This is a genomic window from Cellulomonas sp. P5_E12, assembly GCF_054049315.1.
Genome location: NZ_JBFUMP010000011.1, coordinates 1 through 56939, shown reverse-complemented (window position 1 = coordinate 56939; position 56939 = coordinate 1). Strand labels below are relative to the sequence as shown.

55 protein-coding genes (1 of these 55 running past the window's edge) are annotated in these 56939 nt (G+C 73.1%); 40 read left to right on the top strand and 15 right to left on the bottom strand.

Annotated elements, in window-relative coordinates; translation table 11 throughout:
• Positions 1-802: the 3' portion of an L-lactate dehydrogenase gene (locus ACXJKA_RS11070; protein ID WP_456825254.1), read on the top strand. It extends 200 nt beyond the left edge of the window; only the last 802 of its 1002 coding nucleotides appear in the window; its start codon lies beyond the left edge, outside the window; its stop codon occupies positions 800-802.
• 46 nt (positions 803-848) lie between these two features.
• On the opposite strand, the gene lexA is transcribed toward ACXJKA_RS11070, so the two are convergent.
• A complete protein-coding gene (gene lexA, locus ACXJKA_RS11065) occupies positions 849-1601 on the bottom strand; it encodes a transcriptional repressor LexA (RefSeq protein WP_456825253.1) in 753 nt (250 codons plus the stop codon).
• Positions 1602-1951: 350 nt separating this feature from the next.
• On the opposite strand from lexA, the gene ACXJKA_RS11060 reads away from it, so the two are divergent.
• From ACXJKA_RS11060 to ACXJKA_RS11050, 3 genes are all read left to right on the top strand, one after another.
• A complete protein-coding gene (locus ACXJKA_RS11060) occupies positions 1952-2353 on the top strand; it encodes a LysM peptidoglycan-binding domain-containing protein (RefSeq protein WP_456825252.1) in 402 nt (133 codons plus the stop codon).
• Between the two features lie 422 nt (positions 2354-2775).
• A complete protein-coding gene (gene nrdR / locus ACXJKA_RS11055; protein ID WP_456825251.1) occupies positions 2776-3291 on the top strand; it encodes a transcriptional regulator NrdR in 516 nt (171 codons plus the stop codon).
• Positions 3292-3347: 56 nt separating this feature from the next.
• Positions 3348-5339: a S9 family peptidase gene (locus ACXJKA_RS11050; protein ID WP_456825250.1), complete on the top strand. Its 1992-nt coding sequence runs from the start codon at positions 3348-3350 to the stop codon at positions 5337-5339.
• Here the strand turns inward: ACXJKA_RS11050 and ACXJKA_RS11045 are convergent.
• Positions 5336-6358: an aldo/keto reductase gene (locus ACXJKA_RS11045; RefSeq protein WP_456825249.1), complete on the bottom strand. Its 1023-nt coding sequence runs from the start codon at positions 6356-6358 to the stop codon at positions 5336-5338. The genes ACXJKA_RS11050 and ACXJKA_RS11045 overlap by 4 nt on opposite strands.
• A gap of 117 nt (positions 6359-6475) precedes the next feature.
• On the opposite strand from ACXJKA_RS11045, the gene ACXJKA_RS11040 reads away from it, so the two are divergent.
• Positions 6476-6676, top strand: coding sequence for a DUF5302 domain-containing protein (locus ACXJKA_RS11040; protein WP_456825248.1), 201 nt, complete (start codon positions 6476-6478; stop codon positions 6674-6676).
• A gap of 78 nt (positions 6677-6754) precedes the next feature.
• Here the strand turns inward: ACXJKA_RS11040 and serA are convergent, their stop codons facing one another.
• Together serA and ACXJKA_RS11030 are read right to left on the bottom strand one after the other, a co-directional pair.
• Positions 6755-7954 (bottom strand): phosphoglycerate dehydrogenase, encoded by a 1200-nt coding sequence (gene serA / locus ACXJKA_RS11035; RefSeq protein WP_456825247.1) that lies wholly within the window; start codon positions 7952-7954, stop codon positions 6755-6757.
• Between the two features lie 73 nt (positions 7955-8027).
• On the bottom strand, positions 8028-10274 hold the full coding sequence (locus ACXJKA_RS11030; protein WP_456825246.1) for a HelD family protein: 2247 nt from the start codon (positions 10272-10274) through the stop codon (positions 8028-8030).
• A gap of 245 nt (positions 10275-10519) precedes the next feature.
• On the opposite strand from ACXJKA_RS11030, the gene ACXJKA_RS11025 reads away from it, so the two are divergent.
• The 5 genes from ACXJKA_RS11025 (at position 10520) to ACXJKA_RS11005 (ending at position 15192) form a co-directional block, all read left to right on the top strand.
• Positions 10520-11698 carry a PP2C family protein-serine/threonine phosphatase gene (locus tag ACXJKA_RS11025; RefSeq protein ID WP_456825245.1) on the top strand — a complete coding sequence of 393 codons (1179 nt, stop codon included), beginning with the start codon at positions 10520-10522 and terminating at the stop codon, positions 11696-11698.
• The gene (locus ACXJKA_RS11020; protein ID WP_456825244.1) at positions 11695-13263 is read left to right on the top strand and encodes a sensor histidine kinase; all 1569 of its coding nucleotides are present in this window, start codon (positions 11695-11697) and stop codon (positions 13261-13263) included. The genes ACXJKA_RS11025 and ACXJKA_RS11020 overlap by 4 nt, the downstream gene beginning before the upstream one ends.
• Positions 13264-13340: 77 nt before the next feature.
• Positions 13341-13718: a response regulator gene (locus ACXJKA_RS11015; protein ID WP_456825311.1), complete on the top strand. Its 378-nt coding sequence runs from the start codon at positions 13341-13343 to the stop codon at positions 13716-13718.
• 71 nt (positions 13719-13789) lie between these two features.
• A complete protein-coding gene (locus ACXJKA_RS11010) occupies positions 13790-14725 on the top strand; it encodes a proteasome assembly chaperone family protein (RefSeq protein ID WP_456825243.1) in 936 nt (311 codons plus the stop codon).
• A gap of 263 nt (positions 14726-14988) precedes the next feature.
• Positions 14989-15192, top strand: a complete 204-nt coding sequence (locus ACXJKA_RS11005; protein WP_055921997.1) for a cold-shock protein — start codon at positions 14989-14991, stop codon at positions 15190-15192.
• A 45-nt stretch (positions 15193-15237) separates the two neighbouring features.
• Here the strand turns inward: ACXJKA_RS11005 and ACXJKA_RS11000 are convergent, their stop codons facing one another.
• A complete protein-coding gene (locus ACXJKA_RS11000; RefSeq protein WP_456825242.1) occupies positions 15238-16116 on the bottom strand; it encodes a spermidine synthase in 879 nt (292 codons plus the stop codon).
• 99 nt (positions 16117-16215) lie between these two features.
• Here ACXJKA_RS11000 and ACXJKA_RS10995 point away from each other — a divergent pair, with 99 nt between their 5' ends.
• From ACXJKA_RS10995 to ACXJKA_RS10985, 3 genes are read left to right on the top strand one after another with little or no spacing between them, the layout of a single operon-like run.
• Positions 16216-16686, top strand: coding sequence for an SAV_6107 family HEPN domain-containing protein (locus ACXJKA_RS10995; RefSeq protein ID WP_456825241.1), 471 nt, complete (start codon positions 16216-16218; stop codon positions 16684-16686).
• 22 nt (positions 16687-16708) lie between these two features.
• Positions 16709-17980, top strand: coding sequence for a DNA polymerase IV (gene dinB, locus ACXJKA_RS10990; protein ID WP_456825240.1), 1272 nt, complete (start codon positions 16709-16711; stop codon positions 17978-17980).
• 39 nt (positions 17981-18019) lie between these two features.
• Positions 18020-18424: a DUF3040 domain-containing protein gene (locus ACXJKA_RS10985; protein WP_456825239.1), complete on the top strand. Its 405-nt coding sequence runs from the start codon at positions 18020-18022 to the stop codon at positions 18422-18424.
• Here the strand turns inward: ACXJKA_RS10985 and ACXJKA_RS10980 are convergent.
• The 3 genes from ACXJKA_RS10980 to ACXJKA_RS10970 are packed head-to-tail and all read right to left on the bottom strand — an operon-like array spanning position 18369 to position 22896.
• The gene (locus ACXJKA_RS10980; RefSeq protein ID WP_456825238.1) at positions 18369-20651 is read right to left on the bottom strand and encodes a transglutaminase family protein; all 2283 of its coding nucleotides are present in this window, start codon (positions 20649-20651) and stop codon (positions 18369-18371) included. The two genes, ACXJKA_RS10985 and ACXJKA_RS10980, sit on opposite strands and share 56 nt — an antisense overlap.
• On the bottom strand, positions 20648-21895 hold the full coding sequence (locus ACXJKA_RS10975; RefSeq protein ID WP_456825237.1) for a DUF58 domain-containing protein: 1248 nt from the start codon (positions 21893-21895) through the stop codon (positions 20648-20650). Before ACXJKA_RS10975 ends, ACXJKA_RS10980 begins: the two co-directional genes overlap by 4 nt.
• Positions 21895-22896 carry an AAA family ATPase gene (locus ACXJKA_RS10970; protein WP_456825236.1) on the bottom strand — a complete coding sequence of 334 codons (1002 nt, stop codon included), beginning with the start codon at positions 22894-22896 and terminating at the stop codon, positions 21895-21897. Before ACXJKA_RS10970 ends, ACXJKA_RS10975 begins: the two co-directional genes overlap by 1 nt.
• Before the next feature lie 359 nt (positions 22897-23255).
• Here ACXJKA_RS10970 and mraZ point away from each other — a divergent pair, with 359 nt between their 5' ends.
• From mraZ to dnaE, 22 genes are all read left to right on the top strand, one after another.
• Complete coding sequence (gene mraZ, locus ACXJKA_RS10965; protein WP_456825235.1) at positions 23256-23732, top strand: division/cell wall cluster transcriptional repressor MraZ; 477 nt, start codon at positions 23256-23258, stop codon at positions 23730-23732.
• Between the two features lie 150 nt (positions 23733-23882).
• Complete coding sequence (rsmH, locus tag ACXJKA_RS10960) at positions 23883-24899, top strand: 16S rRNA (cytosine(1402)-N(4))-methyltransferase RsmH (protein WP_456825234.1); 1017 nt, start codon at positions 23883-23885, stop codon at positions 24897-24899.
• A 137-nt stretch (positions 24900-25036) separates the two neighbouring features.
• Positions 25037-25312, top strand: coding sequence for a hypothetical protein (locus ACXJKA_RS10955; protein WP_456825233.1), 276 nt, complete (start codon positions 25037-25039; stop codon positions 25310-25312).
• Positions 25309-27183 (top strand): peptidoglycan D,D-transpeptidase FtsI family protein, encoded by a 1875-nt coding sequence (locus ACXJKA_RS10950; protein ID WP_456825232.1) that lies wholly within the window; start codon positions 25309-25311, stop codon positions 27181-27183. The genes ACXJKA_RS10955 and ACXJKA_RS10950 overlap by 4 nt, the downstream gene beginning before the upstream one ends.
• A gap of 49 nt (positions 27184-27232) precedes the next feature.
• Positions 27233-28810, top strand: coding sequence for a UDP-N-acetylmuramoyl-L-alanyl-D-glutamate--2,6-diaminopimelate ligase (locus ACXJKA_RS10945; RefSeq protein WP_456825231.1), 1578 nt, complete (start codon positions 27233-27235; stop codon positions 28808-28810).
• The gene (locus tag ACXJKA_RS10940; protein WP_456825230.1) at positions 28807-30255 is read left to right on the top strand and encodes a UDP-N-acetylmuramoyl-tripeptide--D-alanyl-D-alanine ligase; all 1449 of its coding nucleotides are present in this window, start codon (positions 28807-28809) and stop codon (positions 30253-30255) included. The genes ACXJKA_RS10945 and ACXJKA_RS10940 overlap by 4 nt, the downstream gene beginning before the upstream one ends.
• On the top strand, positions 30252-31334 hold the full coding sequence (gene mraY, locus ACXJKA_RS10935; protein WP_456825229.1) for a phospho-N-acetylmuramoyl-pentapeptide-transferase: 1083 nt from the start codon (positions 30252-30254) through the stop codon (positions 31332-31334). The genes ACXJKA_RS10940 and mraY overlap by 4 nt, the downstream gene beginning before the upstream one ends.
• Positions 31335-32765, top strand: a complete 1431-nt coding sequence (gene murD, locus ACXJKA_RS10930; protein ID WP_456825228.1) for a UDP-N-acetylmuramoyl-L-alanine--D-glutamate ligase — start codon at positions 31335-31337, stop codon at positions 32763-32765.
• A 22-nt stretch (positions 32766-32787) separates the two neighbouring features.
• Entirely contained in the window at positions 32788-34026 is a 1239-nt protein-coding gene (gene ftsW / locus ACXJKA_RS10925; RefSeq protein ID WP_456825227.1) for a putative lipid II flippase FtsW, read from the top strand.
• Positions 34019-35155 (top strand): undecaprenyldiphospho-muramoylpentapeptide beta-N-acetylglucosaminyltransferase, encoded by a 1137-nt coding sequence (murG, locus tag ACXJKA_RS10920; protein WP_456825226.1) that lies wholly within the window; start codon positions 34019-34021, stop codon positions 35153-35155. Before ftsW ends, murG begins: the two co-directional genes overlap by 8 nt.
• Positions 35152-36579 carry a UDP-N-acetylmuramate--L-alanine ligase gene (gene murC, locus ACXJKA_RS10915; RefSeq protein ID WP_456825225.1) on the top strand — a complete coding sequence of 476 codons (1428 nt, stop codon included), beginning with the start codon at positions 35152-35154 and terminating at the stop codon, positions 36577-36579. The genes murG and murC overlap by 4 nt, the downstream gene beginning before the upstream one ends.
• Positions 36576-37556, top strand: a complete 981-nt coding sequence (locus tag ACXJKA_RS10910) for a cell division protein FtsQ/DivIB (RefSeq protein ID WP_456825224.1) — start codon at positions 36576-36578, stop codon at positions 37554-37556. The genes murC and ACXJKA_RS10910 overlap by 4 nt, the downstream gene beginning before the upstream one ends.
• A 213-nt stretch (positions 37557-37769) precedes the next feature.
• Positions 37770-39026, top strand: a complete 1257-nt coding sequence (gene ftsZ / locus ACXJKA_RS10905) for a cell division protein FtsZ (protein WP_456825223.1) — start codon at positions 37770-37772, stop codon at positions 39024-39026.
• A gap of 7 nt (positions 39027-39033) precedes the next feature.
• Positions 39034-39795, top strand: coding sequence for a peptidoglycan editing factor PgeF (gene pgeF, locus ACXJKA_RS10900; RefSeq protein WP_456825222.1), 762 nt, complete (start codon positions 39034-39036; stop codon positions 39793-39795).
• Positions 39796-39966: 171 nt separating this feature from the next.
• Positions 39967-40458 carry a cell division protein SepF gene (locus ACXJKA_RS10895; RefSeq protein ID WP_456825221.1) on the top strand — a complete coding sequence of 164 codons (492 nt, stop codon included), beginning with the start codon at positions 39967-39969 and terminating at the stop codon, positions 40456-40458.
• Between the two features lie 3 nt (positions 40459-40461).
• The gene (locus tag ACXJKA_RS10890) at positions 40462-40746 is read left to right on the top strand and encodes a YggT family protein (protein ID WP_456825220.1); all 285 of its coding nucleotides are present in this window, start codon (positions 40462-40464) and stop codon (positions 40744-40746) included.
• Positions 40747-40875: 129 nt separating this feature from the next.
• Complete coding sequence (locus ACXJKA_RS10885; RefSeq protein ID WP_456825219.1) at positions 40876-41559, top strand: DivIVA domain-containing protein; 684 nt, start codon at positions 40876-40878, stop codon at positions 41557-41559.
• A 165-nt stretch (positions 41560-41724) separates the two neighbouring features.
• Entirely contained in the window at positions 41725-42186 is a 462-nt protein-coding gene (locus ACXJKA_RS10880; RefSeq protein WP_456825218.1) for a TraR/DksA family transcriptional regulator, read from the top strand.
• A gap of 20 nt (positions 42187-42206) precedes the next feature.
• The gene (locus ACXJKA_RS10875) at positions 42207-42806 is read left to right on the top strand and encodes a signal peptidase II (protein ID WP_456825217.1); all 600 of its coding nucleotides are present in this window, start codon (positions 42207-42209) and stop codon (positions 42804-42806) included.
• Positions 42799-43737, top strand: a complete 939-nt coding sequence (locus tag ACXJKA_RS10870; protein WP_456825216.1) for an RluA family pseudouridine synthase — start codon at positions 42799-42801, stop codon at positions 43735-43737. Before ACXJKA_RS10875 ends, ACXJKA_RS10870 begins: the two co-directional genes overlap by 8 nt.
• Entirely contained in the window at positions 43734-44213 is a 480-nt protein-coding gene (locus ACXJKA_RS10865; protein ID WP_456825215.1) for a GNAT family N-acetyltransferase, read from the top strand. Before ACXJKA_RS10870 ends, ACXJKA_RS10865 begins: the two co-directional genes overlap by 4 nt.
• A gap of 95 nt (positions 44214-44308) precedes the next feature.
• The gene (gene dnaE / locus ACXJKA_RS10860; RefSeq protein WP_456825214.1) at positions 44309-47848 is read left to right on the top strand and encodes a DNA polymerase III subunit alpha; all 3540 of its coding nucleotides are present in this window, start codon (positions 44309-44311) and stop codon (positions 47846-47848) included.
• Here dnaE and ACXJKA_RS10855 read toward each other — a convergent pair.
• From ACXJKA_RS10855 to ACXJKA_RS10830, 6 genes are read right to left on the bottom strand one after another with little or no spacing between them, the layout of a single operon-like run.
• Positions 47789-48409 (bottom strand): hypothetical protein, encoded by a 621-nt coding sequence (locus tag ACXJKA_RS10855; protein WP_456825213.1) that lies wholly within the window; start codon positions 48407-48409, stop codon positions 47789-47791. The genes dnaE and ACXJKA_RS10855 overlap by 60 nt on opposite strands.
• Positions 48410-48432: 23 nt before the next feature.
• Complete coding sequence (locus tag ACXJKA_RS10850; RefSeq protein WP_456825212.1) at positions 48433-49311, bottom strand: hypothetical protein; 879 nt, start codon at positions 49309-49311, stop codon at positions 48433-48435.
• Positions 49308-50186, bottom strand: a complete 879-nt coding sequence (locus tag ACXJKA_RS10845; RefSeq protein WP_456825211.1) for an ATP-binding cassette domain-containing protein — start codon at positions 50184-50186, stop codon at positions 49308-49310. Before ACXJKA_RS10845 ends, ACXJKA_RS10850 begins: the two co-directional genes overlap by 4 nt.
• Positions 50183-51001: a zf-HC2 domain-containing protein gene (locus ACXJKA_RS10840; protein WP_456825210.1), complete on the bottom strand. Its 819-nt coding sequence runs from the start codon at positions 50999-51001 to the stop codon at positions 50183-50185. The genes ACXJKA_RS10845 and ACXJKA_RS10840 overlap by 4 nt, the downstream gene beginning before the upstream one ends.
• Positions 50998-51567: an RNA polymerase sigma factor gene (locus tag ACXJKA_RS10835; RefSeq protein WP_456825209.1), complete on the bottom strand. Its 570-nt coding sequence runs from the start codon at positions 51565-51567 to the stop codon at positions 50998-51000. Before ACXJKA_RS10835 ends, ACXJKA_RS10840 begins: the two co-directional genes overlap by 4 nt.
• A 33-nt stretch (positions 51568-51600) precedes the next feature.
• Positions 51601-52191, bottom strand: a complete 591-nt coding sequence (locus ACXJKA_RS10830) for a peroxiredoxin (RefSeq protein ID WP_456825208.1) — start codon at positions 52189-52191, stop codon at positions 51601-51603.
• Between the two features lie 51 nt (positions 52192-52242).
• Between ACXJKA_RS10830 and ACXJKA_RS10825 the strand changes: the two genes are divergently transcribed.
• Together ACXJKA_RS10825 and ACXJKA_RS10820 are read left to right on the top strand one after the other, a co-directional pair.
• Positions 52243-52614 (top strand): ArsR/SmtB family transcription factor, encoded by a 372-nt coding sequence (locus ACXJKA_RS10825; protein ID WP_456825207.1) that lies wholly within the window; start codon positions 52243-52245, stop codon positions 52612-52614.
• On the top strand, positions 52604-53131 hold the full coding sequence (locus tag ACXJKA_RS10820; protein WP_456825206.1) for an SRPBCC family protein: 528 nt from the start codon (positions 52604-52606) through the stop codon (positions 53129-53131). The genes ACXJKA_RS10825 and ACXJKA_RS10820 overlap by 11 nt, the downstream gene beginning before the upstream one ends.
• Here the strand turns inward: ACXJKA_RS10820 and ACXJKA_RS10815 are convergent.
• On the bottom strand, positions 53107-53325 hold the full coding sequence (locus ACXJKA_RS10815; RefSeq protein ID WP_456825205.1) for an RNA-binding S4 domain-containing protein: 219 nt from the start codon (positions 53323-53325) through the stop codon (positions 53107-53109). The two genes, ACXJKA_RS10820 and ACXJKA_RS10815, sit on opposite strands and share 25 nt — an antisense overlap.
• Before the next feature lie 99 nt (positions 53326-53424).
• On the opposite strand from ACXJKA_RS10815, the gene hisD reads away from it, so the two are divergent.
• The 3 genes from hisD to ACXJKA_RS10800 form a co-directional block, all read left to right on the top strand.
• Positions 53425-54747 (top strand): histidinol dehydrogenase, encoded by a 1323-nt coding sequence (gene hisD, locus ACXJKA_RS10810; RefSeq protein ID WP_456825204.1) that lies wholly within the window; start codon positions 53425-53427, stop codon positions 54745-54747.
• A gap of 97 nt (positions 54748-54844) precedes the next feature.
• Complete coding sequence (locus tag ACXJKA_RS10805; RefSeq protein ID WP_456825203.1) at positions 54845-55867, top strand: 3-oxoacyl-ACP synthase III; 1023 nt, start codon at positions 54845-54847, stop codon at positions 55865-55867.
• On the top strand, positions 55864-56939 hold a 1076-nt coding region (locus ACXJKA_RS10800), incomplete at its 3' end, for an alpha/beta fold hydrolase (RefSeq protein WP_456825202.1). The genes ACXJKA_RS10805 and ACXJKA_RS10800, both read left to right, overlap by 4 nt.

Genomic DNA, 56939 nt, shown 5'->3' with positions numbered 1-56939 from the left:
GCACGGCATCCAGTTCATGCCGATGGCGCAGGTGGTCGGTTCCGACGACATCGCGGTGTGCGCGGACGCGGACGTCGTGATGTTCACCGCGGGTGCGAAGCAGAAGCCCGGGCAGTCCCGGATCGAGCTCGCGGAGGCGACCATCGGTCTGGTCCGCAAGGTGCTCCCGGCGCTGGTCGAGGTCGCGCCCGAGGCGGTCTACGTCATGGTGACCAACCCCGTCGACGTCGTCACCTACGCGGCGCTGCAGATCTCCGGGCTGCCGCCCGCCCAGCTGTTCGGCTCGGGCACCGTGCTCGACTCGTCGCGGCTGCGCTACCTGATCGCGCAGCACACGGGCGTCGCCGTGCAGAACGTGCACGCCTACATCGCGGGCGAGCACGGCGACACGGAGCTTCCGCTCTGGGGGTCCGCCAGCATCGGCTCCGTCCCGCTGCTCGAGTGGACCGGGGCCGGCGGGGCCGGTCCGCTCACCGCCGAGGTGCGGGAGAGCATCACGCGCGAGGTGGTCGAGTCGGCGTACCGCATCATCGAGGGCAAGGGCGCGACGAACTACGCGGTGGCGCTGGCCGGGTCGCGGATCATCGAGGCCATCGTCAAGGACGAGGGCCGGGTCCTTCCCGTCTCGTCGTTGCTCGACGACTTCCACGGCATCAGCGACGTGTGCCTGTCGGTGCCCGCCATCGTCGGCGCGCACGGTGTGGGCGAACGCCTGCCCGTACCGCTGTCCGACAGCGAGCTCGCCGGGCTGCGGAAGTCGGCCGACGCGGTGCGCGCGGTCGCCCGGCAGTTCGGATTCTGAGTGAGCTGCCGGGCCGCCCTCGTCGGAGGGTGGCCCGGCAGGCGCGTCAGAGGCTGCGCAGCACGCTGACGACGCGACCGAGGATGGTCGACTCGTCGCCCGGGATCGGCGAGTACGCCGGGTTGTGCGGCATGAGCCAGACGTGGCCGTCGATGCGCTTGAGCGTCTTGACCGTGGCCTCGCCGTCGATCATGGCCGCGACGATCTCGCCCTGCTCCGCCACGGGCTGCCGACGGACCACGACCCAGTCGCCGTCGCAGATCGCGGCGTCGATCATCGAGTCGCCGCTGACCTTGAGCAGGAACAGGTCGCCGTCCCCGACCAGCTGACGGGGGAGCGGGAACACGTCCTCCACCACCTGCTCGGCCAGGATGGGACCGCCCGCCGCGATCCGACCGACGACCGGGACGTAGGACGGGGCCGGCATGCGCTCGCCGTCGGCCTGGTCGGGGAAGTTCGAGCGGCTGCCGTCGGGCGCCGTCCAGGTGCCGACACCGCGCGAGTCGTCTGCGTGCACGACCTCGATGGCGCGGGGGCGGTTGGGGTCCCGGCGCAGGTAGCCCTTGCGCTCGAGCGCGGTGAGCTGGTGCTTGACGCTGGACGGGCTGGTCAGGCCGACGGCCTCGCCGATCTCGCGCATGCTCGGCGGGTACCCGCGGGACTCGACCGACGACCGGATCGTGTCGAGCACCAGCCGCTGACGCGCCGTGAGGCCGTCCGGACCGGGCGCGCTGTCCGGCAGCGCGTGGATCGTCGCCAGGTCCTGCTCGGGCTGGGACGTGTCCCGTGAGTCCGTCACTGCGCTCCTCCTCCGTAGGGCGGCCGCCTCTCGGCCCGCTCCGCCTCCTCCGCCTGCTCCACCCGCGCTCCCGGGCCCGTGACCTGCGCTGACGGGAACCTCCCGGCGGGCGTGTCAGTGGCTCGTGGTGCGCTTGTGCCGCATCGCCAGCCTAGGGATTTCGGGACCGAAGATCAAACATCTGTTCGATCGTGTCTCGACAGTGTCACCGGATGCTGGTAGACATCGTACAGACGTTCGACGAACAGGCGTTCGACGATCAGCGGTACCCCGGGAGCCCGGGCCGAGCAGGAACGAGAGACGTGATGAGCGCGATGGTGATGGGACCGGYGATGCCGACCTTGTCGAGCATGTCGAGCTTCGCGACGCCGAGCACCCGGCCGAGCAGCGCCGGCCGGACGGCCGGCGCGCGTCGGACCGCGGCTGTGAGCCGGGCGGCCGACGCCGGTCGACCCGCAGCGGCGCACCTCCGCCTCACCCCTCGCGGCCGCGCCGTGCTCTGGGTCCTCGCCGCCGTGGTCGTCGCTCTCGTGACGCTGCTCGGCAGCCGCGCCGCCGCCGACGGTCCCGTGGGCGCGCAGGAGGTCGTGCGGCACACGGTCGAGCCGGGGGAGACCCTCTGGGAGATCGCCGCATCGGTCGCGGGCCCGTCCGAGGACGTCCGGGACGTGGTGTTCGACCTGGTCCGTCTCAACGAGCTGCCCGACGCCGGCCTCATGGCCGGTCAGGTCATCGTCGTCCCTGCAGGCTGAGGAGCGACCGCGCCGTCCGGACGGAGTGAAGGCCGAGCGCCGTCAGCCGGCGACGCGGTTGCTACCGTCGGCGTCGCTTGCTAGGTTAGCCTTACCTCACAAGGCGAGCTGGGGGGCTTGCCAGGGGTGCGGGACCCGGGGTGCGGGAGCATCCCGCTCTGGACCCGCAGTATTGCGCGGCGCCGAGGCGAGTCGGCCCGTGACAAGGGACGGGGGCGTCCCCGCGACGGGCGGCCATCGTCGGATGGCCGCCCTTCGTGCATGCTTCGTCGTTCCTCTCGTCGGCTCGCGTGCACGTCAGGGTGCTGGCGCGGGTCGACCTTGCACCGTCGCAGACCGTGGCCTAGCGTCACGGGGGCGTTCCGACGCCATTGCCGCCGGCCGACCTCTCGGCCGGGCGTGCCAGCTCGAAGGGGATCACGGTGCACTGTCCGTTCTGCCGTCACCCGGACTCGCGGGTCGTCGACTCGCGGACCTCGGACGACGGGTCGACCATCCGGCGCCGGCGTCAGTGCCCGCACTGCAACCGTCGCTTCACCACGGTCGAGACCGCCAGCCTCTCGGTGGTCAAGCGGTCCGGGGCCACCGAACCGTTCAGCCGCGAGAAGATCGCCGGCGGGGTGCGCAAGGCCTGCCAGGGCCGCCCGGTGAGCGAGGACGACCTCGCGCTCCTGGCACAGAAGGTCGAGGAGACCCTGCGAGGCGCGGGCTCGGCGGAGATCGACGCCTACGAGATCGGGCTGGCCATCCTGGGACCGCTCCGGGAGCTCGACGAGGTGGCCTACCTGCGGTTCGCCAGCGTGTACCAGGCGTTCGACTCCCTGGAGGACTTCGAGGCCGCGATCACGGTCCTGCGTGCCGAGCGTGACGGCACCGAGGACGACGAGGAGCCCGACGCGACAGTCGAGCCGCAGGACGAGGCCGCCCGCACGACCTGACGGCCGAGCTCCAGCACGCCTCGTCCTCTGTCGGCGGGAGCACGTAGGTTCGTCGGGTGCTTCCCACCGACCTCGAGCTCCTCCATGTCCCCGGTCCGCCCGCCGTCCTTCCCGACGGCACCCGCGCCATCGTCTCGGTCCTCCGGCCCGACCTGACCGGCGACGAGTACACCGGCCACCTCTGGTCGGTCGACCTCGTCGGTGACGAACCTCCGCGCTCCCTGACCCGCGGCCACCGCGACACGGCTCCCGACGTGTCGCCCGACGGCCGGTGGGTGACGTTCCTGCGGGCCGAGCCCGACGGCAAGCCGCAGGTGTTCCTCGTCGAGTCCGCCGGCGGCGAGCCCGTGCAGCTGACCGATGCGCCGCTGGGCGCCGCCGAGCCGCGGTTCTCGCCCGACGGCACGCGGATCTCGTTCGTCGCCCGTGTTCCCGAGTCCGGTCGGTACGAGACGGACGGCAAGCCGGGGGCGGAAGATCCCCGGCACATCACCGAGCTGAAGTACCGCTCCGACGGCGTCGGCTTCCTGCGCGACCGCCCGCAGCACGTGTTCGTCGTCGACGTCCCGGCCGACGGCGAGCGGCCGGCTGCCCTGCCGGACGCCGTCGCTCTGACCGCCGGAGAGGTCGGCGTCTCCGGCGCGCGGTGGCTGCCGTCGGGCGAGGCCCTGGTCGGTGTCTCGTTCCGGCACGCGACGCGCGAGTCGGACCTGCGCAGCGACGCCGTTCTGGTCCGCTCGGCGCCGGACGGCGACCCGGCGGCGCCGGTGCCGCTCACGGACGCCGACGCGGGAAGCCCGCTGGGCGTCGACTCGGTGCTGCCGTCGGCGGACGGCTCGACCCTGTGGCTGCTCGCGAGCGACCTCGGGCCGACCGGCCGGGACTTCGTCGCAGCCCAGACGGGCCTGTACCGGCTCGCGCTCGGCGGAGCGGCCGGTCCTGCGGAACGGCTGACGGACCTGGACGCCGACCAGCTCACCGGTGTGCTCGTCGAGGTCGACGGGGACCCGGTGGTCGGGGTCGAGCGTCGTGGTGCCCAGCACCTGGTGCGCCTCGCGTCCGACGGCACGGCGACGACGCTGGTCGGCGGCACCTTCGTCGTCTCCGGCGCCGCGGTGGCGTCGGGCGCCGCGCGCGCGGTCGTGGTCGCCTCGTCGCCGAACTCCTCCGGCGAGGTGCTGTCGCTCGACCTCGGCACGGGCGCCGTCGACGTGCGCACCGATCTCTCGGCGCCGCTGCGGGCGACGGGTCGCGTGCGCGTGCCGACGGATCTGCTGGCCACCGCGGCGGACGGCTACGAGGTGCACGGATGGGTGGTGACGCCCGACCAGGAGCGGTTCGGCGCGGGCCCCCACCCGACCATCCTCATGATCCACGGCGGTCCGTTCGCCCAGTACACGCACGGGCTCTTCGACGAGGTGCAGGTGCTGGCCGAGGCGGGGTACGCGGTGGTGTTCGGCAACCCGCGCGGGTCGTCGGGCTACGGACGGGCCCACGGGCTCGCCATCCAGGGCGGCTTCGGCACGGTCGACACCGAGGACGTCCTCGCCCTGCTCGGCGCTGCGCTCGAGGATCCCGCGCTCGACGGCGAGCGAGTCGGCGTCATGGGCGGCTCCTACGGCGGGTACCTCACCGCGTGGCTGACCACGCGCACGGACAGGTTCGTCGCGGCGATCGTCGAGCGCGGCTTCCTCGACCCGGTGAGCTTCGTCGGGTCCAGCGACATCGGCTGGTTCTTCGGCACCGCCTACCTCGGGGACACCGCGGACGACGACGGCGCGGCACGGGTGGCGGCGCAGTCGCCGATGGCCCACGTCGGCGCCGTCCGCACCCCGACCCTGGTCATCCACTCCGAGCAGGACTGGCGCTGCCCCGTCGAGCAGGGTCAGCGCTGGTTCGTCGAGCTCAAGCGCCGCGGCGTGGAGGCGGAGCTGCTGCTGTTCCCGGGCGAGGGGCACGAGCTCTCGCGGTCGGGGAACCCGAAGCACCGTCGGGCGCGGTTCGAGCACGTGCTGCGCTGGTGGGAGAAGCACCTCCCCGTGAGCTAGCGGTCGCTCGAGCGCACGCCCCACAGGTTGATGCCGGCATCGACGGCGTGCGGCTCGATCGCCGCGATCTCGGCGTCGGTCAGCGGGGGCAGCGCGACGGCGGCGAGGTTCTCGTCGAGCTGGTCGGTGGTGCGCGCGCCGACCAGCACGGACGTGACGCGCGGGTCGCGGAGCACCCAGGCCAGCGCGAGCTGCGGCAGCGTCCGACCGCCGGCGCGGGCGATCTGGTCGAGGGCACGGACGTGGCCGAGCGCCTCGTCGGTGAGCCACTCGGTGCGCAACGGGCCGCCGCGGGCGGCGCGCGAGTCGGCGGGGACGCCGTGCAGGTACCGCGTGCTGAGCATGCCCTGCGCCAGCGGCGAGAACGCGACGACGGCCATGCCGGCCTCGCCGGAGACCTCGAGCAGGGAGCGCCCGTCGGCGCCCGGCTGCTCGATCCACCGGTTGAGCATCGAGTACGCGGGCTGGTGCACGGTCAGCCGCAGACCGAGCGACCGGGCCACGGTCAGCGCCTCGGCCGTCCGTTCGGCGGAGTACGACGAGATCCCCGCGTACCGAGCCTTTCCCGACCGGACGGCGCGGTCGAGGGCGCCGAGCGTCTCCTCGAGCGGCGTGGTCGGGTCGAACCGGTGGCTGTAGAACACGTCCACGCTGTCGAGGCCGAGCCGGCGCAGCGACTGGTCGAGCGACGCGCGCAGGTACTTGGCGGAGCCGTGCTCGCCGTACGGCCCGGGCCAGGCGCGGTAGCCGGCCTTCGTGGTGATCAGGAGCTCGTCGCGACGACCGCGCAGGTCACGGGCCAGCAGCCGGCCCACCGACTCCTCGGCGGCGAACGGCGGAGGGCCGTAGTTGTTGGCGAGGTCGAGGTGCACGACGCCGCGGTCGACCGCGTGCAGCACGAGCCGGCGCTGGTCCTCGAACGGTGTCGCCGCGCCGAAGTTCTGCCAGAGGCCCAGGGAGACGACCGGCCAGGACAGGCCGCCGGCGTCMCGGCTGGCGAGGGAGCGGGCGTCGGGCACGCTCCGACGCTACCCGGGGTGAGAAGAGGTGGCRCCACGGGCGGGAGTCGGTCAGGCTGGGCGGGTCGCGGGCGCAGACGTCCGTCGGCAGACTGCACCGCATCGACAGGAGACGCCATGGCGAAGGACGAAGGAACGGCGACCACGGAGGCGGCGGTGACCGAGGACACGAAGGCGAAGTTCCGCGAGGCGCTCGAGCGCAAGAAGTCGAACCAGCACCGGACCGCGGACGGCTCGGCCAACACCGGTCAGGTCCACGGCTCCGAGACCGCGGGACCGTCGCAGCGGCGCTTCCAGCGCAAGTCCGGCTCCGCCTGACAGGACACATGCTCCGCCTGACGGACACAGCAGCAGGGCCCGACCGCACGCGGTCGGGCCCTTCCTGCATGAGGACCGTCAGGACAGCAGGCGCAACCGCACGGACTCGGGCCGCGACGACAGGGCCTCGACGACCGCGGCGTCGACGGGCGCACCGGCGTCGGTGACCACGTAGCCGAGCTCCCCGCGGGTGGTGAGCAGCTGACCCTCGATGTTCACGCCGTGCTCGGCGAGCGTCGCGTTGACCGCGGCCAGCACGCCGGGCACGTTGCGGTGCAGGTACGCGAGGCGGTGCACGCCGGGCCGCTGCTCGAGCGCGAGGTTGGGCAGGTTGACGCTCAGTGTGGTGGAGCCGGTGGCCAGGTAGTCGCGGACCTTGTTGGACACGAACTGCCCGATGGCCTCCTGCGCCTCCTCGGTCGATCCGCCCGTGTGCGGCGTGAGGATGACGTTGGGCAGCCCGCGCAGCTCCGACTCGAACGGGTCGCCCTTGCGCTTGGGCTCCACGGGGAACACGTCGACGGCCGCTCCGGCCACGTGGCCGGAGACGATGGCGTCGCGCAGCGAGGCGTAGTCGACGACGAACCCGCGCGAGAGGTTGAGGAACACCGCGCCCGGGCGCATCCGCGCGAACTGCTTGGCACCGAAGAGGCCGGCGTTGCCGCTGCGACCGTCGACGTGCAGCGTGACGATGTCCGCCGTCTCGAGCAGCTCGTCGAGCGTGTCCATGCGGCGCGCGTTGCCCAGCGCGAGCTTCTCGGCCGTGTCGTAGAACACGACGGACATGCCGAGGTTCTCGGCCAGCACCGACAGCTGGGTGCCGATGTTGCCGTAGCCGATGATCCCGAGCGTGCGGCCGCGGATCTCGTGCGCGCCGGTGGCCGACTTGTTCCAGATCCCGTCGTGCATGGCGCGGTCGAGCTCGGTCTGACGACGGGTCAGCGAGATGATGTCCGCGATCGCGATCTCCACCACGGAGCGGGTGTTGGAGAACGGCGCGTTGAACGTGGCCACCCCCCGCGACGCCGCCTCGGCGAGGTCGATCTGGTTGGTGCCGATGCAGTAAGCGCCGATGGTCACCAGGGAGGGCGCCTGCGCGAGCACCTCGGCGGTCACGTGCGTCTTGGAGCGGATGCCCAGCAGGTGCACGCCGTCGAGCGCCTCGATCAGCTCGGCCTCGTCGAGCGCCCCGGTGCGGGTCGTCACGTCGAAGCCGGCCGTCTCGAGGATCGAGCGAGCCTGGGGGTGGAGGTTCTCGAGCAGCAGGGCCTTCAGCACGCCCCTATGGTGCGCCTCGCGGCTCCCGGGGCCCAGACCGGTCCGGCCCTCGGACACGCGTGAGACGCCGCTGTCAGCCCTCGACGCCCCAGCCGCGGGGGAGCGGGCGGTCGTGGAATACGTGCAGGGCGCGCGTCGGTCGGGTCATCGCCACATACAGGTCGCCGGCGCTCGCGTCGCTCACCTCGGCCGGCTCCACCAGCACCACGACGTCGAACTCGAGCCCCTTGGCCTCCCGCGGGGTCAGCACGACCAGCGGTGCGTCGAGGTCGGCGGCGCTGGACCCGGTCCCGAGCGCGGGCCGCAGACCCGCCGCACGCAGGGCGTCCGCGATCGCCTCGAGCCGGGCGTCGACGGCGATCACCGCGATGCGCCCGGCGCCCGAGGAGTCGCTGACCTCGGCCACGAGCTTCTCCGTGCGCTCGGTGACGGCGCCGACGACGTCGGCGGTGCGCTCGACGACCAGGGAGTCGTCGACGTCCCGCGCCGACGTCAGCGGGCTCACCGGCAGGCCGGCCGCGACGGCGACCCGGCGTGCCGTGTCGGCCACCTCGGCGGGCGTCCGGTAGTTCACGGTCAGCTCGTTGAGCCGCCACGACGTGCGCAGCACGGGATCCAGCTGGGCCGCCCAGCTGTGCGCGCCGGCCGTCGCGGTGGTCTGCGCGACGTCGCCGACGATGGTCAGCGACCTCGTCGGCACCCGCCGCAGGAGCGAGCGCCACGCCATCGCGGACAGCTCCTGCGCCTCGTCCACGACGACGTGCCCGTACGTCCACGAGCGGTCGGCGGCCGCACGCTCGGCGGTGGTCAGCGTCGGGCCGGTGACCGCGAACCGGTCCGCCAGCATCTCCGCGGACACCATGCCGCCGCTGCCCGTCGACTCGAGCACCTGCCGGGCGTACGCGAGCTCGGACGCGCGGCGCTCGGACGCGGCACGGGCCTCGGCGCGGGCGGCCTGGTCGTCCTCGCCCAGCAGCTCCGCGGCCTCGTCCAGCAGCGGGACGTCGGCCGGGGTCCACGGGGCGTCCGCGTCGCGCACCAGCATCGCGCGCTGCTGCGGCGTGAGCTGCGGGGCCGCGGAGGCGAGCCGGTGCGGCTTGGACCACAGGTCCGCGACGAGCTTCTGCGGCGTGATCGGCATCCACGCGAGGTTGAGCGCCACGCGGATCTCGCGGGTGGTCCGCAGCTCCTCGATGATCTCGCCGCGCTCGTCGGCAGGCACGTCCCCGCCCAGCTGGACGACGTACTGCTCGGCGAGCCGGGCCAGCATGTCGCGCACGAACGAGACGCGCGCCTGGTTGTGCGGCTTGTGGTTGCGGCGGGCGCGGGCCATGGCGGCCGCGATGTCGTTCGGTCGGACGACCAGGTCGTGCCCGTCGACGCGCACCTGCACCGGCTGCGTCGGGATCCGCTCACGGTCGCGTACCGCGCGGGCGATGACGCCGCCCCACAGGGCGCGGCCCTTGAGCTCCGCGACGGCCTCGTCCTCGGTGGCGGTCGCCTGGATGCCGGGATACAGCTCCGCGACGGTCGTCGTGACGACGCCCGTCTCGCCGAGCGACGGCAGCACCTGGTCGATGTACCGCAGGAAGGTGCGGCTGGGGCCGACGAGCAGCACGCCGGAGCGCTCGAGCATGCGGCGGTGCGCGTACAGCAGGTAGGCGGCGCGGTGCAGCGCGACGGCGGTCTTGCCCGTGCCGGGCCCGCCCTGGACCACGAGTGCGCCGCCGAGCTCGGAGCGGATGATCGCGTCCTGCTCGCCCTGGATGGTCGCGACGATGTCGCCCATCCGGCCCGTGCGTCCGGCCGCCAGGCCCGCCAGGAGCGCGCCCTCGCCGGACAGCCCGCTCAGCCGCTCGCCCGAGTCGTCCGTCAGCAGGTCGAGGTCGAGGACCTCGTCCTCCACGCTGGTCACCGTGCGGCCGCGCGTCACCACGTGGCGACGGCGGACGACGCCGTCCGGGTGCGCCGCGGTCGCACGGTAGAACGCCTGCGCCGCCGGTGCCCGCCAGTCGGTCAGGAGCTGCGACTGCTCCTCGTCGGTCAGCCCGAGCCGCCCGATGTAGCGGCGCGAGTCGTCGTCGAGGTCGAGCCGACCGAAGACGAGACGCTCCTCGACGGCTTCGAGCTGCGCGATGCGGTCCTCGTAGAGCGTGGCGAAAGCATCCCGCTCGCTGCGGTTCTGCGGCGAGCCCGACGGCCCCTCGCGGCGGACTTCCGCCAGCCGCGCCCGCACCTGAGCTCGCAGGTCGTCGAGCCGCCCGTACAGCTGGTCGACGACCTGCTGCTCACCGGTCAGCTCGTTGTCCATGCCTGCCACCTGGGCGATCTCCGTTCCGCCGGGGCGACCCGGCCGTGCGTTGCGTCTCCCGCGACCGCGGCCGAGGGACGGCGCGGCGGGCGGAGCGGCCGTCCATTATCCGTTGTCCGCGGCCCGGTTGCACACGTCCGTCCGGGTGGGTCCGGGCCCGCAGCGGGTGAGATGGCGCGCGGGGGTGGGGCGCGCACCCTACGCTTCGGGGGACCTGTCGAGCAGTGGCGGGCGAGCGGCCGGAAGGAGGCCCGTTGAGCGAGGCACGCACCGTGGCGCCCCGGGACCCGGTCACCGCCGCCGCGCCGATCCGCCTGCTGCTCGTCGAGGACGACGAGGGCGACGCGGTCCTGGTGCGCGAGCACCTCGACGACGCCGGCCTGCGCGTCCACCTGTCCTGGGTCCGGACGCTGGACGAGGCGATCGACGCCCTGGACGTCGACGTCGTGCTGCTCGACCTCGGCCTGCCGGACGCGATCGGCATCGACGCCCTCGAGCGGCTGCTCGCCGCCGGCGCTCCTGCGGTCGTGGTCCTCACCGGACTGTCCGGTACCGACGTCGGCCTGGCGGCCGTGGCGGCGGGCGCCCAGGACTACCTGGTCAAGGGCGAGGTCGACGGTGAGCTGCTGGGGCGGTCGATCCGGTACGCCATCCAGCGCCGTCGCCTCGAGGACACGGACCGCGCCCTGTACCGCAGCCTGATCCGTGCCGAGGAGGTCAACCGGCTCGAGCGAGCGCTGCTCCCGACGCCGTCCGTCGTGGACCACCAGCTCGAGGTGCGGGTGGGCTACCGGGCAGGACGCGACGGCGTGCTGGGCGGCGACTTCTACGACGTCGTCGAGCGCTCGGACGGCTCGGTCCTGGCGCTCGTCGGCGACGTCTGCGGGCACGGGCCCGACGAGGCCGCGCTGGGTGCCACGCTCCGCACGGCCTGGCGGACCCTGGTCCTCGCGGAGGTGCCGACCGTGCAGATCCTCGGCCTGCTCGAGAGGGTCCTGATGTCCGAGCGTGCCCGGCCGGAGATCTTCACCACCGTCTCGATGCTCGACGTCGCGGCGGACCGCGGCTCGGTCGACCTGTACCTGGCCGGCCACCCGGTGCCGCTGCTGCTGGGGACGCCCTCGACGCTGCTGCCCACGCACGGCCGCGGTCGTGCGCTCGGCATCCCGGTCAGCGGCGGCTGGGAGCCGGTGCGCCTCGAGCTCCCCGCGTCGTGGCGCATTCTGCTGTACACCGACGGTGTCCTCGAGGCCACGGTCGCCGGCGGCTCGGACCGCGTGGGCAAGACGGGTCTGCTCCGCATCGTCGACGGGGCGGTCAGCGCGGCGCCGCAGGCGGAGCTGGTCGACCGCGTGCTGCACGACGTCCGCGCGCTCCACGGCGGCGACCTCGTCGACGATGCCGCCGTCGTGGTCCTCGGATGGTCTGCGTGAGCGCTGGCACGACGCCCGTGCGGCGTCCCACGACCCTGCGCCGGCGCCTGCGCACGCTCATCGTGGCCGCCGGCGCGGCCCTCGTCGTCGTCGTCCTCGGCACCGCGTTCGTGCTGGTCCGGCTCGTCGATCGCCAGGAAGCGGTCACCCAGACGTACTTCGACGCCATCACGCTCGCCGACGGTGCCTACATCCAGCTCATCGACGCCGAGACCGCGATCCGCGGCTTCGCGCTCACGGGCGACCCGATCACCCTCGAGCCCTACGACCGTGCCATCGCCGACGACCTCCCGTTCCGCAGCCTGGCGGCCGACGCCGCCCAGGGGGACGACGAGGAGGTCGCGGACGCCGCGCAGGCCGCGGCCGACGCCGCCCGGGCCTGGAACGAGGATTTCGCCGCCCCGGTGATGGCCGAGGTCCGCGCCGGCGGCAAGGGCGCGGTGTCGGCCGACGAGATCGAGCAGGGCCGGATGCTCTTCGACCAGGCGCGCGTGGCCGCCGAGGGCTACACGAACCTGTTGCGCGAGCGCCGTGCCGACGCCCTCGACGAGCTGCACGTGTGGACCACGATCGCGGGCGCCACCGTCGGTCTGCTCGTCCTGGCGGCCGTCGCCCTGGGTGTCTCCTTGTGGGTGACGCTGCGCCGCTGGATCCTCGAACCCCTCGACGCGCTGGCCACCGATGCGCGAGCGGTGTCGTCGGGTGACCTGCTGCACCCCGTCGAGACCGTCGGACCGGGGGAGATCGCCGCGCTCGCGGGCGACGTCGAGCGGATGCGGGTGGCGCTCGTCGACCAGCTGCAGGTTCTGCAGGCCTCGCGCACTGAGCTCGAGACGGCCCACGACCTGCTCACCGAGCAGACCGAGGAGCTGCGCCGCTCCAACCGGGACCTCGAGCAGTTCGCGTACGTCGCCTCGCACGACCTGCAGGAGCCGTTGCGCAAGATCGCGAGCTTCACGCAGCTTCTGCAGAAGCGCTACGGCGGGCAGATGGACGAGCGCGCCGACCAGTACATCGGGTTCGCGGTCGACGGCGCCAAGCGCATGCAGCAGCTCATCCAGGACCTCCTGGGCTTCTCGCGCGTCGGGCGGGTCGGTGGCGAGGTCACCGACGTCGACCTCGGCGCGGCGCTCGCGGGCGCGCTCGACAACCTCAGCGAGGCGGTCACGGAGTCCGGTGCGGTGGTGACGCACGACGAGCTCCCGGTGGTGCGGGGGGAGGAGCCGCTGCTGGTCCAGCTCTTCCAGAACCTCGTCGGGAACGCCGTCAAGTTCCGCCACCCCGACCGTGCGCCGACGGTCCACCTCAGCGCGCGGCGCGTGGGAGAATCCTGGGAGCTCGAGTGTCGAGACAACGGCATCGGGATCGACCCGCAGTACGCGGAACGGGTGTTCGTCATCTTCCAGCGTCTGCACGCMAAGGACGTCTACGAGGGCACCGGCATCGGGCTCTCGTTGTGCAAGAAGATCGTCGAGTTCCACGGCGGTCGCATCTGGATCGAGCAGCCCGACGGCGTCGGCACCAGCATCCACTGGACCCTGCCCGCTGCCGACGACCACGCCTGAAACGGAGAGCCCCAGTGCCCAACAGCACCAAGATCATCGACGTCCTCCTGGTCGAGGACGACCCCGGTGACGTGCTGATGACCCGGGAGGCGTTCGAGGACAACAAGCTCCGCAACCGCCTGTCGGTGGTCTCGGACGGCGTCAGCGCGCTGGAGTTCCTCCGCAAGGAGGGCGAGCACGCCGAGGCCCCCACGCCCGACCTGATCCTGCTCGACCTCAACCTGCCCCGGATGGACGGCCGCGAGGTCCTGCAGGCCCTCAAGGCCGACGCGGGTCTGCGGTCCATCCCCGTCGTCGTGCTGACCACGTCGGAGGCGGAGGAGGACGTCGTGCGCAGCTATTCGCTGCACGCGAACGCCTACGTCACCAAGCCCGTCGACTTCGACCGGTTCATCGAGGTCGTGCGCCAGATCGACGAGTTCTTCGTCGAGGTCGTCCGGCTCCCCGGTCGCTGACCCGGGAAGAACTCGTCGGGGGTGGGCGTTGTCCCCGGTAACCCGGACCGGACGGAAGTGAGCGGACACCCATGCTGAACCCGAGCGAGATCTACGACGTCGACCCTGAGGTCGCCGCCCAGGTCGAGGCGCGGACCGTGAACGGCGCCGGCCCCGTCCTCGTGCACGCCGTGCGTGGCTTCGTCGACGCAGGCAATGCCGGTCAGCTGGCCGCGGAGCACCTGGTCGACGAGCTGCCCACCACGCGCCTGGCGACGTTCGACGTCGACCAGCTGCTCGACTACCGCTCGCGGCGGCCCGTCATGACGTTCGACCAGTCGACGTGGTCCTCGTACACCGAGCCCGAGCTGGTCGTCGACCTGGTGCAGGACGCGAGCGGCGTGCCGTTCCTGCTCCTGCACGGCGTCGAGCCCGACGTGCAGTGGGAGCGGTACGTGGCGGCCGTGCGGCAGATCGTCGAGCGGTTCGACGTCCCGCTGACGGTGGGCGTGCACGGGATCCCGATGGGCATCCCGCACACGCGCCCGCTGTCGGTCACGGCGCACGCGACCCGGCCCGAGCTGGTCGCCGACCACACCTCGTGGTTCGGCACGGTGCAGGTGCCCGCCAGCGCGAGCGCCCTGCTCGAGCTGCGGCTGGGTCAGTCGGGGCACGATGCGGTGGGTTTCGCGGTGCACGTGCCGCACTACCTCGCGCAGTCGGCCTTCCCGCAGGCCAGCCAGGCGGCGCTGACAAACGTGGAGCGCGCGACGGGCCTCGACCTGCAGGTCGGGTCGCTCACGGCGGCGGCCGACGAGGCCATGCAGGAGATCCAGCGTCAGGTGACCGGGTCGGAGGACGTGGCCGCGGTCGTGCACGCGCTCGAGGAGCAGTACGACTCGTTCACCCGCAACATCGGCCGGACCAGCCTGCTGGCGGGGTCCACGGACCTGCCGACGGCCGACGAGCTGGGCGCCGAGTTCGAGCGCTTCCTGGCCCAGCAGGGCGACGAGGGCCCCGCGATCTGACGCTCGTCTTTACCAGATCGTTGTCAAACCCTGTGCGCCGGAAGAGCGAAACCGTGGCGCGGCCCGCGCGCCCGATGTAAGGATGCACACGTTGCAGTGACGTACTCGCTCGACCGGCGTCGTCCCCCGGACCACAGGCTCGGGGGTCGGTTCCGACCCGTCGTTCGTTCGGCTGGGCCACCCGGTGCAGGGACGTGAGGCATTGCGGCACGGCGCAGGCAGACGGTCCGCGCCGTCACCGGTTGGACAGAAGGAAAACGAACATGGCACAGGGTGCTGTCAAGTGGTTCAACGCTGAGAAGGGCTTCGGCTTCATCGCCCAGGACGGCGGCGGCGCCGACGTCTTCGTCCACTACTCCGCGATCGACTCCTCGGGCTACCGCAGCCTCGACGAGGGCCAGCGCGTCGAGTTCGAGATCACGCAGGGCGCCAAGGGCCCCCAGGCCGAGAGCGTCCGCCCGATCTGATCATCTGATCGCGAAGGGCCGCACCCGCTCGGGTGCGGCCCTTCGTCATGCCTCCGGGTCGGCCAGGACGGGGGCCCTCCCGACGAACGCCGTGGCCTCGTCCCCGTGCAGCAGCCGGGCCGGCGCGGGCAGGCTCCGGATGGCGCGCGCCAGCCGTGGCGCGCCCAGCAGCTCGGTGTCGTCGGTCGCGGCGAGCACGAGGTTGCCGTAGCCGCGGCCCCGCAGGAGCCCGGGCTCGGCGACGACGGCCACGTCGGCGAAGGTCGCCCGCAGCGTCGCGACCTCCGCCCGCGCCGCCGCCAGGGGCGGCCGGTCGGCGCAGTTGACGAGGTAGACGCCTCCGGGGCGCAGGACGCGCGCGACGTGCGCGACCATCTCCCGCGTGCGCACGTGGGCCGGCGTGCTGTCGCCGGCGAACACGTCCCGGACGATGACGTCCGCCGACGAGTCGGCCAGCTTCTCGAGCTCCGCGCGCGCGTCGCCGGCGCGGATCCGCAGCGCGGGGGAGCGCGGCAGGTCGAACCACCCGCGGACGAGCTCCGTCAGCGTCGCGTCGAGCTCGACCGCCAGCTGCCGCGAACCGGGCCGTGATGCGTCGACCGCGCGGGCGAGCGCGCACCCCGCGGCGCCGAGGTGCACCACGTCGAGCGGGCCACCCGCGTCGCCGACCCGCTCGATCACCGCGGCCATCTGCTGCATGTACTCGAAGTCGAGCCGGGTGGGGTCGACCAGGTCGAGGTAGGAGCTGGGCACGCCGTTGACCAGGACCGTCACCCCGTCGGGGTCGTCGGGGTCGCGGACCAGCTCGACCGTGCCCGTGGCGATCGGCAGGGGTCCCGTGGGCCACAGCGCGCGGGCGGCGGTCCGTGTGGGTGGTCGGTGCGAGCCTGGGCTGCGTCGGGCGGAGCGGTCGCGGGCGGCCATGGGCACACGCTACGGCGCCGACGATGGGCTTGACGGCATCGAACAGGTGTTCGATACTGGGACCACGGGGATGGACGGCAGGCGGAAGGGGACGGCGGCATGGACCAGCGGCTCGCTCAGCACGGCACGGGTGGCGCGATCCCGGGAGCGCCCGTCCCGGCGCGCGTGCTCGAGCTCCTCGGTCGCGCGGACGCCGAGCTGCTCGCCGCCCAGTTCTCCACCGAACCGTGGGAGCAGCTGTCCCACGCGCACCTCGCCGCCCTGCGCGCCGGGGCCGCCGCCGTCGCCTTCCGCGGCACGCCGTCGGGCCGCGGGGMGCCGCGCACGGTGTGGGCGATGCTCGGGGCGGTCGCGCCCGAGCTGATGTCGTGGTCCACCTACTTCGCCGAGGCCGCCTCGCTGCGGTCGGCGGTGGAGGCCGGGAGGTTCGAGCTGGTCGGTCCGCAGCGGGGCGAGGAGGCGGTGTGCGCCGCCGAGGACTTCGTCGACGCGGTCCGTGGCCTCGTGCACGAGGGGGCGGAAGCTGTGGCCGGCCGGACGCTGAGCATGCGCGTCCTGGCCGCCTCGTGAGCTCCGGCGGCGGGGCCGTGGCATGAGCCGCGGACCCCGGTCGGCCGAGGCGAAGCGGGACTGGGGTCGTGACGAGCTCGGCTGCTCGATCCTGCACGTCGACATGGACGCGTTCTTCGCGTCGGTCGAGGTCGCACGCCGGCCCCAGCTGCGCGGACTGCCGGTGATCGTCGGCGGGGCATCCCGCGGCGTGGTGCTGGCGGCGACCTACGAGGCGCGCGCCTTCGGCGTGCACGCGGCGATGCCGATGTCGGTCGCCCTGCGTCAGTGTCCGCACGCCGTCGTCGTCGCGCCCGACCACCACGCGTACCACGAGGTCTCGGCGGGGGTCATGCGGGTGCTCGGCGACGTCACGGCGCTCGTGGAGCAGGTGAGCGTGGACGAGGCGTTCCTCGATGTCGCCGGCGCCCGCCGCCGCCTCGGACCACCGACCGTCATCGCCCAGATCATCCGCAGGCAGATCCGGGAGCAGTTCGGGATCACGTGCTCGGTCGGCATCGCGTCCACCAAGTTCGTCGCCAAGCTCGCCTCCGGGCAGGCCAAGCCGGACGGCGTCCTGCTGGTCCCGCGGGCCGCGACGGTCGGTTTCCTGCGCGTGCTGCCGGTCGGGGCGCTCTGGGGGGTGGGTGAAAAGACGGAGTCGGCGCTGGCCAGGTGGGGCATCCGGACCGTGGCGGAGCTCGCGGACAGCGACGTGTCCACCGTGCAGCACGCCGTCGGCAAGGTCGCGGGCGCGCACCTGCACGACCTGTCCTGGGGACGGGACCCGCGCCCCGTGCGGCCGGGCCGCGAGGAGCGGTCGCTCAGCGCGGAAGAGACGTTCGCCGTGGACGTCGCCGACCTGGCGCTGGTGCAGGAGAAGGCGCGCGAGCTGGCGGACCGGTGCGCGGTCCGGCTGCGTAGGAACGGCCTGGTCACCCGCACGATCACCGTGAAGGTGCGCACGTCGGACTTCCGCACGCTCACCCGCTCGCGCACGCTGCTGACGCCGACCGACGTGGGGCGCGAGCTGTACCTGGCGGCGCGCGAGCTCCTCGCGGGGGTCGACCTCGCGGGTCTGCCGGTGCGGCTGGTGGGTGTCCGGGCCGAAGGGCTCTCACCTGCGGCGTCGGTCGTCCGGCAACCGACGCTCGACGAGGCGGACCAGCCCTTCCGGGCGCGCCGGGACGCCGAGCGGGTGATGGACGTGGTGCGTGACCGCTTCGGTCGCGGGTCGATCGAGGCCGGGACTTCACAGCCGAGAGGAGTAACCTCCCACTCGACTACCACCTTCGTTCCGGCGGATCTATCCTGAACCCGAACGCAGGTCCACAAGCTGACAACGGGGGTCAGGATGCCTCTCTCGGAGTACGAGCAGCGCGTGCTCGAGCAGATGGAACGGCAGCTGACTACTGACGATCCTCGACTCGCGAACACGCTGACTCAGCGCGGGCATCGCCCGTTCGGCCGCTACGTCATCGCGGGAGTCGGTGCGTCAGTCGGTCTGCTGCTGCTCGTGCTCGGCGCGGCGAACAGCCACGCATGGCTGGGCGTCGTCGGCTTTGTCGTGATGTTCGCCGCGGTGGCCTTCGCCTTCGCCGACCCCCGCCGCGGGTCCGGGCGTCGTTCGGGACCGCAGGGCGTCGTGCAGGGTGACGGCAAGGTGAAGCCGCCCTCGTCGCCCGCTCGTCAGCGCAGCAGCTTCATGAGCCGTCTCGAGGAGCGCTGGGAACGTCGGCGCGGCGAGAGCGGTCGCTGAGCAGGCTCTCGACCCCGGACATCAGCTCGTCCACCCATCCGGCCAGCAGGGCCGGATCCACCTCGGGCTGCAGCGGCGCGTAACGATCGCGCTCGACCGTTCGTGCCAGGTTGACGAGCGCGTCCGCAGGAGCCCCGGTCAACGGTGACCCGGCAAGCTGCTGGAGCTGGTCCTGGACCGAGGCGACGACGGTGCGAGGCGTGTCCGAGTCCGTCCACGTGACCCCACGGGCGGCGAGTCGCTTCCGGGCCCGCAGCCAGGCGCGCTCCGGCGTGAGGTCGGCGCGGAACCGGGTGCGGCGGCGGACGACCGCCAGCCCGACCGAGGCGAGGGCGAGCACGATCGCGACGGTGATCCCGACGGGGACCCACGCGCGGCCGGCGTCGTCTGCCGCGCCCGCGGCCGGCTGGTTGTTGGTCGTCGCCGGGGCGCTGGCGAGCGGGCGGGACGACGGCACCAAGTTGTCGGGTGTGTCGCCCTGCGCCGAGATGCCCTGGAACGGGTCGCTCCATCGCGGCGGGGCCCCGGTCTGCACGGCGGGCGTCGGCTCGAAGCGCACCCAGCCGTAGCCCTCGAAGAACAGCTCGGGCCAGGCGTGCGACTCGTGCCCGGTGACGATGTAGGACCCGTTGCGGTCGGACTCGCCCGGCAGGAAGCCGACGCCCACCCGCGCGGGGATGCCGAGGGTGCGGGCCATCATCGCCATCGCGGTGGAGAAGTGGACGCAGTACCCCTTCTTCGACTGCAGGAAGTTCCAGACGGTGTCGTCCGAGCGCGACGGGGGCACGCGGATGTCGTAGGTGAAGTTCGTCGTCGCCCGGAAGTACGTCTGCAGGGCCATCGCCTGTTCGTACGGGGTGTCCGCGTCCGCGGTGATCTCCTCCGCGAGGTCGGTGATCTCCTGGGTGTGCCTGGTCTGCGGGACGGCGAGCGAGGCGCCGGCGTCGCCGGGGTCGCCCACCTCGGTGTCGGCGAGGTCCTCGGCGGTCAGGGACGGGATCTCGACCGTCATCGCGTACGTCATGCCGTCGAACGTGCCGCGCCGGCCGACGACCTCGTCGCGCGCGGCGTCGTACTCCCACGAGCCCCGGACGTCGACCGTGCGCGGGAACGTGCTGATGGGCAGCCGTCGCTCACGCAGCCCGGCGACCTCCACCTGGACGTCCCCGAGCGTCCCGCGCGAGGCGTCCGGCAGCGTGCCCCGGACGGCCGGGTCGGAGGACAGGAGCGTCGCCGGGTCCCATGGCTCGAGCTCGGTGCTCTCCGTGCGGTCCCACGTCTTGCCGTCGAAGGTGGTGAGCGTGAAGGCGCGCAGCGGGCCGACGGCCGCGGCGGTGACGCTGGCCGTCGAAGGGGTAGGGCTCGGCTCGTCGGCCACCGCGGCCTCCGCCGCGACTGGGGTGACGGAGTACCGAAGGACGACCTGCCCGGACCGTGAGCCGAGGCTCTTGCGCAGGTCCAGATTGTCGCTGAGCGACATCGGGCCGATCGGTCCGCTGCCGAAGGTGGGCATGCTCATGCTCGCCCACCCGGGGAACGCGGCGACGGCCGGACCGGCCAGCAGGGTGGCGACGATGAGCGACAGCGAGGAGACGACGGCGACCGTGACCCGCCGCCCGCGGTCGCTGTGGGCCGACGCCGGCGCGGCGCTCAACGCGAGCAGCAGGAGGTAGAAGAACGCGGTCCACGCGATCGCCCAGCCGCTCGCCGGGAAGCCGAGAAGGATCGCCGGAACCCAGAGTCCCGCGAATGCGATCCCGGCGAAGGCGGGCATGCCGAGCCCGATCGCGACGAGGTCGGCGACGAGGAAGACGGCGACCGCGCCGACGACGACCAGCAGCTCCGCGGGGCGGACGCCGGGCATCGGCACGAGAGACGCGTTGATGACGGCGACGCCCTCGCGCGCGGTCGCCATCGTCCGCTCGAGAGAGCCGCCGTCGGGCAGCACCTGCAGGCGTCCCGGGGGCGCGCCGTAGCGCACCAGGATCGTGCCGGCGGCCACGACCGCGCCGACGAGCGTGGGGGCCCACCAGGACCGTGTCACGGCGCGCACGCCGATGACGATCGCGGCGACCACCAGCACGATCACCCAGGTCGCGGCGAGCCAGGCGCCGCGGGCGATCAGGCCGGTGAGCGCGAACAGGCTCGCGCAGGTCGCGGCCGCGCACAGGGCTGAGCCGAGCGCGGCGCGGGGGCCGCGGGGGATGCGCTGCGGTCGGCCGGTCATGTCGCCGACCCCAGGAGCCGCAGCCAGCAGTCGACGATCGGTTCGCCCGGCGTCACGCGGCACGCCCGCCAGCCCGCCCGTCGCAGCGCCTTCACGGTGTGCTCCGCCTCGGTCTCGTGCGCGGGAGTGTCGGACCGGACCACGGCCCAGGCCTGGGCGTTGTCGGCGACGTGGGCGAGGGCGGCACGAGCGCGGGCGCCGAGCGGGCCGAGGACGGCGAGGACGATCTCCCCGCCCGCGTCGGTGGTCTGCAGGAGGTGCGCGGCGGCGACGAGCTCCGCCTCGCCCTGCGCGGCGGTGCGGGGGGCCTCGAGGTCGATCGTGCGGTCGAGCACGGCGTTGCGGGCGCCCGGCCCCGTGCGGTTGTGCACGAAGGCCAGCGGGTAGACGCGGGCGTCCTCGCGCAGGCCGCTCACCAGCCGGACCGGGTGGCCACCGTCGAGCATGGCCAACGACATGGATGCGGCGAGCGAGATCGACCACTCCAGGCTGGAGACTCGGGCGGGCAGGTCGAGCAGCACGGAGACAGGGCGCATGCCGGCGCGCTCGTCGGAGCGCACCATGAGCGCGCCCTTGCGCGCGCTGCTGCTCCAGTGCACGCGCCGCAGGTCGTCACCCTCGCGGTAGTCGCGCAGCGACGCGTCGTCGGTGGACGGTGTGCGGGCCCCCAGCGCGACGCGGTCGGGCTCGCCGACCAGGACATCGCCCGGGGTCGGCAGGGGGACCACAGCGGGCCACACCGCCACCTCGGCCTGCTCGCCGAGCGTGGCGGACGTGCGGACCACGCCGAAGGGGTCGCTGCGGGTCACGACAAGCGGGCCGAGCGGCCAGCGCCCTCGTCGTGCCGCCTGCACCGCGTACGTGACGGTGACCCGGCGCGGCGCCCGGCTGACGCGTGCGCGCAGCGGGCGACCGCCGGAGAGCTCGGTGGCGGCCTGCTCGGCGAACTTCAGACCCGCCAGCCGGACGCGAGCGGCCGGGTCGGTCGCGGCGATCGTCACCTCGATCTGCGCCTCGTCGCCCGCGTGCACGGGATTCGGGGTCGCGTGCCGCTGCACGCCCAGCCGGTGCTTGCCGCGGGCCGGGTCGAGCAGCCCCACACCGACGGCCGCCCCGACCACGAGCAGCACCGCGAGCGTGCCGATGCGCACGAGGTCGACAGCACCCAGCACGACGCCGAGCTGCAGCGCCACCAGGCCGGCGACGCCGATCGCCCAGCCGCGGGGGGTGGGGCGGAGGCGCATCAGCCGATAGCGCGGCGCGAGCGCGCCGTGCCCGCCGCGGACGGGAGGGGAATGCGGTCGAGGATGTCGGTGACGATGTCGGAGGTGCTGCGCCCGGACAGGCGCGACTCCGTGCTGGGCAGCAGGCGGTGGGCGAGGACGGGCACACCGAGCTGCTGGACGTCGTCGGGGAGCACGTGGTCGCGGCCGTCCATCGCGGCGAGCGACTTGGCCGCACGCAGCAGCTGGATCGCGGCGCGCGGGGAGGCGCCGAGCCGCAGGCCCTGGTCCTCGCGCGTGGCGGTGACCAGGTCGACCACGTAGCGCTTCACCGCCGGCGCGGCGAAGAGGCGGCGCGTGGTCTCGATGAGCGACTTGACCTGGGCGGCGTCGGTGACGGAGTGCAGGCTGTCCAGGGGGTCCGACGTCTCCTGCAGGTCGAGCATGTCGAGCTCGGACTCGATGCTCGGGTAGCCCACCGTCAGGCGGGCCATGAACCGGTCGCGCTGGGCCTCGGGCAGCGGGTACGTGCCCTCCATCTCCACGGGGTTCTGCGTCGCGACGACGAGGAACGGTCGGGGCAGGGGGTACGTGCGGCCGTCGACCGTGGCCTGCGCCTCCTGCATGCACTCGAGGAGCGCGGACTGCGTCTTGGGGGAGGCGCGGTTGATCTCGTCGCCGATGACGACGTGCGCGAAGACGGGGCCGGGCCGGAACTCGAACTCGTGGGTCTGCGACCGGAAGATGTTGACGCCGGTGAGGTCGGACGGCAGCAGGTCCGGGGTGAACTGGATCCGGCCGACCGTGCAGTCGATGGTCTTGGCCAGCGCCTTGGCCAGCGTCGTCTTGCCGACGCCGGGGACGTCCTCGAGGAGCAGGTGCCCCTCGGCGAGCAGGACGGCCACGGTGACCCGGACCAGCTCGGGGCGGCCGGTCACCACACCCTCGATGGCGGCCCGCATCCGTTGCGTGGTCGCGACGACGTCCTCGAGCTCGCTCGACGACGGGACAGCCTGCAGCATGACGCCTCCTTTGGCGGAACTGGCTCCGAGCCTAAAGGTCAGGCGCGCGTTGTTCATCGCCCACGGCACCCCCACTTCGCTCCACCACCCACCCGGTCGAGCGCCGGACGGGGGTCCAGGTGGGGCGATTCGCCTGATCCCTCCGGGATCGACGCCTCAGGAGCCTGTCCGACACGCCCCGGGAGGGGTGGCGACGGCCGATCCCCTCCACTTCGCTCCACCTGCTCTGACCTGCGGTTTTGTTCTCTCGATCGGGTGAATCATGGCCTTCTGCGGTGGCAGGTGGAGTGAAGTGGAGTACCGTGGAGGCACGTGGTGAGGCAGGGAGTCTCACGTTCGGGGGAGCAGAGGGAGGCGAGGTGTCGTATGAAGCGACGTCCGGCGCCTTCGGCTCGTTCGCGCCCTTCCTCGGGACGTACACCCCGCGCCTGGACGAGAAGGGGCGGCTCATCCTTCCGGCCAAGTTCCGCGGCCAGCTGGCCCCGGGTCTCGTGATGACCCGAGGTCAGGAGCGCTGCCTGTTCCTGCTCCCGATGGACGAGTTCCGCCGCATGCACGACCAGCTCCGTCAGGCCCCGGTCACCAGCCGTCAGGCCCGCGACTACCTCCGCGTGTTCCTGTCCGGTGCCAGCGACGAGCTGCCCGACAAGCAGGGACGCATCTCTATCCCGCCGATGCTCCGCAAGTACGCGGGCCTCGAGCGCGACGTCGCCGTCATCGGCACGGGTACCCGAGTCGAGATCTGGGACCTCACCGCGTGGGAGACGTACCTGGCCGAGCAGGAGGCGGGGTACGCCGACACCGCGGAGGAGGTCTTCCCGAACGGACCCTTCTAGACCGCACAGCCCGCACGCATCGTCGCCCGGTGAGACCTCCTCCCGAATCTCTGACGCACTTCCCCGGCGTCAGAGGGTCGGTGGGGGATCTGGTCGGACGGCGGAGGGGCCGCCCGACCACACACATCACGCCCTGGGGAGGGAGCAGCGATGACCGAGCAGCAGACGCCCGACGACGCGGCGTCCCGCCACACCCCGGTGCTGCTGCAGCGCTGCCTCGACCTGCTCGCCCCGGCGTTCGAGGTCGAGAACCCCGTGATGGTCGACTCGACCCTGGGCATGGGCGGCCACACCGAGGGCGTCCTGCAGGCCTTCCCGCACGTCCGGGTGGTCGGGCTGGACCGCGACACCCAGGCGCTCGAGCTGGCGGGGCGCCGGCTCTCCCCGTTCGGCGACCGGTTCACGGGCGTGCACGCCATCTACGACGAGATCAACGACGTGCTGGCCCGGCTGGGCATCGACAAGGTCCAGGGCGTGCTCATGGACCTCGGCGTCTCCTCGCTGCAGCTCGACGAGCGCGAGCGCGGGTTCTCCTACTCGGCCGACGCCCCGCTCGACATGCGCATGGACGCGACGACGGGCCAGACCGCCGCGGACGTGCTCAACACCTACGACGAGGGTGAGCTCGCGCGGATCCTGCGGGTCTACGGCGAGGAGCGGTTCGCGCCGCGCATCGCCCGGGCGATCGTCGCCCAGCGAGCCCGCCGGCCGCTCGAGCGCACCGGCGAGCTGGTGAGCATCGTGCGGGCCAACATCCCCGCCGCGACGCGCAAGACCGGGGGAAACCCCGCCAAGCGCACGTTCCAGGCCCTGCGCATCGAGGTGAACGGGGAGATCGAGGTGCTGGAGCGCGCGCTGCCGCAGTCGATCGAGGCGCTCGCGGTCGGCGGTCGGATCGTCGTCGAGTCGTACCACTCGCTCGAGGACCGCGCGGTCAAGCGCGCGCTCGCCGTCGGTGCGACCTCCAGCGCGCCGCCCGACCTCCCCGTCGAGCCCGAGACGCACGCGCCGTTCCTGCGCCTGGTCACGCGGGGCGCCGAGGAGGCCGACGAGGACGAGCTGGCGCACAACCCGCGCTCGCAGTCCGTCCGTCTCCGTGCCGCCGAACGGATCCGCCCCACGCCCGACCACCTCACGCCACGCCACACCGGAAGGAGGGCAGCATGAGCGCCCAGTCCGCTGCCCGAGCAACCGCCTACCCGGCCCCGTCCCGCCCGCGCACCGCAAGTGCACCCGCACCAAGACTTCGCGTCGTCCGCGCGCCGGAGCACGCCAGGACGCGAGTTCCGTTCATCCTTGCCTGCATGGCCGTTCTCGCCGGTGCGCTCCTGTCCGCGCTGCTGCTCAACACGTCCATGGCGGCGACCGCGTACGCCAAGTACGACCTGTCGAACGAGCTGGGCCGGCTGAACCAGGACGAGCAGGACCTGACCGCGCAGCTCGACGCGAAGGCGTCGCCCACGCAGCTGGCCGGGGCCGCGGCCGCGCTCGGCATGGTCCCCACCAACGGCACGGGCTGGCTGCGCCTCTCCGACGGCAGCGTGCAGGGCACGCCCGAGCCGGCCGGAGCGGGCGGATGACCACACCGGTCGCGCGCCCGCGCGCCCGCAGCGAGCAGACCGGCACGCGTCGCCCGGCGTCGACCAACCGCGCGCCKGGCGCCACCGTGCCGCGCCAGCGCACGGTCGAGGTTCCCCCGGGCACCCGCGGTGGGCCGCCGGTGGGACCGGTGCGGCCGGGCTCGCGCCGGCGCATGGCGTTCCTGACGGCTCTCGTGGTCCTGGCGCTCGCCGTCTTCGGCGGGCGCCTCGTCTACGTCCAAGGGCTGCGGGGGTCGAGCATCGCCGAGCAGGCGCGCAACGCCCGGCTGACCTCGATCACCCTCATCGGCGGGCGCGGCCAGATCACGGACGCCGACGGCAACCCGCTGGCGACCTCGGTCGAGCGCTACGACATCTCGGTGAACCAGAAGCTGATCGCGAAGTTCAAGGGCACGACGAACCCCGCGGTGCCCGACGGGGCCGTGGGCGTGGCCGCGACGCTGGCACCCCTGCTGGGCATGAACGCGGCCGAGCTGGGCGGGACGCTGGTCGGCGACCGTTCCTTCGTCTACATCCGCAAGGGTGTGCTGCCCGAGGTCGCCCGCGAGATCCGCAAGCTCGGGATCAACGGCGTGAACGTCGACCGCGTGGCCGAGCGGGTCTACCCGAACAACACGCTCGCCGGCAACGTCATCGGCTTCGTCAACTCGAACGGCGTCGGGCTCGCGGGCCTCGAGGCGTCCCTCGACCCGCGCCTGACGGGCACGGCCGGGAGCGAGGTGTACGAGCGCGGCCGCAAGGGGCAGGCGATCCCCGGCGGGTACACCAAGGACACGCCGGCTCGGCAGGGCGACTCGGTGCAGCTCACGATCAAGTCCGACATCCAGTGGAAGGCGCAGTCGGCGCTCGACGCGCAGGTCGCCGCGACCGGATCGGACTCGGGCTCGCTCATCGTCCTGGACTCCACGACCGGCGAGATCTACGCCCTGGCCGATTCGGGATCCGTCGACCCCAACCACCCGGGGGAGGCGTCGGGATCGCTGTCCAGCGCCGTCTCGGACGTGTTCGAGCCGGGCTCGACGGGCAAGGTCATCACGATGTCCGCCATCCTCGAGAACCACGTCGCCGACCCGCTGTCGCAGTGGGAGGTGCCGTACCAGTACACGACCGAGAACAACCAGACCTTCAAGGACTCGCACGAGCACGGCGTGCTGCGCCTGACCACCACGGGCGTGCTGGCCGAGTCCTCGAACACCGGCACCGTGATGATCGGCCAGAACCTGCCCGCCCAGACGCGGTACGACTACATGGCGAAGTTCGGCTTCGGCGCCAAGACCGGGATCGAGATGCCGGGGGAGTCGAACGGCATCCTGCACCCCGTCGACGCCTGGGACGGCCGCACCAAGTACGCGGTCCTGTTCGGGCAGGGGGTGTCCGTCACGGCGATCCAGGCGACGCAGGTGTTCGCGACCATCGCCAACGGCGGCGTCCGGGTGCAGCCGCACATCATCAAGGGCTGGACCTCGCCCGACGGCACCTACACGCCGGTCGCCGCGGCGGCGAAGACCCAGGTGGTCTCGCCCGAGACGGCCAAGACCGTGCTCACCATGATGCAGAGCGTCGTCGACGACGGCACGGGCGCGAGTGCCGCGATCCCTGGCTACCAGGTGGCCGGCAAGACGGGGACGGCGGAGAACTGGTCGAAGGGCATCACCGCCTCGTTCATCGGCGTCGCGCCCGCGGACGACCCGCGCATCGCGGTCGCGGTGATCCTGCACAACCCGAAGACCTCGATCTACGGCGGCACGGTCGCCGCACCGGTGTTCTCGGACGTGGCCGGATACACGCTCAGCGAGCTCGGGGTGGCCCCCTCCGGCACCACCGGGACGCTCTTCCCGACGACGTGGTGACGGCCCCGCACCGGACGTCCGGTGACCACGCCCGGGGTAGATTCTCCCCATGACGACCCCCGCTCGGATGCGCCCGCTGCATCCCGCGGCCCATCGGGTCGCCGACCTCGTCTCGACGTTCGGCCTGGTCACGCACGGGCTCCCGCTGCCGGCCGACTCCGTCCTGACCGGCGTGACGCTGGCCAGCGGTGACGTCGAGCCCGGCGACGTGTTCGTCGCCGTCACCGGTTTCAAGGTGCACGGAGCCACCTATGCGGACCAGGCCGTGGACGCCGGTGCCGTGGCGGTGCTCACGGACGAAGCCGGCCTGGCGCACCTGGACGCCGCCGGCCTGTCCGACCGCGTCGCGGTGCTGGTCGCCCCGGACCCGCGCGCCATCGCCGGTCCCGTGGCCGCGTGGGCGCACGACGCGCCGGGCGAGCGGCTGGTCGCGGTCGGCGTCACGGGCACGAACGGCAAGACCACGACCTCCTACTTCCTCGACGCGGCCCTGCGCGCCGCGCACTCGACGACCGTCGTGCTGGGCACCGTCGAGCTCCGCATCGGCCCCGACGCGGTCGAGAGCCCGCGCACCACCGTCGAGGCGCCCGCGCTGCAGGCGATCCTCGCGCTGGGGGTCGAGCGGGGGGCCACCGCGCTGTCGATGGAGGTGTCGTCGCACGCGCTCGCGCTCGGTCGGGTGCACGGCCTGACGTTCGATGTCGTCGGGTTCACCAACCTGCAGCGCGACCACCTCGACTTCCACGGCGACATGGAGGGCTACTTCCGCGACAAGTCGCGCCTGTTCGCGCTCGGTCAGGCGCGCCGCGGCGTGGTCGTGGTCGACGACGAGTGGGGCCGCCGGCTCGCGGCCGAGTCCCCGATCCCGGTCGAGTCGGTCGCGACGCACGTCGGGGCGCCCGAGGGCGCCGACGCCGACTGGGCCGTCGTCGCCGCCGACATCGGCCTGGACGGTGTCGGGTCGAGCTTCACGCTGCGCGGCCCGGACGGCGTCGAGCACGTCGCCGCGAGCCCGCTGCCGGGGATGGTCAACGTCTCCAACGCCGCGCTGGCGATCGTGCTCGCGCACGCGGCCGGCGTGGACCTCGACGTGGCGATCGCCGCCGTGGCCGTCGCGCACGAGATCCCGGGGCGCATGGAGCGCGTGATCGAGCGGGGCGACGGGTTCCCGCTGGCCATCGTCGACTACGCGCACACGCCCGACGCGCTGGTCCTGGCGCTCGACGCGGTGCGCCCGATCACGCCCGGCCGGCTCGTCATCGTGTTCGGCTCGGACGGGGACCGCGACCAGGGGAAGCGTCCGATCATGGGCGAGATCGCCGCGCGGCTGGCTGACGTGATCGTCGTCACCGACGAGAATCCCCGTTCCGAGGAGCCGTCCGCCATCCGATCCGCCATCCTCGACGGAGTCCGGTCGCAGCGGCCGGACCTGGTCGACGTGCACGAGGCCACCAGCCGCGCGCAGGCCATCCGCGACGCCCTCGACCTCGCCGCCGAGCAGGACACCGTGATCATCACGGGCAAGGGCCACGAACCGACACAGGAGATCGCCGGCGTGTTCCACCGGTACAACGACCGTGACGTGCTGATCGCGGCACGCCTCGCCCGTCAGGAGCAGCACGCGTGATCGCCCTCACCGCGGCCGAGATCGCGGCCGCGACCGGTGGCGTGCTGCGCGGAGCGGCCGCCACAGACCCGGCCCTCGTCGTGAGCGGGCCCGTCGTCGTCGACTCGCGTGACGACGTCACGGGCGGCCTCTTCGTCGCGTTGGCCGGCGAGCACGTCGACGGCCACGAGTACGCCGCGGTGGCGGTGGCCGGGGGTGCCGCGCTCGTGCTCGCCGCCCGCGACGTGGTCGGACCCGGCGGCGCGGTGCTGCCGAGCGTCGTCGTCTCCGACGTCGAGAAGGCGCTGGGTGACCTCGCGCGCGTGGTGCTCGAGCGCCTGCGCGACGCGTCGCACGAGCCGGGTGGCAGCGAGCTGCGCGTCGTCGGCATCACGGGCTCCGTCGGCAAGACCACGACCAAGGACCTGCTCGCGCAGCTGTGCGGGAGCGTCGGTCCGACGATCGCCCCGGTGCGGTCGTTCAACAACGAGATCGGGCTGCCGCTGACGGTGCTGCGCGCCGACGAGTCGACGCGGTTCCTGGTGCTCGAGATGGGCGCCAGCGGTCCCGGGCACCTCACGTACCTCACGGACATCGCGCCGCCCGATGTGGCCGTGGTCCTCATCGTCGGCCACGCGCACCTGGGGGGCTTCGGCGGCATCGACGCGGTCGCCGTGGCCAAGTCCGAGATCGTGCAGGGCCTGGTCTCGGACGGTGTCGCGGTGCTCAACGCGGACGACCCCCGCGTGTCCGCCATGGCTTCCCTCGCGCCCGGCGACGTCATCACGTTCGGCGCCGCCCCGCAGGCGACCGTCGGCGCCCGCGACGTGCGCCTCGATCGCGCCGGCCGCGCGCGGTTCACCCTCGTCGACCGCGGCGACGACCGGACGGCCGAGGTCGAGCTGCGGCTCGTCGGCGAGCACCACGTGCACAACGCGCTCGGCGCGGCCGCCGCGGCCCTGGCCGTCGGTCTCGACCTCGACCAGGTGGCCGCGGGCCTCAGCGCCGCGGACGCGCTCAGCCCCCACCGCATGCACGTGGTCGACCGGCCCGACGGCGTGACCGTCGTGGACGACTCCTACAACGCGAACCCCGACTCCATGCGCGCGGCGCTCAAGGCGTTGGCCGTGCTGGCCGGGCGGGACCGCCGCTCGATCGCGGTGCTCGGCGAGATGCTCGAGCTCGGCGCCGACGCGCGCGAGGCCCACGACGCGATCGGCCGCCTGTGCGTCCGGCTCAACATCGGTCTGACGATCGTGGTGGGCGAGGGCGCGCGCGCGATCCGCGACGGCGCCAACCACGAGGGCTCCTGGGGCGACGAGGTCGTCCTCGCCGACGACCTGGCTGTGGCCACCGCGTTCCTCGAGAGCGAGCTGCGGCCCGGCGACGTCGTCCTGGTGAAGTCGTCGTACGGCGCGGGCCTCTGGAAGCTGGGCGACCAGCTGGTCGCGGGTGCCGCCCGATGAGAGCGGTCCTGATCTCCGGCGGCCTGGCGATGCTCATCGCGCTGCTGGGCACACCCCTGTTCATCCGGTACCTCGTGCACAAGCAGTACGGGCAGTTCATCCGGCAGGACGGTCCGACCGCGCACTTCACCAAGCGCGGCACCCCGACCATGGGCGGCGTCGTCATCATCGGCGCCACCCTGCTGGGCTGGATCGGTGGCCTCATCGCGACCCAGACGGTGCCGAGCGCGTCCGCCATCCTGGTGCTGTTCCTCATGACGGGCCTGGGGATCGTCGGGTTCCTCGACGACTTCATCAAGATCTCCCGGCAGCGCAGCCTCGGGCTCAAGGCCCGGTGGAAGATTCTCGGGCAGGGGATCGTGGGCGTCACGTTCGCGATCGCCGCGCTGCAGTTCCCCAACGACAAGTTCCGCACGCCCGCCTCCACGCGGATCTCGTTCATCCGCGACACCAACCTGGACCTGGCGTTCTGGGGCGTGACGCTCGGGATCATCCTGTTCGTCGTCTGGGCGAACTTCCTCATCACGGCCTGGTCGAACGCGGTCAACCTCACCGACGGGCTCGACGGCCTGGCGACGGGCGTCTCGCTCATCGTGTTCGGCGCCTACGTCATCGTCGGGGTGTGGCAGTTCAACCAGAGCTGCCAGTTCCTGGCCAGCGCGGGTCCGCGCTGCTACGAGACGCGGGACCCGCTGGACCTCGCCGTCGTGGCGGCGGCCATCACCGGCGCCTGCTTCGGGTTCCTGTGGTGGAACGCGAGCCCCGCCAAGATCTTCATGGGGGACACCGGCTCGCTGGCGCTGGGCGGCGCGCTCGCCGGCCTGTCGATCCTGTCCCGGACCGAGATCCTCGCCGCGATCATCGGTGGCCTGTTCGTGCTCGAGGTGCTCTCGGACGTCATCCAGATCGGCTTCTTCAAGCTGACCGGTAAACGGGTGTTCAAGATGGCACCGCTGCATCATCACTTCGAGCTCTCGGGCTGGGGTGAGGTGACGATCGTCATCCGGTTCTGGATCATCGCCGGGCTGTTCGTCGCGCTCGGGGTGGGCATCTTCTACGCAGAGTGGGTGGCCGGCTAGGTGTCCGAGCTCGTGCTGGAGGGCGCCCTGGTGGTGGTCGCCGGGCTCGGGGTCTCGGGACGCGCCGCGGTCGAGGTCCTGGCCTCGCGCGGGGCACGGGTCGTGCCTGTCGACGACCACGCCGACGACGTCATCGGGTCCGCCGAGCTGCTCGAGGGTTCCGTGCTGGACCGCGCGGACCTCGTCGTCGCGTCGCCCGGACTCCCGCCGCACCACCCGCTGCTCGCGGCGGCGCTGACGCGCGGGCTGCCCGTGTGGAGCGAGGTCGAGCTCGCGTGGCACGTGCGCGTCGACCGGGCGTCCGGCGGAGGCCCCGCGCCGTGGCTCGCGGTGACGGGGACCAACGGCAAGACGACGACCGTCGGCATGCTGGAGTCGATCCTGCGGGCCGCGGGCGAGAACGCCGTCGCCGTCGGCAACGTCGGCACGCCCGTGGTGCTCGCGGCGACGGACCCGACGCTCGACGTCCTCGCCGTGGAGCTGTCGAGCTTCCAGCTGCACTTCACGCACTCGATGTCCGCCCAGGCGGCCGCGGTGCTCAACGTCGCACCGGACCACCTCGACTGGCACGGGTCGCTCGACGCCTACGCAGCCGACAAGGGCCGCATCTTCGAGCGCGCGCAGGTGGCCTGCGTCTACAACCTGGCCGATCCCGCGACCGAGTCGCTCGTGCGCGAGGCGGACGTCGTCGACGGCGCCGTGGCGGTGGGCTTCACGCTCGGTACCCCGCTGGTCGGGCAGGTCGGCCTCGTMGAGGACGTCCTGGTGGACCGCGGGTTCGCGCGGCTCCGGCACACGCACGCCGCCGAGCTGGGCACGCTCGACGACCTGGCCCAGCTGGCCGGTCCCGACGGCACGGTCCCGCCCCACGTCGTCGCGAACGCGCTGGCCGCCGCCTCGCTGGCGCTGGCGCACGACGTCGCCCCGGCGGCGATCCGCGCCGGGCTGCGCGCCTACGGTCCCGGCGAGCACCGRCTGGCCACGGTCGCCGTGGTCGACGGCGTGGCCTACGTCGACGACTCGAAGGCCACCAACGCGCACGCGGCGGCCGCGGCGCTGGGCGCGTTCGCGCCGGGCAGCGTGGTCTGGGTCGCGGGCGGACTGGCCAAGGGTGCGCAGTTCGACGAGCTCGTCGCGGCGCGACGCGACCGGCTCCGCGGCGTCGTCCTCATCGGGGTGGACCGCGCACCGTTGCGTGAGGCACTCGCCCGACACGCACCCGACGTCCCCGTGGTCGAGGTCGACGCCGGTGAGACTGGCTCGGTGATGACCCGCGCCGTGCACGAGGCCAGTCGGCTCGCCGCCGGCTCGAGCGACGCGGTCACCGTTCTGCTCGCCCCCGCCTGCGCGTCGATGGACCAGTTCACGTCGTACGCCGCTCGGGGCGAGGAGTTCGCCGCTGCCGTGCGCGCGCTCGGCGGGGACGCGTGAGGCGCACAGAGGGGACACCGGGATGACCGCGACGACACCGCGCACCGGCGCGCCGCGCGCCGAGGACCCCAGCACCAGCTCGCTGCTCGGCCAGTGGAACAGCGCCGTGACCAGCTACTACGTGCTGCTCGGCGCGACCGCGCTGCTGCTGGTCATCGGGCTGGTCATGGTGCTGTCGAGCTCGAGCGTCGAGTCGCTGGACGACGGGCACTCGGCCTACGCGGTGTTCCTCGACCAGGCGAAGTACGCCCTGATCGGCCTGCCGATCCTCTTCGGGCTCTCGCGGGCGCCGGTCAAGTTCTTCCAGGCGATCGCCTGGCCCGCCCTGGCGGTCGCGATCGTCTTCCAGCTCACCGTGTTCACGCCGCTGGGCTGCGGCGCCGGCGGCAACCAGAACTGGGTCTGCTTCGCGGGTCTGTCCGCGCAGCCGTCGGAGACCATCAAGCTGGCGCTCGCCGTCTGGCTGGGCGCCGTGCTGGCCCGCAAGCTGCCGCTGCTGCGGCAGTGGAAGCACGCGCTCATCCCGGCAGTGCCGGTCGCGGGCCTGGCGATCCTCGTCGTCCTGGCCGGTCACGACCTGGGTACCGCGCTGGTCCTCATCATGCTGGTGGCCGGGGCGCTGTTCGTGGCCGGGGTGCCCATGCGGATGTTCGGGCTCGCGGCACTGATGGCCGGCGGTCTGACGGCGCTGCTCACCGTGACCAGCGACAACCGGACCGCGCGCATCACCAGCTGGCTCTCGAACGAGTGCGACGTGCAGTCGTCGTGCTACCAGACGCTGCACGGCGGCTGGGGTCTGGCCAGCGGCGGCTGGGGCGGCCTGGGGCTGGGGGAGAGCCGCGAGAAGTGGTCCTACCTGCCCGCGGCGCACAACGACTTCATCTTCGCCATCCTCGGCGAGGAGCTCGGGCTCATCGGGACGCTGCTGGTGCTCGGCCTGTTCGGCCTGCTGGCGTTCGCCATGATCCGCGTGATCCGCCGGCACCCCGACCCGTTCGTGCAGATCACCACGGGCGCGATCCTGTGCTGGATCATCGGCCAGGCGCTGGTCAACGTCGCGGTCGTCATCGGCCTCGCGCCGGTCATCGGCGTCCCGCTCCCGCTGGTGTCCGCCGGGGGGTCGGCGCTCATCATGACGATGGCCGCGCTCGGTGTGCTCATCGCCTTCGCGCGCTCGGAACCGGGCGCGGCGGAGGCTCTCGCTGCGCGCCCGAGCGTCGTGCGCCGGTCGCTGGCCGTGATCGGGCGGTCCCGTGGCTGAGGCTCGTCCGGCCCCGAGCGTGCTGCTCGCCGGCGGCGGCACCGCGGGCCACGTCAACCCGCTGCTCGCGGTCGCCGACGAGCTGCGGCGCCGCCACCCGCACGCAGTGCTCACGGTGCTCGGCACCACCCAGGGCCTCGAGGCGCGGCTGGTGCCGGAGCACGGCCTGCCGCTCGCGGTGGTCCCGCGGGTCCCGCTGCCGCGCCGACCCACCCTCGACTGGTTCCGGCTGCCGTGGCGCCTGCGCGACGCCGTGCGCGCCGCAGGCAGTGCGATCGACGAGTCCGGCGCGCAGGTGGTCGTGGGCTTCGGCGGCTACGTCGCGACGCCCGCCTACCTGGCCGCCAGGCGCCGCAAGATCCCCGTCGTGATCCACGAGCAGAACGCGCGTCCCGGCCTGGCCAACCGGCTTGGCGCCCGGTGGGCGACGTCCGTCGCGGTGACGTTCCCCGGGACGAAGCTGCGGGGGGCGCAGGTGACGGGCCTGCCGCTGCGCGCGCCGATCGCCCGGCTGGCGGACGAGCTCGCGCGCGACCGCGCGGGCACCCGGGCCGCCGCGGCCGCCGAGCTGGGGCTCGACGCCGACCGACCCACGCTGCTGGTCAGCGGCGGCTCGCTCGGTGCCGTCAGCGTCAACGCCGCCGTCGCCGGCGCGGCCGCCGACCTGCTCGCCGCGGGCGTGCAGGTGCTGCACCTGACCGGCGCCGGCAAGGCCGACGCCGTCCGCGCGGCGCTCGAGGGTGTCGCCGGCGCCGAGAACTATCACGTCCGCGAGTACCTGACCGAGATGCACCTCGCGCTGGCCGTCGCCGACGTCGTGGTCGGGCGATCCGGTGCGGGCACGGTCTGCGAGCAGGCGGCGCTCGGCATCCCCGCCGTCTACGCCCCGCTGCCCATCGGCAACGGCGAGCAGCGGCTCAACGCCGCCGCCGTGGTCGCCGCGGGGGGCGGGCTGCTGGTCGACGACGCCGACCTCGACCCGGCGTGGATCCGCGCCCACCTGCCCGTCCTGCTCGTGGGCGACTCGGCCGCCGAGACGCGCCAGCGCATGAGCGCCGCCGCCGCGAGCGTGGGGGTCCGCGACGCGGCCGCCCGCGTCGCCCGGCTGGTCGAGGCGGAGCTGCCGTGAGCGCGTCGGAGGAGCTGCGTCCCGCCGACCTCGGCCGGGTGCACCTGGTCGGCGTCGGGGGCGCCGGMATGTCGGCCGTCGCCGCCCTGCTCGCCGCCCGCGGGCTGGTGGTCAGCGGGTCCGACGCCGCCGACGGCCCCGCGCTCCCCGCGCTGCGGGATGCCGGTGTCGCCGTGCACGTGGGCCACGACGCCGCGCTGGTCGACGGCGTCGACACGCTCGTCGTCTCGTCGGCGGTCCGGGAGACCAACCCCGAGCTCGCCCGCGCGCGCGCACTCGGCCTGCGGGTGCTGCACCGGTCCGAGGCTCTGGCGGCGCTCATGGTCGACCGGGACGCGGTCGCGGTGGCGGGCGCGCACGGCAAGACGACGACGTCGGCGATGATCGCCACGGCACTGCTGCACGCGGGCGCCGACCCCTCCTTCGCCATCGGCGGGACGGTGTTCTCCGCCGACGGGCCGCTCGGCGGCGGTCGGGACGGCGGGGGTCCGGCGTTCGTCGCGGAGGCGGACGAGTCCGACGGCTCGTTCCTGGCGTACACCCCGCTGGTGGCGGTCGTCACCAACGTCGAGCCCGACCACCTGGACCACTACGGCTCCGCGGAGGCGTTCGAGGACGCCTTCGTCTCGTTCGCCGGCCGGATCAGGCCCGGCGGCGCGCTCGTGGCCTGCGCCGACGACGCAGGAGCGGTCCGGCTGGTCGAGCGGGTCCGGGACACGCTCGCGCAGCGTGACGTCGCCGTCGTGAGCTACGGGACGTCGCCCGACGCCGACGTGCGTGTGGGCKAGCTGGTGGCCGACGGCGACCGCTGGGCGTTCGAGCTGACCACCCGGGACGGCACGGAGACGGTCCGCCTCGCGGCACCGGGCGCGCACAACGCGCTCAACGCGGMCGCCGCGTGGGCGGCCGTGCGCCGGCTCGGCGTGGCCGGCGCGGCCGACGGGCTCGCCGCCTTCCGGGGCACGGGCCGACGCTTCGAGGACCGGGGCTCGGCCGCCGGGGTCCGGGTGGTCGACGACTACGCCCACCACCCCACCGAGGTCGCGGCGCTGCTGCGTGCCGCCCGCTCGGTCGTCGGCGACGGTCGGGTGGTCGTCCTGTTCCAGCCGCACCTGTACTCGCGCACCCGCGCGTTCGCGACCGAGTTCGGCGCCGCGTTCGACCTCGCCGACGTCGTCGTCGTCACCGACGTGTACGCCGCCCGCGAGGACCCCGACCCGTCGGTGACCGGCGCGCTCATCGTCGACCGGGTCCCGACGGCCGGCAAGGCGGTCTTCGTCGCCGACAAGGAGGCCGCCGCCCGGGCGGCGGCCGCCGCCGCGCGTCCGGGGGACCTGCTGCTCACGGTCGGGGCGGGGGACGTGACGCTGCTGGCGTCCGTCGTGCTCGACGCGCTCGCCGCCGGCGACGGACCCGTCGCATGAGCCCGTCGCGCCCCACCGCCCCGCGCGACCCAGCGCCCGGTCGACCCGCCGCGGCGCCCCGGCCCGCGATGCGCGCCAAGCCGTCGGCACCCGCCAGCGTCCCGACGGCCGCGGTCCCGGCCCAGCCGGACCGGTCGGACCCGGCCACGTTCGGCCGGGCGGTGACGACGTACAGCGCCGGGGGAGCCCGCCGGTACGCCGGACCCGTCACACCGCCCGTGGTGTCCACCAGCTCGGTCGCCCGGTTCGCCGAGCGCGCCCGCGCCCGACGCAACCTCGCCCGGCGCCAGGTCGTCCTGGTGGCCGCGTCGGTGCTCGCGGTCGGCGGGCTGGGCTGGTTGCTCTTCTTCTCCCCGGTGCTCGCGCTCGACCCGACGCTCGTCCGGGTCGAGGGGGCCGGGACCGTCGTCGCGGTCGACCAGGTCGTGGGCGTCGTCGACGCGCACGCCGGTACCCCGCTGCCGCGTCTGGACACCGTGCGCCTGCGCGACGAGGTGCTCGACGTGCCCGGCGTCCGCGAGGCGCGGGTGACGCGCGACTGGCCGCGGGGGCTCGCCGTCGTGCTCGTCGCGCGCGAGCCGGTGGCCGCGGTGCCGGAACAGACTGGCGACTCGTCGCACCCCGCGCCCGGCTATGCGCTGCTCGACATGGACGGCGTGCAGGTGGGCCGGGTCGACGCGGCGCCGGAGGGGCTGCCCGTGGTCGACGTCCCCGTGGGCGACAAGCGGACTCTCAACGCCGTGCTCAGCGTCCTGCAGCAGCTCCCGGCCGACCTCCTCGCGCAGGTGGCCGACGTGTCGGCGCACACGCAGGACACCGTGAGCATGACGCTGCGCGACGGCGTCGTGGTCGACTGGGGGAGCGCCCACCAGACCCCGCTGAAGATCGCGGTCCTCACGGCGCTGCGCGCGTCGCCCCAGGCGGCCGGCGCGACCGTCATCGACGTGTCTGCGCCGCGGCTGCCCATCACGAGGTGAGTTTCCGCACCAACTCCCGACACGCGCGGCGCGGTCGTTGATCGCGGTCCGGGCGGCACCTAGCGTCACGCACTGACAGCACACCTGACATAACTATAACCCTCAAGTAGAGGGTGAAGGTTTCACCGCCGCCTCGTCCCGCCGCTCGCAGCGGGGCGCGGACGGACCCCGTGGCCCAGGGCCGCGACCGGCACAGAACGAGAGGCACCCACCGTGGCAGCTCCGCAGAACTACCTGGCGGTCATCAAGGTCGTCGGCATCGGCGGCGGCGGCGTGAACGCCGTGAACCGCATGATCGAGGTCGGCCTCAAGGGTGTCGAGTTCATCGCCGTCAACACCGACGCCCAGGCCCTGCTCATGTCCGACGCCGACGTCAAGCTCGACGTCGGTCGGGAGCTCACGCGCGGCCTCGGCGCCGGCGCGGACCCCGAGGTGGGCAAGAAGGCCGCCGAGGACCACAAGGACGAGATCGAGGACGTCCTGCGGGGCGCCGACATGGTCTTCGTCACCGCGGGCGAGGGCGGTGGCACGGGCACCGGTGGCGCGCCGGTCGTCGCGCGGATCGCCCGCTCGCTCGGCGCGCTGACGATCGGTGTCGTCACCCGACCGTTCACCTTCGAGGGCCGGCGCCGGTCGGTCCAGGCCGACTCCGGGATCGAGGCGCTGCGGGCCGAGGTCGACACGCTCATCGTCATCCCGAACGACCGCCTGCTGCAGATCTCCGACCGGTCCGTCTCCGTGCTCGACGCGTTCCACTCGGCCGACCAGGTTCTGCTGTCCGGTGTCCAGGGCATCACGGACCTCATCACGACGCCGGGCCTGATCAACCTCGACTTCGCCGACGTGAAGTCGGTCATGCAGGGTGCCGGCTCGGCCCTCATGGGCATCGGCTTCGCCCGCGGCGACGACCGGGCCGTGCAGGCCGCCGAGATGGCGATCTCCTCGCCGCTGCTCGAGGCCAGCATCGACGGCGCGCACGGCGTGCTGCTCTCGATCCAGGGCGGCTCCGACCTGGGGCTGTTCGAGATCAACGAGGCCGCGCGCCTGGTCCAGGAGGCCGCGCACCCCGAGGCGAACATCATCTTCGGCGCGGTCATCGACGACGCTCTGGGCGACGAGGTCCGCGTGACGGTCATCGCCGCCGGGTTCGACTCCGGCTCGCCCACGGTCCGTCGCGACGCCCGCGCACTCGGTCAGGTCAGCGGGAACTCCGCGCGCCAGGTGCCCGCCGTCGCGTCCCAGGTACCCACGCCGCGCCCGGTGCTCGACCCCGAGGAGCAGCTGGTGCCGGTCGGCTCGTACGCGCAGAACCGCGCGGCGGCCCCGGCGCAGCCCGACGTGCCGGCGTTCCTGTCCACCGAGGCCGAGCCGACGCCGATCACGGGGGCGCTCGAGGTCCCGCGGATCTTCACCGAGGACGCCGCGCGGCGCGACCGCGACGAGCTCGACGTGCCGGACTTCCTGAAGTAGCCGCACCGTGTCCGGCGTTCGACCGGGGACGGACCTCCCGCCTGTCGTCGAGGTCGATCTCGGTGTCGCCGTCCGGGCCGGGTTCAGCACGCGGGGCGGTGGCGTCAGCAGGCCGCCCTACGACGCCCTCAACCTCGGCACCGCCGTCGGCGACGAGCCCTGGGCGGTGGCCGAGAACCGGGAGCGGCTCGCACGCTGGGCCGGTGCGCCGGTGGCGTACGCGACCCAGGTGCACGGCGCCGAGGTGCGGGTGCTCTCGGAGCCGCCCCGGGCGGGCGAGGAGACGGTCGGTGAGGCTGACGCCCTGGTGTCGGTGTCCCCGACGGTGGCCGTCGCCGTGCTCGTCGCCGACTGCGTCCCGGTCCTGCTGGCGGATCCCGACGCGGGGGTCGTGGCCGCCGTGCACGCCGGCCGGCGCGGGCTCGTGGCGGGCGTCGTCCAGGCCGCCGTGGCGGCGATGGTGGGCGAGGGTGCCGACGTCGCTCGGATCCGCGCCGCCGTGGGCCCCGCGATCGCCGGCGAGTCGTACGAGGTGCCGGTCGAGCTGCAGGACGAGGTCGTCGCGGTGGTGCCCGAGACGCGAGCCACCACGGCATGGGGCACACCCGCGCTCGACCTGCCGGCTGGTGTCCACGCGGTACTGCGAGCAGCCGGCGTCACTCGGGTCGTCGTCCACGCGCGGGACACGTGGACGGATCCGGCGCTCTTCTCGTTCCGGCGATMGCCCCGCACGGGTCGGTTCGCCGGTGTGGTCCGGCCGCCGCCCTGAGGGCACGGCGGATGGTGAATGCCGCGGTTGTCGGGCGTGTCGCGGCGCGCGCCGTTCGTGGCCGTTGCTAGCGTGACCGGCAGAGGGAGCCCGACGTTGCTGAGTGACTGCTCAGCAGCAGCGTGGGGCTCCGGGGGTGGTCCGGAGAGATCCGGGGAGGGAGCCAAGGCGATGGCCGGAGCGCTGCGCAAGACGATGCTGTACCTCGGCCTGGCCGACGACCGGTCCGAGCACGAGGAGTACCTCGAGGAGTTCGACGACCAGGAGGTCGCGGTGCCGCAGGAGTTTGAGGCCCAGGTCACGCCGCTGCACCGGCCGACGCGCACGACGCTGCCCACGCAGGCCGCGCCGCAGGCGCCCGTCGCCGGTGAGCTGCGTCGCATCACCACGATCCACCCGCGCTCGTACAACGACGCCCGCAAGATCGGCGAGGCGTTCCGCGAGGGCACCCCGGTGATCATGAACCTCACGGACATGGACGACGCCGACGCCAAGCGTCTCGTCGACTTCTCCGCCGGGCTCATCTTCGGCCTGCACGGCGCCATCGAGCGGGTGACCAGCAAGGTGTTCCTCCTCTCGCCGGCGCACGTCGAGGTGGCCGGCGAGGCCGCCGGACCCGCCGCAGAGCCGCCGACGCGCGCGGGCTTCTACAACCAGAGCTGACGCGTGCACCTCGTCGCGACCCTGCTGTTCTACGTCGTCCTCGTCTTCTTCCTGCTGCTCCTGGTCCGGCTGGTGCTGGACTGGGTGCAGTTCTTCGCACGCGACTGGAAGCCGTCCGGGATCGCCCTGGTGATCGCCGAGGCGACGTACTCGGTGACGGACCCGCCGCTCAAGGCGCTGCGCCGGATCCTGCCCCCCGTGGGCATCGGATCCGTGCGGCTCGATCTCGCGTTCTTGGTTCTTGTCCTGGGGTGTTCCGTCCTGATGTCGTTGCTCGGTCAGTTCTGAGACGACGAACCACCCGTCCGTGGGCGTGTCGCAGGGACGTGCGCGCACCCCATTCTCCGCTACCGTGGCCCGAGGCGGTCGGTGGACTGCCGCCGGCCCGACCGAGCACTACCGACTGAGGTGATGACGATGGCTCTGCTGACCGCAGACGAGGTCCTGAACAAGAAGTTCCAGGCCACGAAGTTCCGCGAGGGCTACGACCAGGACGAGGTCGACGACTTCCTGGACGAGGTCGTCAACACGCTGCGCGAGGTGCAGGGTGAGAACGACGAGCTCAAGACGAAGCTCGCCGCGGCCGAGCGCCGCATCGCGGAGCTGAGCAGGGCGGGTTCGCAGCAGGCCGCGCCGGCCCCGAAGCCCGAGCCCACGCCGGAGCCGGTCCCGGCTCCCGCACCCGTGGCCGCCGCTCCCGTGGCGGCACCGGCGCCGGTCGTCGCGCCCGTCCAGCCCGCCGCCCGGGCGAGCGAGCCGGAGTCGGCCACCGGGATGCTCGCGCTGGCCCAGAAGCTGCACGACGACTACGTGCGCAGCGGCCAGGAGGAGTCCGACCGACTGGTCGGCGACGCCAAGAGCCAGGCGAACCGCATCGTCCGTGAGGCCGAGGAGACGTCGCAGCGGACGCTCGGTCAGCTCGAGCAGGAGCGTTCGCTCCTCGAGCGCAAGATCGACGAGCTGCGGGTGTTCGAGCGCGACTACCGCACGCGTCTGAAGAGCTACCTCGAGAACCTGCTCGGCGACCTCGACAACCGGGGCAACGCGCTGCCGCCCCGGTCGGGCCAGCCGCAGCCGGTCGGAGACGGCCAGAACCTCTGACGACGGTTCGGCGTCCACCCGCCGAACCCGCGCGCGTCCTGCATCACCACAGGTCAGGTCGTACGTCCACCACACGCCACGCCGGGTTTCACCCGGCGTGGCGTGTTGTGTCCCAGGCTGTCCCCGCATACAGTCACGTGACTTCGAGGACAGGGGGGCCCGCTCGTGGCCATCAATGACGCGCTGAGCACGGTCGAGATCAGCACGGACACCAAGGAGCTCGCGAAGCTCGTCAAGACGTTCCCGGTGCGCGACGGCGAGAAGCCGTGGACCGCCCGCGAGGTCAAGGACGTCGCGGAAGAGCTGACCAGCGACATCGACCGGCTCACCAGCGAGCTCGCGGCCGCGGATGCCGAGCTCTCGGACCTGCTGCGCAACTCCGGCGACGGAGCGGGCGACGACCAGGCCGACTCGGGCTCCTCGGCGCTCGAGCGCGAGCAGGAGCTCACCCTGGTGAACAACACGCGCGATCTCCTCGCCCAGACCAGTCGGGCGCTGGCGCGGATCGCGACCGGCACCTTCGCCACCTGCGAGTCGTGCGGCAAGGCGATCGGCAAGGCGCGTCTGCAGGCGTTCCCGCGGGCGACGCTCTGCGTGGAGTGCAAGCAGCGCGAAGAGCGCCGCTGACGCGCACGTAGACTCTGGCGGTGCCCACCACCACGGACGACCAGAGCGCCGCGCCCCCGACCCACCCACGTCGCCGTGCGCTCCTGATCGCGCTCTTCTCGATCGCCGCCGTCGTCCTGGTGCTCGATCAGGCGTCGAAGGCGTGGGCGCTGGACGCCCTGGCGGACGGTGAGCGCCGGCACCTGATCGGGGACCTGCTCGGGCTCCAGCTGGTGTTCAACCCGGGCGCGGCGCTGTCGATCGCGACCGGGATGACCTGGCTGCTGACGCTCGTCGCGACCGTGGTGATCGTGGTCGTCGTACGCGCCAGCCGCCGGATCGGGTCCCGGGCGTGGGCGGTCGCCCTCGGCCTCCTGCTGGGCGGTGCGCTCGGCAACCTGGTGGACCGCTGGATCCGGGAACCCGGGCCCGCGCGCGGCCACGTCGTGGACTTCATCGCGTACGCGCACTGGTTCGTCGGCAACGTCGCGGACATCGCGATCGTGGTCGCCGCCGTCATGGTCGTGATCCTTGCGGCGACGGGCGTGCACATCGACGGGACGCGCGACGGTCACCCGACCTCCGAGGCCGACGACGAGGCTGCCGAGAGCCCCATCGAGCAGACCGAGCAGAATGCCTGACACGCGCGCGATGCCCGTGCCCGACGGGCTGGTCGGCGAGCGGGTCGACGCGGCCCTGTCACGCCTGCTCGGCCTCTCGCGGACGCGCGCCGCGGAGATCGCCGAGGCCGGTGGGGTGCACCTCGACGGTAAGGAGCTCGGCAAGTCGGACCGCCTCGCGGCGAATGGCTGGCTCGAGGTCGAGATCCCGGACGTGGCCCCGGCGGCGACCATCGAGATCGTCGCCGAGCCCGTGCCCGGCATGCGGATCGTCTACGACGACGACGACCTGGTGGTCATCGACAAGCCCGTCGGCGTCGCCGCGCACCCGTCGCCCGGCTGGACCGGCCCGACCGTCGTCGGTGCCCTCATGGCCGTCGGCTACCGGATCTCGACGTCCGGTGCGGCCGAGCGGCAGGGGATCGTGCACCGGCTCGACGCCGGGACGTCGGGTCTGATGGTCGTCGCCAAGAGTGAGCACGCCTACACGGTGCTCAAGCGGGCGTTCAAGGAGCGCACGGTCGAGAAGGTCTACCACGCACTCGTGCAGGGTCACCCGGAGCCGACGACCGGCACCATCGACGCCCCGATCGGCCGCCACCCCAGCTCGGACTGGAAGTTCGCGGTGGTCGCAGACGGCAAGCCGTCGATCACCCACTACGAGGTGCTGGAGATGCTGCCTGCAGCCTCGCTCGTCGAGGTCCACCTGGAGACCGGCCGCACGCACCAGATCCGCGTGCACTTCTCCGCGACGCGGCACCCCTGCGTCGGCGACCTGACCTACGGCGCGGACCCGACGCTCGCGGCCCGCGTCGGCCTGACGCGTCAGTGGCTGCACGCGATGCGGCTCGGGTTCCACCACCCGAGCACGGGCGAGTGGCTGGAGCTGACCAGCGAGTACCCCGAGGACCTGGCGCGTTCGCTGGCGGTGCTGCAGGACGGGTACGTGTGATCGAGATCGTCCGGGTGGAGACGCCCGAGCAGCGCGCCCAGATGACGGCCATCCGCATGACGGTGTTCGTCGACGAGCAGGGCGTGGACGCCGAGGTCGAGATGGACGAGCACGACACCGACCCGTCCACCGCGCACGTGCTGGCGCTCGCCGCCGACGGCACGGCACTGGGCACGGCACGCCTGCTGGCGCCCGAGCACGCCCAGGGTCCGGCACACATCGGCCGGGTCGCGGTGCTGTCCACCGCGCGTGGACTCGGCGTCGGTGCGCTGCTCATGGCAGCCCTCGAGGAGCTCGCCGTGGAGCGCCACGGCGTCGTCGTCGACGATGTACGGTCGGTGTCCGTCGAGCTCAGCGCGCAGGAGCAGGCGCTCGGGTTCTACGGGCGGCTCGGGTACGTCGCGCGACCCGAGCGGTACCTCAGCGAGGGCATCTGGCACCGCGACGCGGTCAAGGTCCTGACGGCTCCGGCGTAGCCCGCGACACGCCTCGGTGCCGACACGCCGTGCACCGCGCCGACACAGCCGGTGGCGGCCAGGGAGTGTCCGACCGGCGACGTAGGATCGCCCGCATGGCATCTGCTGGAGGCTCCGACTTCGTCCACCTCCACGTGCACACCGAGTACTCGATGCTGGACGGCGCCGCCCGGCTGGGCGACCTGTTCGCGGAGGTGGAGCGGGTCGGCCAGACGGCGATCGCCACCACGGACCACGGCTACCTGTTCGGCGCGTTCGACTTCTGGTCGAAGGCGACGGCGGCGGGCATCAAGCCCATCATCGGCGTCGAGGCGTACGTCACGCCCGGGACCAGCCGGTTCGACCAGACCCGCGTGCGGTTCGGCCAGCAGGGCCAGGAGCAGGACGACGTCTCGGCGCGCGGCTCCTACACCCACATGACGCTGCTGGCCCGGAACAACGAGGGCCTGCACAACCTCATGCGCGCCTCGTCGCTGGCGTCGCTCGAGGGGCAGATGGGCAAGTGGCCGCGCATGGACCGCGACCTGCTGCAGCGGTACGGCAACGGCCTGATCGCGACCACCGGCTGCCCGTCGGGGGAGATCCAGACCCGGCTGCGCCTGGGCCAGTGGGACGAGGCCGTCCGCGCGGCCGGCGAGCTGCAGGACATCTTCGGCAAGGACTTCTTCTACATCGAGGTGATGGACCACGGGCTCGACATCGAGACCCGGGCGATCAAGGACCTGCTGCGCCTCTCGGAGACCATCGGCGCGCCCCTGCTGGCCACCAACGACCTGCACTACGTGAAGCAGGAGGACCGCGCGTCGCAGGACGCGCTGCTGGCCATCAACTCGGGTTCCACGCTCGCCGACCCGGACCGGTTCAAGTTCGACGGCGACGGCTACTACGTGAAGACCGCGGAGGAGATGCGCCGCGTCTGGGCCGAGCACCCCGAGGCCTGCGACAACACCCTGCTCGTCGCGGAGCAGTGCGAGGTGTCGTTCAACACCTCGGCCAACTACATGCCGAACTACCCCGTCCCGGCCGGCGAGGACGAGACCAGCTGGTTCATCAAGGAGGTCGAGACCGGCCTGCACGTGCGCTACCCGGACGGGATCCCCGACGAGGTGCGCAAGCAGGCCGAGTTCGAGACCGAGGTCATCACGGGCATGGGCTTCCCGGGGTACTTCCTCGTGGTCGCCGACTTCATCAACTGGGCCAAGAACAACGGCATCCGGGTCGGCCCCGGCCGTGGGTCCGGTGCCGGCTCGATGGCGGCGTACGCCATGCGGATCACGGACCTCGACCCGCTGCAGCACGGCCTCATCTTCGAGCGGTTCCTCAACCCCGACCGCGTCTCCATGCCCGACTTCGACGTCGACTTCGACGAGCGCCGCCGCGGCGAGGTCATCCGGTACGTGACCGAGAAGTACGGCGAGGACCGCGTTGCGCAGATCGTCACCTACGGCACGATCAAGGCCAAGCAAGCCCTCAAGGACTCGGCGCGGCTGCTGGGCATGCCGTTCGCGATGGGGGAGAAGCTCACCAAGGCGATGCCGCCCGCGATCATGGGCAAGGACATCTCGCTCACGGGCATCTTCGACCCGGCCGACAAGCGGTACAACGAGGCCGAGGAGTTCCGCCAGGTCCACGCGGCCGACCCCGACGCGCAGCGCGTGGTCGAGCTGGCCAAGGGCATCGAGGGCCTGAAGCGCCAGTGGGGCGTGCACGCGGCCGGTGTCATCATGTCGAGCGACCCGCTGATCGACATCATCCCGATCATGCGGCGCCCGCAGGACGGCGCGGTGATCACGCAGTTCGACTACCCGACGTCCGAGGGCCTCGGCCTGATCAAGATGGACTTCCTCGGGCTGCGCAACCTGACGATCCTCGACGACGCGCTCGAGAACATCGTCATGAACGGCAAGGAGCCCGTGGTCCTCGAGGACCTCGCGCTGGACGACCGGGCGACGTACGAGCTCCTGGGCCGCGGYGACACCCTGGGCGTGTTCCAGCTGGACGGCGGCGGCATGCGCTCGCTGTTGCGGCTGATGCGCCCGGACAACTTCGAGGACATCTCGGCGGTCGGCGCGCTCTACCGGCCAGGCCCGATGGGCGCCAACTCGCACACGAACTACGCGCTGCGCAAGACGGGCGTCCAGCCCGTCACCCCGATCCATCCGGAGCTCGAGGAGCCGCTCGCGGAGATCCTCGGCACGACGTACGGCCTGATCGTCTACCAGGAGCAGGTCATGGCGATCGCCCAGCGCGTCGCCGGGTACTCGCTCGGCCAGGCCGACATCCTGCGCCGTGCGATGGGCAAGAAGAAGAAGTCGGAGCTGGACAAGCAGTTCGAGGGCTTCTCGGCCGGCATGGTCGAGCGCGGATTCTCGATGGGCGCGGTGCAGACCCTCTGGGACATCCTGCTGCCGTTCTCCGACTACGCGTTCAACAAGGCGCACTCCGCGGCGTACGGGGTCATCTCGTACTGGACCGCCTACCTCAAGGCCAACTACTCGACCGAGTACATGGCCGCGCTGCTGACCAGCGTGCGCGACGACAAGGACAAGTCCGCGCTGTACCTGGGCGAGGCGCGGCACATGGGGATCACRGTCCTGCCCCCCGACGTGAACTCGTCGTCGGCCAACTTCACGGCCGTGGGCAAGGACATCCGGTTCGGTCTGACGGCGGTGCGCAACGTCGGTTCGAACGTCGTCGACGCGATCGTGCGGGCGCGCGAGGAGAAGGGCGAGTTCACGTCCTTCACCGACTTCCTCGACAAGGTGCCCGCGGTCGTCTGCAACAAGCGGACCATCGAGTCGCTCATCAAGGCCGGCGCGTTCGACTCCCTCGGCCACGCGCGACGCGCCCTGCTGCTGGTGCACGAGCAGGCCGTGGACTCGGTCATCGGCGTCAAGCGCAAGGAGGCCGAGGGCCAGTTCGACCTCTTCGCCGACCTGCTGGGTGGCGACGACGGCGCGCAGGGCTTCGCGGTCGTCGTGCCGGACCTTCCCGACTGGGACAAGAAGCAGCGGCTGGCGTTCGAGCGGGAGATGCTCGGCCTGTACGTGTCGGACCACCCGCTGTCGGGGCTCGAGCACGTGCTCGCCGCGGCGGCGGACGTGTCGATCGCGACCCTGCTGGGCGACGAGCAGCGTCCGGACGGCTCGACCGTCGTGGTCGCGGGCCTGATCACGTCGCTGCAGCGCAAGATGTCGAAGCAGGGCAACCCGTGGGCCGCGGTCACCATCGAGGACATGGAGGCCTCGGTCGAGATCATGTTCTTCGGCGAGACCTACCTGGCGTACTCCACGGCGCTGGCCGAGGACGCGGTCGTCGTGATCCGGGGGCGCGTGCGGCGTCGCGACGAGACGATGCAGCTGCAGGCCATGGAGGTGTCGCTGCCCGACGTCTCCCAGGCGGCCGACGCGCCGGTCGTCGTGTCGATGGCGGTCTCCCGCTGCACCCCGCCGGTGGTCGAGCGGCTGCGCGAGGTGCTCTCCACGCACCCGGGCGTCACGGAGGTCCACCTCAGGCTCACCAGTCCCGGTCGCGCCACGGTGATGCGCCTCGACCACGGGCTCCGGGTCGAACGGTCACCGTCCCTCTTCGGCGACCTCAAGGCGCTGCTCGGGCCCAGCTGCCTGGCGTCCTGAGCTCCGCACCCGGATCCCGGTCAGCACGGCGACGAGCACGGCCGACGCCGTGCCACCGAGCACGACCCAGAGCAGGCGACTGCGACCCCAGTCGTCGGTGACGTACGGGAAGACCGCCACGGTGTCACTCATCGGTCGGGCGAGCGCGACGAAGACGGCGAGCGGTACGGCGACCGTCGCGACCGACCGACCCGGCGTGGCGGACCCCCGCGAGCGCGCGGCGACGGCGACAGCGGACGCGACGATGATGGCCGCAATCCCCTGGAGCGCGACGTCGTGCGCGTGCCCGAAGAGCGACGCGCGCGCCGTCGCGACGCCGCCGAGCCACACCGCGACGAGCGCCAGCACCCCCAGCCCTCGCGCGCACGTCCGCCAGGCCAGACCGCGGGGCGTGGAGTCCGCGACGGCCGCGGCGGGCTCGTCGTAGCACCACGCCGCGCCGGCGGCGAGCAGACCCACCGCGCACCCTTCGAGCGGCCACATCGTGAAGGGCCAGCGGCGCACCACGTCGAGGAGCACGAGAACGAGCACCGCGACAACGACGACCCGGGTCCAGGGCACCGCCGTCCTGGCGTACCGCAGCATCAGGGAGCCGAGGGGATGGGGTTGACCATGGTGTGGTCGACACCCATGGTGACAGCGAGCAGGCAGAGGACGGCGGCGACCAGGACGACGACGGCCATCGCCACGCCGAGACGGCGGCGAGGGCCTTCGGGGTCGTGGCTTGCAGCCGCGAGCACGGCGAGGCTGCACAGACTGACGAGGTAGGTGCCGTACCAGAACGGCGAACCGACGAGGACGAGGACCCGCTCCGGGTCACCGGGGATGCCGACGGGCCCGCCGAAGTACGTCCACGGCATCAGGAGCCGCACCGTGCGCAGGGGCGCGAAGATCCCCTGCATGACGATGGTCGCCAGCACGAGGAGCACCACTGTGACGGCTGCGGCGCCGCGGAACGGCAGCCAGCGTGCGACCACCAGTCCGAGGAGAGGGCCGCCGACGGAAGGCATGACTCCGAGGTCGAACAGGACGGCCAGCGACCAGCTGTCGCCCAGCCCGCCGAACGGAGCCCCGTCCGGCGCCGGGGGCCAGTGGCGGTACGCCCAGACGGCCCACGCGAACCACGCCAGGCCGGCGACGAACGGGACGGCGACGGCGCAGGCGAGGGCGAGCGTGCGCAGCCGCTCCGGTGTGGCCACCGTGCCGGAGGCCGCGGCCCGGTCTGATGAGCGGACCAGGGACATCATCACGACGAGCCCGAAGAGTCCGAGCCCCGCCGCCGGGGCGATGACCGACAGCAGGCTCGACATGCGCTCGTCGGGCCGTCCGAGGCAGCTGGCGGCGGTGAGGAGCACGCCGAGCCAGAACAGGGGGTGTCGCAGGTACCGCACCATCTCCCGGCGCGCCAGCACCCCGATGCCGCGAGGTGCGTCGAGGCGGACCGAGCTCGCCACGGCGGTCACCGGACTGCTCCCGGTACGGGCTGCGCGGCGCGCAGCAGCAGGTACGCATCCTCGACGGTCGGCTCCACGCGCACCGACCCTGGTCCGGGGGCGCCGCCGACGGACCGGACAGCACCGGTCCCGGTGCGCCACGAGGTCACCGCACCCGGGGCGACCTCCGCGCCCTGCGAGACTGCCCCCTCGGCCGTCGCCATCAGCTCGGCCGGCGTCCCGTCGAACCGGATCCGACCGGCGTCGAGCACGAGCACCCGATCGCAGAGCGCTGAGACGTCCTCGGTCTGGTGGGTGGCCAGCAGCACGCAGCCGGCACCGGCGAGACCGGAAAGGATCCCCCGAAGAGAGGCACGCTGCTCCGGGTCGAGCCCGGTGGTCGGTTCGTCGAGGATGACGAGCTCYGGTGTCCCCATGAGCGCCTGCGCGAGCGCGAGCCGGCGCCGCTGCCMACCGGACAGGGCACGGATCCGACGCGTGGGCCGGTCTCCGAGGCCGACGAGGTCCAGGACTCGTCGGACCTCGAGGTGTCGGGGGCCGGTGTCACGCCATTCCTTGAGCACCGCGACGTAGTCGAGGAACCCGAAGGCCGTCATGCCGCGCGGAAACCCGACCTCTTGCGGCAGGTAGCCGATCCGGCGCCGCGCCCGCGTACGGTCGGCCGCCGAGCCCGTGATGTCGAAGCCGGCGACGACGATGCGGCCAGCGCTCGGTTGCATGGCCGTCGCGAGCAGGCGGATCATCGTGGACTTGCCGGCTCCGTTCGGGCCGAGCAGCCCGACGATGCCGTGGTCGAGCCGGAGGTCCGTGGGCGCCAGCGCGTGGGTCGACCCGTACGACCGGCTGACCCCCTCGAGCACGGCGACGGGTGGCGTCTGTGTCATGACTGTCCCTCCGGACGGGCGGACGAGGTCCGCAGGACGAGCACTGCGGTGAGAAGAGCGGTGGCGACGAGGCAGGCGACCTGCCCGCCGGTGGAGGTGAGCGCGGCGACGGTCGACCCGGACCGCAGTCCGACGAGCACCAGCCAGCCGGCGGCGACGACGGGAAAGGTCACCCGTGCCGTCCACCTCGTGAGCAGGACGAGCGAACCGCTCGTCAGGGCGAGGCCGGGCAGGACCCACGTGCCCGCGAGGTCACGCAGGCCGGGCACCAGCAGGCCGACGGCGATCGTGAGCGGCACGGCGATCGTCAGCGCGGCGACGGAGCGGAGCAGTGCGGTGCGCAGTGCGCTCGCGGGCGTGGTGCCGGTGAGGTGTCGCAGCGGGTCGGTCGCGTCGTAGGCCGCGACGACTGCGAGCACGGGCACGAGGGGGGCCAGGAGCAGGAACGCCGCGTCCTGACGGTTCGCGCCGATGGTGCCCCCGACGATCGCACACACGATCGCGGCCCCGACCGCCAGCGCCGCCGAGGTGTGCAGGCTGGACGAGGCGCGCAGGATGACCGCGTCGCGCTCGGGCAGGCCGAGACTCACGAGCCGTCGCAGCACCGCCGGGCCGGTGGGTGCCGCGACCTCGCTCCGGATGCCGAGCCATGCCCGGTCGAGCAGTGTCGGAGGCGCGAACGAGCGGGCGTGCTCACGGCAGGGAGCGCACGCGGTCAGGTGTGCCTCGACCGCTGCCTGGGCGGTGTCGTCGAGCCTCCCGCCGGCGTACCGCGCGAGCAGGTCGGGGGCCGCGTGCCAGGTGCTGGTCGTCATGTCGGCCTCCAGGGTTCGGGACGGGCGACGAGGTGATGTCGTAGCTGGGCGCGTGCCGCCCGGAGCCGGCTCTTGACGGTGCCCTGGGGCAGGTCGAGCAGCCGAGCCGCCTCACGTGTGGTGAGGCCGTCGAGCACGGTCGCCTGCAGGACGGTGCGCAGCTCGGGCGACAGCGAGCGCAGGGCGGTACCCACGTCGCCGTGCTCGAGCCGCACGAGCAGCTCGTCCTCGGCGCTGGGCGCGACGGGGGTGCCGGCCTCGATGACRGCCGCGCCGATCGGGAGCGGCGCGCGCCGCACCCGCAGCCGGGAGATGAGCCGCCGGATCGCGATGCCCCAGAGCCACGCCCCGACGTCGCCGTCGCCGCGATACCGCGCAGCGGAACGCCAGACGGCCACGAACGTGTCCTGCAGTGCGTCGGCGACCAGGTCGGCGTCGGCCGTGCGTCGGCCGAGCCGGAGGGCGAGCCAGCCGGCATGGCGGTCGAAGAGCGCGGCGAGCGCGGCCTCGTCACCCCCTCCGACGGCCCGGAGGAGGTCGACGTCCGAGAGGGGCGCGGCTTCCACACTCCTCCTGTCGCGAGTCGACCGCCGGACGGATCAGTTCGGAGGTACTGAGCTTGACGGACGGACCGCGTGCGTCAGCCACGCGAGCACCTCGGCCGCGTGCCGGTCCGGCGGGAACACGGGGTAGAACACCTTCTCGACGACGCCGTCGGTCACGATCAGCGTGAGCCGGCGCAGCAGGGTGCGGCCGCCGGCCTCGAACGTCGGCAGCCTCAGCGCGCGCGTGAGGGCGAACGCCTCGTCGCTGAGCATCGGGAACGGCAGGTGCAGGCGGTCGACGGCCTCGCGCTGGTAGGCCGTGTCCTGCGTCGACATGCCGTACACCCCCGCCGCACCGGCGGCGAGCAGGTCGGCGTGGTGGTCCCGGAACGCGCACGCCTCGGCCGTGCAGCCGCGGGCACCGGGGATGCTGTCCCAGTCGTCCGGCAGCGCCGCGCCCGGGCCGCCGCCCGTCATCGGGTAGGCGTAGACCACCGTGCGGCCCGGCCCGAGCCGGTCGAGCGCGACGGCGCTGCCGTCCGTCGCGGGCAGGGTGAGCGCCGGCAACCGGGCACCGGCCAGGTGGTCGGCCGCGCCGTCGTCGACGGGCACCGGAAGGTCGTCGGGGAGCCGCGTCAGATCCATGGGTCCACCGTACTCGTATGCGTCTTGCGTTATATAACGCTAGATGCAAACATGGACGGCATGCACGCGATGGACGCACTCGGGGACCCGGTCCGGCGGCGGCTGGTCGAGCTCCTGGCCGACGGGGAGCGCAGCGCGGGGCACCTCGCGGCGGCGGTCGGCGACGAGTTCGGGATCAGCCAGCCCGCGACGTCCCGGCACCTGCGGGTGCTGCGCGAGGCCGGGGTGGTCGACTCGGTGCCGCAGGGTGCCGTCCGCCTCTACTCGGTGCGCCCCGAGGCGTTCGACGAGGTCGAGCGCTGGGCGCGGGGCATCCGCCGGTTCTGGGCCGGCCGGCTGGACGCGTTGGAGACGGAGATCGCGCGCGGCGCCCGTGAGCGCCGCCTGTCCACCGGGACGACGAGGAGCCGAGATGACGACTGACGTGTGGGGTGTGCTGGTGCCGACCGGGACGGACGTCTCGGTCCGCTTCGAGCGTCGGTACCGGACGACGCCGGAGGACCTCTGGGCCTCAATCACCGAACCCGCGCGGCTGAGCCGGTGGCTCGGACCGGTCTACGGCGACCTGCGGGTGGGCGGCCGGTACGAGCTGCGGATGGGTGAGGACGTGGCGGGCTCGCCGCAGAACGCCGTCGGCGACGTGCTCGAGTGCGACGCGCCGCGGCGACTGGTGGTCGGATGGTCGTTCCCGGGTGAGGACGAGTCGCGCGTGAGCGTCACCATCCGCCCGGACGGCGACGGCTCGGTCCTCGTGCTGGAGCACCTGGGCCTGTCCGAGTCCGCGGCCCGCGGCTACGGCGCGGGGTGGCACGCCTCGCTCGGGCAGCTCGACGACCACACAGCGGGTCGACCGGTCCGGCCGTGGCAGGAGATCTTCGAGGCGGCCCTCCCGCACTACCGGTCGAGCAACCCCGGTCAGCCGACCGTGGCCTCCTTGTAGCCGGTCGGCAGGTCCACCTCGACGACGTCCCCGCGGACCAGCTGGCGACCGCGGCGCGCCTCGTCCTCGCCGTTCACGGTGACCGCGCCGTCCTCGAGCAGCTCCCGGGCGTGCGCGCCGGAGTCGGCGAGGTCCGCGAGCTTGAGGAACTGGCCGAGCCGGATCGAGTCGTCGGAGATGGGCACCGTGGTCATGGGAGCAGTCTGCCTGGTGCCGACAGTGTGGTGCAGCGCACGGCCCGCACCGTGGTCGTGGTCGGGCCACCCGCAGATGTCGGTCCTATGCTCAGGAACGTGATCACCCGCATCGACCTGCGCGGTCGCACCCTCACGCGCCGTGAGCTCCTCGAGGAGCTGCCCCGCGCCGAGGTTGACGTCGAGCACGCGGCCGAGGTCGTCGCGCCCATCCTGGCGGACGTCCGCGCGCGGGGCGCCGCCGAGCTGCGCGACCTCGCCGAGCGGTTCGACGGTGTCCGGCCGGTGCACCTGCGGGTGCCGGCGGCGACCATCGCCGCGGCCGTCGATGTGCTCGACCCCGACGTCAGGACCGCGCTCGAGGAGACCATCCGTCGGGTGCGCGAGGTCCACGGTGCGCAACGGCCGGCGGACTTCACGGTGAAGCTGGCACCGGGGGCGGAGGTCAGGCAGCGGTGGGTCCCGGTCCGTCGCGTCGGTCTCTATGTGCCCGGCGGACTCGCGGTGTACCCGTCGTCGGTGGTCATGAACGTCGTCGCCGCGCAGGCCGCTGGCGTCGGCTCGCTCGCCGTGGCGTCGCCGCCGCAGAAGAACGACGACGGGCTGCCCGACCCCGTGGTGCTGGCCACGTGCGCGCTGCTCGGTGTGGACGAGGTCTACGCGGTGGGCGGTGCGCAGGCGATCGCGATGTTCGCCTACGGGGCCGCCGGCAGCGACGACGTGGACGGCGAGACGCTGTGCGAGCCGGTCGACGTCGTCACCGGCCCCGGCAACGTGTACGTCGCGGCGGCGAAGCGGCTGGTGCGGGGGATCGTCGGCATCGACGCCGAGGCCGGTCCCACCGAGATCGCGATCCTGGCGGACGGCACGGCCGATGCCACGCACGTCGCCGCGGACCTGGTGTCCCAGGCCGAGCACGACCCGCTCGCGGCCGCCGTCCTGGTGACGCCCTCGGTCGAGCTCGCCGGGGCGGTCGAGGCCAAGCTGATCGACCGGGTCGACGCGACGACTCACCGCAGCCGCGTGACCACCGCGCTGCGCGGCAAGCAGTCCGCCATCGTGCTGGTGGACGACCTGGAGCAGGGCCTCGAGGTGGTGAACGCGTACGGCGCGGAGCACCTCGAGATCCAGACGGCCGACGCCGCGGCGCTCGCGGAGCGGGTGACCAGCGCGGGGGCGATCTTCGTCGGCGCGTACTCCCCGGTCTCGCTGGGCGACTACATGGCCGGCTCCAACCACGTGCTGCCGACCGGCGGCTGCGCACACTTCACCAGCGGGCTCGGCGTGCACTCGTTCCTGCGCGCGGTCCAGGTGGTCGAGTACGACGCCGATGCGCTCGCCGAGGTCGCGGACAAGATCGTCGCGCTCGCGGACGCCGAGGGACTCCCGGCGCACGGCGAGGCGGTGCGGGCCCGATTCTGACTCATCACTCCCCAGAGCCGACGCGCGGACCGCGCCGACCTTGCGCCCGCGCCGCCGGCCCGGCGTGCGACCTCAGCCCCCGTCGAGAGGACAGCCTGTGACAGGCAACGCGACGTTCCGACACCGTGATGTCGCACTCCTCGCGGTCGTCGGCATCGAGGCGCCGGTCGTCGTGCCGTCGTCGGTGTTCGACGAGCGCCTGGCGCCGACCCTGAAGCGGCTGCGCCTGCCGCGGGGGCTGCTGTCCCGCGTGGCGGGGGTGCACGAGCGCCGCTGGTGGGACGAGGGGATGACGTTCGACGACGCCGCGACGGCCGCCGGTGCCAAGGCGCTGGCCGAGGCGGGGATCGACGCCGGGAACGTCGGCCTGCTGGTCAACACGTCGGTGACCCGGACGTTCCTGGAGCCCTCCGTCGCCTCCCGGATCCACTCCAACCTGTCGCTCCCGTCGAGCGCGCTCAACTTCGACCTGACCAACGCGTGCCTGGGCTTCGTCAACGGCATGACGCTCGCGGCGCAGCTCATCGACTCGGGCCAGATCTCGTACGCGCTGATCGTCAACGGCGAGGACCCGCGTCCGACGCAGGAGGCCACGATCGCGCGGCTGACCTCGCCGGACACCACGCGGGAGTCGTTCCTCGAGGAGTTCGCCACGCTCACGCTCGGCGCGGGCGCTGCGGCCGCCGTGCTCGGCCCGGCACACCTGCACCCGGGCGCCCACCGGCTCCTCGGTGGCGTGGCGCGTTCGGCCACCCAGCACCACGAGTTGTGCGTCGGCGGGGTCGACGGGATGAAGACGGACCCGAGCGGGCTGCTCGCGGGCGGGCTGGAGCTCGTCGTCGACGCCTGGAACGAGGCACAGCCCGAGTGGGACTGGGCCGACGTCGACCGCATCGTCACGCACCAGGTCTCCTCGGTGCACACCCGGTCGATCGTCGAGGCGCTGGGCCTGGACCCCGAGCGCGTGCCGACGACGTTCCCGCGCTGGGGGAACGTCGGCCCGGCCGCCCTGCCGATGACCCTCGCAACGCAGGCCGACTCGCTGCGCACCGGTGACCGGGTGCTGTGCATGGGCGTCGGCTCGGGCCTCCACACCGCCATGGCCGAGATCGTCTGGTGACCGCCGCGTCGACACCCCCGGCGGACGTCCTCGAGGCCGGCGGGATCGATCCGCGCTGGTCGCGGGTGGTGCGGGTGGGGTCGCGGACCTGGCACCTGCTCGACAACGGCCCCACGCTGGAGGCCGAGCCGGTCGGGACGCTGCTGTGCGTCCACGGCAACCCCACGTGGTCCTTCCTGTGGCGCCGACTCGTCGCTGCCGGGGCGCGAGCCGAGCGCCCGTGGCGCGTGATCGCCGTCGACCAGCTGGAGATGGGTTTCTCCGAGCGCACCGGCGAGCAGCACCGGCTCGCCGGCCGGGTGGCGCAGCTGGGCGAGCTCACGGACCACCTCGGGCTGACCGGCCCCGTCGTGACCGTCGGGCACGACTGGGGCGGCGTGGTGAGCCTGGGCTGGGCGGTGGACCACCCGGACCTGCTGACCGGGGTCGTCCTGACCAACACCGCCGTGCACCAGCCGGACGACGACCCGCTGCCCGGCGCGCTGCGGGTCGCGATGGCGCCGGGCGTGCTGCCCGTGGGGACGGTGACGACGCCGGCGTTCCTCGAGACCACCCTCGCGCTCGCGCACCCGAGACTGAGCCGGGAGATCGCTGACGCCTTCCGCGCGCCGTACCGGACGGCCGACCGCCGGGCCGGGATCGGCGGCTTCGTCGCCGACATCCCTGCGACGCCGGACCACCCGAGCCGCGCCGAGCTCGACCGGATCGCCGACGGCGTCCGCAGCCTCGACGTGCCGGCCCTGCTGCTCTGGGGGCCCCGCGACCCCGTGTTCTCCGCGCGCTACCTGCGCGACCTGCGCGAACGCCTCCCGCGCGCCGACGTGCACCGGTTCGAGGGCGCCGGCCACCTCGTGGTCGAGGACGCGGACGTCGCCGGGGGAGTGCTGCGCTGGGTCGACGCGCACGGTGTCGCGCCCGAACCCGCGGAGCCGCCCGAGCCGTTCCGGGCCCTCGGGGCGACGCTGGTCGAGCGCGCCGCCGACGAGGGCACGGCGCTCGTCGAGCTGGCCGGGGCGCGGTCCCGCCGCGCGAGCTGGGCGGCGCTCGCGGCCCGCACGGACCAGCTCGCCCG

Coding starts and splice junctions, on each gene's coding strand:
- ACXJKA_RS10895 (WP_456825221.1), top strand. CDS start 39,967: ATGGCCGGAGCGCTGCGCAAGACGATGCTGTACCTCGGCCTGGCCGAC.
- ACXJKA_RS10820 (WP_456825206.1), top strand. CDS start 52,604: ATGACGACTGACGTGTGGGGTGTGCTGGTGCCGACCGGGACGGACGTC.
- ACXJKA_RS10830 (WP_456825208.1), bottom strand. CDS start 52,191: ATGGATCTGACGCGGCTCCCCGACGACCTTCCGGTGCCCGTCGACGAC.
- ACXJKA_RS10825 (WP_456825207.1), top strand. CDS start 52,243: ATGGACGGCATGCACGCGATGGACGCACTCGGGGACCCGGTCCGGCGG.
- ACXJKA_RS11060 (WP_456825252.1), top strand. CDS start 1,952: ATGTCGAGCTTCGCGACGCCGAGCACCCGGCCGAGCAGCGCCGGCCGG.
- dinB (WP_456825240.1), top strand. CDS start 16,709: ATGAGCCGCGGACCCCGGTCGGCCGAGGCGAAGCGGGACTGGGGTCGT.
- mraY (WP_456825229.1), top strand. CDS start 30,252: ATGAGAGCGGTCCTGATCTCCGGCGGCCTGGCGATGCTCATCGCGCTG.
- rsmH (WP_456825234.1), top strand. CDS start 23,883: ATGACCGAGCAGCAGACGCCCGACGACGCGGCGTCCCGCCACACCCCG.
- ACXJKA_RS11010 (WP_456825243.1), top strand. CDS start 13,790: ATGCTGAACCCGAGCGAGATCTACGACGTCGACCCTGAGGTCGCCGCC.
- ACXJKA_RS11015 (WP_456825311.1), top strand. CDS start 13,341: ATGACCCGGGAGGCGTTCGAGGACAACAAGCTCCGCAACCGCCTGTCG.
- ACXJKA_RS10885 (WP_456825219.1), top strand. CDS start 40,876: ATGGCTCTGCTGACCGCAGACGAGGTCCTGAACAAGAAGTTCCAGGCC.
- ACXJKA_RS11005 (WP_055921997.1), top strand. CDS start 14,989: ATGGCACAGGGTGCTGTCAAGTGGTTCAACGCTGAGAAGGGCTTCGGC.
- ACXJKA_RS10985 (WP_456825239.1), top strand. CDS start 18,020: ATGCCTCTCTCGGAGTACGAGCAGCGCGTGCTCGAGCAGATGGAACGG.
- ACXJKA_RS10955 (WP_456825233.1), top strand. CDS start 25,037: ATGGCCGTTCTCGCCGGTGCGCTCCTGTCCGCGCTGCTGCTCAACACG.
- ACXJKA_RS10840 (WP_456825210.1), bottom strand. CDS start 51,001: ATGACGACCAGCACCTGGCACGCGGCCCCCGACCTGCTCGCGCGGTAC.
- ACXJKA_RS10945 (WP_456825231.1), top strand. CDS start 27,233: ATGACGACCCCCGCTCGGATGCGCCCGCTGCATCCCGCGGCCCATCGG.
- ACXJKA_RS11040 (WP_456825248.1), top strand. CDS start 6,476: ATGGCGAAGGACGAAGGAACGGCGACCACGGAGGCGGCGGTGACCGAG.
- ACXJKA_RS10970 (WP_456825236.1), bottom strand. CDS start 22,896: ATGCTGCAGGCTGTCCCGTCGTCGAGCGAGCTCGAGGACGTCGTCGCG.
- ACXJKA_RS10815 (WP_456825205.1), bottom strand. CDS start 53,325: ATGACCACGGTGCCCATCTCCGACGACTCGATCCGGCTCGGCCAGTTC.
- ACXJKA_RS10980 (WP_456825238.1), bottom strand. CDS start 20,651: ATGACCGGCCGACCGCAGCGCATCCCCCGCGGCCCCCGCGCCGCGCTC.
- ACXJKA_RS11000 (WP_456825242.1), bottom strand. CDS start 16,116: ATGGCCGCCCGCGACCGCTCCGCCCGACGCAGCCCAGGCTCGCACCGA.
- ACXJKA_RS10870 (WP_456825216.1), top strand. CDS start 42,799: ATGCCTGACACGCGCGCGATGCCCGTGCCCGACGGGCTGGTCGGCGAG.
- ftsW (WP_456825227.1), top strand. CDS start 32,788: ATGACCGCGACGACACCGCGCACCGGCGCGCCGCGCGCCGAGGACCCC.
- ACXJKA_RS10975 (WP_456825237.1), bottom strand. CDS start 21,895: ATGCGCCTCCGCCCCACCCCCCGCGGCTGGGCGATCGGCGTCGCCGGC.
- ACXJKA_RS10910 (WP_456825224.1), top strand. CDS start 36,576: ATGAGCCCGTCGCGCCCCACCGCCCCGCGCGACCCAGCGCCCGGTCGA.